Annotated in this window: 58 protein-coding genes (1 of these 58 only partly in view); 41 read left to right on the top strand and 17 right to left on the bottom strand. The window is 69.3% G+C overall.

Annotation, left to right across the window (positions count from 1 at the left end):
- Positions 1 to 140, top strand: the final stretch of a protein-coding gene (locus tag ACZ6O0_RS27160; RefSeq protein WP_465767809.1) for a zinc-binding dehydrogenase. The gene continues 883 nt to the left of window position 1, outside the view; the window shows 140 of its 1,023 coding nt (coding positions 884-1,023); the start codon falls outside the window, past its left edge; the stop codon is at positions 138 to 140.
- A gap of 2 nt (positions 141 to 142) precedes the next feature.
- The gene (locus ACZ6O0_RS27155; RefSeq protein WP_465767808.1) at positions 143 to 1,093 is read left to right on the top strand and encodes a zinc-dependent alcohol dehydrogenase family protein; all 951 of its coding nucleotides are present in this window, start codon (positions 143 to 145) and stop codon (positions 1,091 to 1,093) included.
- On the opposite strand, the gene ACZ6O0_RS27150 is transcribed toward ACZ6O0_RS27155, so the two are convergent.
- Positions 1,083 to 1,406, bottom strand: a complete 324-nt coding sequence (locus ACZ6O0_RS27150; RefSeq protein ID WP_465767807.1) for a nuclear transport factor 2 family protein — start codon at positions 1,404 to 1,406, stop codon at positions 1,083 to 1,085. The two genes, ACZ6O0_RS27155 and ACZ6O0_RS27150, sit on opposite strands and share 11 nt — an antisense overlap.
- Positions 1,407 to 1,462: 56 nt before the next feature.
- Here ACZ6O0_RS27150 and ACZ6O0_RS27145 point away from each other — a divergent pair, with 56 nt between their 5' ends.
- The 5 genes from ACZ6O0_RS27145 (at position 1,463) to ACZ6O0_RS27125 (ending at position 5,142) form a co-directional block, all read left to right on the top strand.
- Entirely contained in the window at positions 1,463 to 2,014 is a 552-nt protein-coding gene (locus ACZ6O0_RS27145) for a COG4315 family predicted lipoprotein (protein ID WP_465767806.1), read from the top strand.
- Positions 2,015 to 2,075: 61 nt separating this feature from the next.
- Positions 2,076 to 2,606, top strand: coding sequence for a sigma-70 family RNA polymerase sigma factor (locus tag ACZ6O0_RS27140; protein ID WP_465767805.1), 531 nt, complete (start codon positions 2,076 to 2,078; stop codon positions 2,604 to 2,606).
- Positions 2,603 to 3,307, top strand: coding sequence for an anti-sigma factor family protein (locus tag ACZ6O0_RS27135; RefSeq protein WP_465767804.1), 705 nt, complete (start codon positions 2,603 to 2,605; stop codon positions 3,305 to 3,307). The genes ACZ6O0_RS27140 and ACZ6O0_RS27135 overlap by 4 nt, the downstream gene beginning before the upstream one ends.
- Before the next feature lie 34 nt (positions 3,308 to 3,341).
- Positions 3,342 to 4,433, top strand: a complete 1,092-nt coding sequence (locus tag ACZ6O0_RS27130; protein WP_465767803.1) for a threonine aldolase family protein — start codon at positions 3,342 to 3,344, stop codon at positions 4,431 to 4,433.
- Between the two features lie 148 nt (positions 4,434 to 4,581).
- Positions 4,582 to 5,142: a dihydrofolate reductase family protein gene (locus ACZ6O0_RS27125; protein WP_465767802.1), complete on the top strand. Its 561-nt coding sequence runs from the start codon at positions 4,582 to 4,584 to the stop codon at positions 5,140 to 5,142.
- Here ACZ6O0_RS27125 and ACZ6O0_RS27120 read toward each other — a convergent pair.
- Both ACZ6O0_RS27120 and ACZ6O0_RS27115 read right to left on the bottom strand, forming a co-directional pair.
- Positions 5,135 to 6,040 carry a M56 family metallopeptidase gene (locus ACZ6O0_RS27120; protein ID WP_465767801.1) on the bottom strand — a complete coding sequence of 302 codons (906 nt, stop codon included), beginning with the start codon at positions 6,038 to 6,040 and terminating at the stop codon, positions 5,135 to 5,137. The genes ACZ6O0_RS27125 and ACZ6O0_RS27120 overlap by 8 nt on opposite strands.
- A complete protein-coding gene (locus tag ACZ6O0_RS27115) occupies positions 6,037 to 6,423 on the bottom strand; it encodes a BlaI/MecI/CopY family transcriptional regulator (protein WP_465767800.1) in 387 nt (128 codons plus the stop codon). Before ACZ6O0_RS27115 ends, ACZ6O0_RS27120 begins: the two co-directional genes overlap by 4 nt.
- Before the next feature lie 83 nt (positions 6,424 to 6,506).
- Here ACZ6O0_RS27115 and ACZ6O0_RS27110 point away from each other — a divergent pair, with 83 nt between their 5' ends.
- Genes ACZ6O0_RS27110 through ACZ6O0_RS27080 form a run of 7 tightly spaced genes read left to right on the top strand, consistent with a single transcriptional unit; the run spans position 6,507 to position 15,086 of the window.
- On the top strand, positions 6,507 to 7,925 hold the full coding sequence (locus tag ACZ6O0_RS27110; protein WP_465767799.1) for a cytochrome ubiquinol oxidase subunit I: 1,419 nt from the start codon (positions 6,507 to 6,509) through the stop codon (positions 7,923 to 7,925).
- A gap of 10 nt (positions 7,926 to 7,935) precedes the next feature.
- Entirely contained in the window at positions 7,936 to 8,934 is a 999-nt protein-coding gene (cydB, locus tag ACZ6O0_RS27105) for a cytochrome d ubiquinol oxidase subunit II (RefSeq protein WP_465767798.1), read from the top strand.
- A 20-nt stretch (positions 8,935 to 8,954) separates the two neighbouring features.
- Entirely contained in the window at positions 8,955 to 10,556 is a 1,602-nt protein-coding gene (cydD, locus tag ACZ6O0_RS27100) for a thiol reductant ABC exporter subunit CydD (protein ID WP_465768286.1), read from the top strand.
- Positions 10,553 to 12,184: a thiol reductant ABC exporter subunit CydC gene (cydC, locus tag ACZ6O0_RS27095; RefSeq protein ID WP_465767797.1), complete on the top strand. Its 1,632-nt coding sequence runs from the start codon at positions 10,553 to 10,555 to the stop codon at positions 12,182 to 12,184. The genes cydD and cydC overlap by 4 nt, the downstream gene beginning before the upstream one ends.
- A gap of 43 nt (positions 12,185 to 12,227) precedes the next feature.
- The gene (gene ftsY / locus ACZ6O0_RS27090) at positions 12,228 to 13,427 is read left to right on the top strand and encodes a signal recognition particle-docking protein FtsY (protein WP_465767796.1); all 1,200 of its coding nucleotides are present in this window, start codon (positions 12,228 to 12,230) and stop codon (positions 13,425 to 13,427) included.
- A gap of 59 nt (positions 13,428 to 13,486) precedes the next feature.
- Positions 13,487 to 13,894, top strand: coding sequence for a YciI family protein (locus tag ACZ6O0_RS27085; protein ID WP_465767795.1), 408 nt, complete (start codon positions 13,487 to 13,489; stop codon positions 13,892 to 13,894).
- Entirely contained in the window at positions 13,872 to 15,086 is a 1,215-nt protein-coding gene (locus tag ACZ6O0_RS27080; RefSeq protein ID WP_465767794.1) for an RNA polymerase sigma factor, read from the top strand. The genes ACZ6O0_RS27085 and ACZ6O0_RS27080 overlap by 23 nt, the downstream gene beginning before the upstream one ends.
- On the opposite strand, the gene ACZ6O0_RS27075 is transcribed toward ACZ6O0_RS27080, so the two are convergent.
- Both ACZ6O0_RS27075 and ACZ6O0_RS27070 read right to left on the bottom strand, forming a co-directional pair.
- On the bottom strand, positions 15,087 to 16,046 hold the full coding sequence (locus ACZ6O0_RS27075) for an asparaginase (protein ID WP_465767793.1): 960 nt from the start codon (positions 16,044 to 16,046) through the stop codon (positions 15,087 to 15,089).
- A 55-nt stretch (positions 16,047 to 16,101) separates the two neighbouring features.
- Positions 16,102 to 16,677, bottom strand: coding sequence for a helix-turn-helix domain-containing protein (locus ACZ6O0_RS27070; RefSeq protein ID WP_465767792.1), 576 nt, complete (start codon positions 16,675 to 16,677; stop codon positions 16,102 to 16,104).
- A gap of 76 nt (positions 16,678 to 16,753) precedes the next feature.
- Here ACZ6O0_RS27070 and ACZ6O0_RS27065 point away from each other — a divergent pair, with 76 nt between their 5' ends.
- From ACZ6O0_RS27065 to ACZ6O0_RS27055, 3 genes are read left to right on the top strand one after another with little or no spacing between them, the layout of a single operon-like run.
- Positions 16,754 to 17,701, top strand: a complete 948-nt coding sequence (locus ACZ6O0_RS27065) for an NAD(P)/FAD-dependent oxidoreductase (protein WP_465767791.1) — start codon at positions 16,754 to 16,756, stop codon at positions 17,699 to 17,701.
- 26 nt (positions 17,702 to 17,727) lie between these two features.
- The gene (locus ACZ6O0_RS27060) at positions 17,728 to 18,186 is read left to right on the top strand and encodes an RNA polymerase sigma factor (protein WP_465767790.1); all 459 of its coding nucleotides are present in this window, start codon (positions 17,728 to 17,730) and stop codon (positions 18,184 to 18,186) included.
- Positions 18,183 to 19,433 (top strand): hypothetical protein, encoded by a 1,251-nt coding sequence (locus tag ACZ6O0_RS27055; RefSeq protein ID WP_465767789.1) that lies wholly within the window; start codon positions 18,183 to 18,185, stop codon positions 19,431 to 19,433. The genes ACZ6O0_RS27060 and ACZ6O0_RS27055 overlap by 4 nt, the downstream gene beginning before the upstream one ends.
- Here the strand turns inward: ACZ6O0_RS27055 and ACZ6O0_RS27050 are convergent.
- On the bottom strand, positions 19,362 to 20,033 hold the full coding sequence (locus ACZ6O0_RS27050; protein WP_465767788.1) for a TetR/AcrR family transcriptional regulator: 672 nt from the start codon (positions 20,031 to 20,033) through the stop codon (positions 19,362 to 19,364). The two genes, ACZ6O0_RS27055 and ACZ6O0_RS27050, sit on opposite strands and share 72 nt — an antisense overlap.
- A 304-nt stretch (positions 20,034 to 20,337) precedes the next feature.
- Here ACZ6O0_RS27050 and ACZ6O0_RS27045 point away from each other — a divergent pair, with 304 nt between their 5' ends.
- Genes ACZ6O0_RS27045 through ACZ6O0_RS27030 form a run of 4 tightly spaced genes read left to right on the top strand, consistent with a single transcriptional unit; the run spans position 20,338 to position 25,350 of the window.
- Positions 20,338 to 21,687 (top strand): ammonium transporter, encoded by a 1,350-nt coding sequence (locus tag ACZ6O0_RS27045; RefSeq protein ID WP_465767787.1) that lies wholly within the window; start codon positions 20,338 to 20,340, stop codon positions 21,685 to 21,687.
- Entirely contained in the window at positions 21,684 to 22,022 is a 339-nt protein-coding gene (locus tag ACZ6O0_RS27040; RefSeq protein ID WP_360365058.1) for a P-II family nitrogen regulator, read from the top strand. Before ACZ6O0_RS27045 ends, ACZ6O0_RS27040 begins: the two co-directional genes overlap by 4 nt.
- On the top strand, positions 22,023 to 24,287 hold the full coding sequence (locus ACZ6O0_RS27035) for a [protein-PII] uridylyltransferase (RefSeq protein WP_465767786.1): 2,265 nt from the start codon (positions 22,023 to 22,025) through the stop codon (positions 24,285 to 24,287). It abuts the gene before it with no gap.
- Between the two features lie 10 nt (positions 24,288 to 24,297).
- On the top strand, positions 24,298 to 25,350 hold the full coding sequence (locus ACZ6O0_RS27030) for a DUF2332 domain-containing protein (protein WP_465767785.1): 1,053 nt from the start codon (positions 24,298 to 24,300) through the stop codon (positions 25,348 to 25,350).
- A gap of 2 nt (positions 25,351 to 25,352) precedes the next feature.
- On the opposite strand, the gene ACZ6O0_RS27025 is transcribed toward ACZ6O0_RS27030, so the two are convergent.
- The 5 genes from ACZ6O0_RS27025 to ACZ6O0_RS27005 form a co-directional block, all read right to left on the bottom strand.
- The gene (locus ACZ6O0_RS27025; RefSeq protein WP_465767784.1) at positions 25,353 to 26,087 is read right to left on the bottom strand and encodes an arginase family protein; all 735 of its coding nucleotides are present in this window, start codon (positions 26,085 to 26,087) and stop codon (positions 25,353 to 25,355) included.
- A 214-nt stretch (positions 26,088 to 26,301) separates the two neighbouring features.
- Positions 26,302 to 27,348 carry a hypothetical protein gene (locus tag ACZ6O0_RS27020; protein ID WP_465767783.1) on the bottom strand — a complete coding sequence of 349 codons (1,047 nt, stop codon included), beginning with the start codon at positions 27,346 to 27,348 and terminating at the stop codon, positions 26,302 to 26,304.
- Between the two features lie 4 nt (positions 27,349 to 27,352).
- A complete protein-coding gene (locus tag ACZ6O0_RS27015; RefSeq protein ID WP_465767782.1) occupies positions 27,353 to 27,616 on the bottom strand; it encodes a hypothetical protein in 264 nt (87 codons plus the stop codon).
- Between the two features lie 57 nt (positions 27,617 to 27,673).
- Positions 27,674 to 28,684, bottom strand: coding sequence for a hypothetical protein (locus ACZ6O0_RS27010; RefSeq protein WP_465767781.1), 1,011 nt, complete (start codon positions 28,682 to 28,684; stop codon positions 27,674 to 27,676).
- 3 nt (positions 28,685 to 28,687) lie between these two features.
- Positions 28,688 to 29,155 (bottom strand): hypothetical protein, encoded by a 468-nt coding sequence (locus ACZ6O0_RS27005; protein ID WP_465767780.1) that lies wholly within the window; start codon positions 29,153 to 29,155, stop codon positions 28,688 to 28,690.
- A gap of 107 nt (positions 29,156 to 29,262) precedes the next feature.
- Between ACZ6O0_RS27005 and ffh the strand changes: the two genes are divergently transcribed.
- The 7 genes from ffh (at position 29,263) to ACZ6O0_RS26970 (ending at position 38,605) form a co-directional block, all read left to right on the top strand.
- The gene (gene ffh / locus ACZ6O0_RS27000) at positions 29,263 to 30,828 is read left to right on the top strand and encodes a signal recognition particle protein (protein ID WP_465767779.1); all 1,566 of its coding nucleotides are present in this window, start codon (positions 29,263 to 29,265) and stop codon (positions 30,826 to 30,828) included.
- A gap of 296 nt (positions 30,829 to 31,124) precedes the next feature.
- Positions 31,125 to 32,465, top strand: coding sequence for a lytic transglycosylase domain-containing protein (locus ACZ6O0_RS26995; protein ID WP_465767778.1), 1,341 nt, complete (start codon positions 31,125 to 31,127; stop codon positions 32,463 to 32,465).
- A gap of 249 nt (positions 32,466 to 32,714) precedes the next feature.
- Positions 32,715 to 33,869, top strand: coding sequence for a lytic transglycosylase domain-containing protein (locus ACZ6O0_RS26990; RefSeq protein ID WP_465767777.1), 1,155 nt, complete (start codon positions 32,715 to 32,717; stop codon positions 33,867 to 33,869).
- Positions 33,870 to 34,098: 229 nt separating this feature from the next.
- The gene (locus tag ACZ6O0_RS26985) at positions 34,099 to 35,193 is read left to right on the top strand and encodes an amidohydrolase family protein (RefSeq protein ID WP_465767776.1); all 1,095 of its coding nucleotides are present in this window, start codon (positions 34,099 to 34,101) and stop codon (positions 35,191 to 35,193) included.
- 110 nt (positions 35,194 to 35,303) lie between these two features.
- On the top strand, positions 35,304 to 36,683 hold the full coding sequence (locus tag ACZ6O0_RS26980; RefSeq protein ID WP_465767775.1) for an N-acetylmuramoyl-L-alanine amidase: 1,380 nt from the start codon (positions 35,304 to 35,306) through the stop codon (positions 36,681 to 36,683).
- 60 nt (positions 36,684 to 36,743) lie between these two features.
- The gene (locus ACZ6O0_RS26975) at positions 36,744 to 37,979 is read left to right on the top strand and encodes a sensor histidine kinase (RefSeq protein WP_465767774.1); all 1,236 of its coding nucleotides are present in this window, start codon (positions 36,744 to 36,746) and stop codon (positions 37,977 to 37,979) included.
- Positions 37,967 to 38,605: a LuxR C-terminal-related transcriptional regulator gene (locus ACZ6O0_RS26970; protein WP_465767773.1), complete on the top strand. Its 639-nt coding sequence runs from the start codon at positions 37,967 to 37,969 to the stop codon at positions 38,603 to 38,605. The genes ACZ6O0_RS26975 and ACZ6O0_RS26970 overlap by 13 nt, the downstream gene beginning before the upstream one ends.
- 163 nt (positions 38,606 to 38,768) lie before the next feature.
- Here the strand turns inward: ACZ6O0_RS26970 and ACZ6O0_RS26965 are convergent, their stop codons facing one another.
- Positions 38,769 to 40,118 carry a flotillin family protein gene (locus ACZ6O0_RS26965; protein ID WP_465767772.1) on the bottom strand — a complete coding sequence of 450 codons (1,350 nt, stop codon included), beginning with the start codon at positions 40,116 to 40,118 and terminating at the stop codon, positions 38,769 to 38,771.
- A gap of 21 nt (positions 40,119 to 40,139) precedes the next feature.
- Entirely contained in the window at positions 40,140 to 40,334 is a 195-nt protein-coding gene (locus tag ACZ6O0_RS26960; protein ID WP_465767771.1) for a hypothetical protein, read from the bottom strand.
- Between the two features lie 123 nt (positions 40,335 to 40,457).
- Here ACZ6O0_RS26960 and ACZ6O0_RS26955 point away from each other — a divergent pair, with 123 nt between their 5' ends.
- Together ACZ6O0_RS26955 and ACZ6O0_RS26950 are read left to right on the top strand one after the other, a co-directional pair.
- A complete protein-coding gene (locus ACZ6O0_RS26955) occupies positions 40,458 to 40,841 on the top strand; it encodes a hypothetical protein (protein WP_465767770.1) in 384 nt (127 codons plus the stop codon).
- Positions 40,777 to 43,086, top strand: a complete 2,310-nt coding sequence (locus tag ACZ6O0_RS26950) for a caspase family protein (protein ID WP_465767769.1) — start codon at positions 40,777 to 40,779, stop codon at positions 43,084 to 43,086. The genes ACZ6O0_RS26955 and ACZ6O0_RS26950 overlap by 65 nt, the downstream gene beginning before the upstream one ends.
- Here the strand turns inward: ACZ6O0_RS26950 and ACZ6O0_RS26945 are convergent.
- The 4 genes from ACZ6O0_RS26945 to ACZ6O0_RS26930 are packed head-to-tail and all read right to left on the bottom strand — an operon-like array spanning position 43,052 to position 47,059.
- Positions 43,052 to 43,879: a carbohydrate ABC transporter permease gene (locus ACZ6O0_RS26945; RefSeq protein WP_465767768.1), complete on the bottom strand. Its 828-nt coding sequence runs from the start codon at positions 43,877 to 43,879 to the stop codon at positions 43,052 to 43,054. The genes ACZ6O0_RS26950 and ACZ6O0_RS26945 overlap by 35 nt on opposite strands.
- Positions 43,876 to 44,823 carry a carbohydrate ABC transporter permease gene (locus tag ACZ6O0_RS26940; protein ID WP_465767767.1) on the bottom strand — a complete coding sequence of 316 codons (948 nt, stop codon included), beginning with the start codon at positions 44,821 to 44,823 and terminating at the stop codon, positions 43,876 to 43,878. Before ACZ6O0_RS26940 ends, ACZ6O0_RS26945 begins: the two co-directional genes overlap by 4 nt.
- Complete coding sequence (locus ACZ6O0_RS26935) at positions 44,820 to 46,106, bottom strand: ABC transporter substrate-binding protein (RefSeq protein WP_465767766.1); 1,287 nt, start codon at positions 46,104 to 46,106, stop codon at positions 44,820 to 44,822. The genes ACZ6O0_RS26940 and ACZ6O0_RS26935 overlap by 4 nt, the downstream gene beginning before the upstream one ends.
- 5 nt (positions 46,107 to 46,111) lie before the next feature.
- The gene (locus ACZ6O0_RS26930; RefSeq protein WP_465767765.1) at positions 46,112 to 47,059 is read right to left on the bottom strand and encodes a carbohydrate kinase family protein; all 948 of its coding nucleotides are present in this window, start codon (positions 47,057 to 47,059) and stop codon (positions 46,112 to 46,114) included.
- Positions 47,060 to 47,186: 127 nt separating this feature from the next.
- Between ACZ6O0_RS26930 and ACZ6O0_RS26925 the strand changes: the two genes are divergently transcribed.
- From ACZ6O0_RS26925 to ACZ6O0_RS26875, 11 genes are all read left to right on the top strand, one after another.
- A complete protein-coding gene (locus tag ACZ6O0_RS26925) occupies positions 47,187 to 47,939 on the top strand; it encodes a DeoR/GlpR family DNA-binding transcription regulator (protein WP_465767764.1) in 753 nt (250 codons plus the stop codon).
- A complete protein-coding gene (locus ACZ6O0_RS26920) occupies positions 47,936 to 49,279 on the top strand; it encodes a 6-phospho-beta-glucosidase (protein ID WP_465767763.1) in 1,344 nt (447 codons plus the stop codon). Before ACZ6O0_RS26925 ends, ACZ6O0_RS26920 begins: the two co-directional genes overlap by 4 nt.
- 174 nt (positions 49,280 to 49,453) lie before the next feature.
- Entirely contained in the window at positions 49,454 to 49,987 is a 534-nt protein-coding gene (gene rpsP, locus ACZ6O0_RS26915) for a 30S ribosomal protein S16 (RefSeq protein ID WP_465767762.1), read from the top strand.
- Between the two features lie 5 nt (positions 49,988 to 49,992).
- Positions 49,993 to 50,244, top strand: coding sequence for an RNA-binding protein (locus ACZ6O0_RS26910; RefSeq protein ID WP_465768285.1), 252 nt, complete (start codon positions 49,993 to 49,995; stop codon positions 50,242 to 50,244).
- A 108-nt stretch (positions 50,245 to 50,352) separates the two neighbouring features.
- Positions 50,353 to 50,895, top strand: a complete 543-nt coding sequence (gene rimM / locus ACZ6O0_RS26905) for a ribosome maturation factor RimM (protein ID WP_465767761.1) — start codon at positions 50,353 to 50,355, stop codon at positions 50,893 to 50,895.
- Positions 50,885 to 52,084 (top strand): tRNA (guanosine(37)-N1)-methyltransferase TrmD, encoded by a 1,200-nt coding sequence (trmD, locus tag ACZ6O0_RS26900; protein WP_465767760.1) that lies wholly within the window; start codon positions 50,885 to 50,887, stop codon positions 52,082 to 52,084. Before rimM ends, trmD begins: the two co-directional genes overlap by 11 nt.
- Before the next feature lie 154 nt (positions 52,085 to 52,238).
- Positions 52,239 to 52,598, top strand: coding sequence for a 50S ribosomal protein L19 (gene rplS / locus ACZ6O0_RS26895; RefSeq protein WP_131355015.1), 360 nt, complete (start codon positions 52,239 to 52,241; stop codon positions 52,596 to 52,598).
- Positions 52,599 to 52,740: 142 nt separating this feature from the next.
- Entirely contained in the window at positions 52,741 to 53,370 is a 630-nt protein-coding gene (gene lepB / locus ACZ6O0_RS26890) for a signal peptidase I (RefSeq protein WP_465767759.1), read from the top strand.
- Positions 53,367 to 54,131, top strand: coding sequence for a signal peptidase I (gene lepB, locus ACZ6O0_RS26885; RefSeq protein ID WP_465767758.1), 765 nt, complete (start codon positions 53,367 to 53,369; stop codon positions 54,129 to 54,131). Before lepB (ACZ6O0_RS26890) ends, lepB (ACZ6O0_RS26885) begins: the two co-directional genes overlap by 4 nt.
- A 208-nt stretch (positions 54,132 to 54,339) precedes the next feature.
- Entirely contained in the window at positions 54,340 to 55,038 is a 699-nt protein-coding gene (locus tag ACZ6O0_RS26880; protein WP_465767757.1) for a ribonuclease HII, read from the top strand.
- Positions 55,039 to 55,114: 76 nt separating this feature from the next.
- Positions 55,115 to 55,438, top strand: coding sequence for a DUF2469 domain-containing protein (locus ACZ6O0_RS26875; RefSeq protein ID WP_012922325.1), 324 nt, complete (start codon positions 55,115 to 55,117; stop codon positions 55,436 to 55,438).
- Positions 55,439 to 55,597: the final 159 nt, after the last annotated feature.

The raw sequence follows: 55,597 nt of genomic DNA, 5'->3' as shown, positions 1-55,597 counted from the left end.
AGGAGAACCTCACCTTCGCACTGAGCAACGACATCCGGCCGATGGTCGAGCGCGTCCCCCTCGCGCAGGCGGCCGAGGCGTACGCGCGGATGCGGTCCGGCGCGGCCCGGTTCCGCATGGTTCTGACGACGGGAGCCTGACCATGCAACTGATCCTGAAAGCCTTGGGCGACGTCCTGGAGAACGTCGTACTCGACCGCGAACCTGATCTGACCGTCGGTCCGGACGAGGTACTGGTCCGGATCGAGGCGGCGACGATCAACCCGGTCGACCCCATGCTTGCCTCAGGCAACTACGGCTACCGGATCGAGGTCCCGTTCGCGCTCGGCTCGGAAGGCGTCGGGCGCGTGGTCGAGGGCCGTGAAGACCTGCTGGGCCGGCGCGTGCTGATCCTGCCGAACTACGAGCAGGGCACGTGGGCGGAGCAGGTCGTGGTGAAGGCGGCTAACGTGATCCCGATCCCGGACGACGGTGACCCGCTGCAGCTCGCGATGGTCGGCATCAACCCGCTGACCGCTCACCTCGCGCTGACCAAGTACGTCGACCTGAAGCCGGGGGACTGGATCGGGCAGAACCTCGGCAACTCCGCCGTCGGGCAGTACGCCACCGCTCTCGCGAAGCACGCCGGCCTCAACGTGCTGAGCGTCGCACGACGGCCGGTCGCGCTCGACGGGGACGCGGTCGTCGTCGACGGCGACGACCTGGCCGGGCGGATCCAGGCCGAGCTGGGGGACAACCGGCTGAAACTGGTGCTCGACGGCACCGGCGACGCGACGGTCGGCGCGCTGGCGCAGGCGACCGGGTTCGAGGGCACCGTGGTGAGCTACTCGTCCGTGACCGGGCAACCACCCGCGATCGGGCTCGGCGACCACATCTACCGGCAGTTGCGGCTGACCGGCCTGTGGATCGTCAACTGGCTGACCACAGCGCCTCGGGCGGAGCTCGAGCAGACGTACGGCGATCTCGCCCGGCTGGTGGTGGACGGCGTACTGCGGGCGCAGGTCGAGGCGACGTACCCGCTGGAGGAGTACGCGAAGGCGCTCGAGCACGCCCGGCAGCCGGGCCGGGACGGGAAGGTGCTGTTCAGGCCGTGATGGTCATGGAGGCGAGTTGGTCGGACCGGACGTCGAAGGTGAAGTGGGACGGGCCGTTGAAGCCGTCGCCGCCGACCTGGGTGACGATGGTGAGCGGGTTGCCCGGGGTGGAGACCTCGGTGCCGGTGAAGGTGGCCCGCTTGCCGATCAGCTCGTTCTCGCTCCAGGAGCGGATCCGGTCGTGGCCGCGGAACTGGCGGCCCCAGTCGTCGACGTAACCGTCCGCGGCGAACGCCGCCACGAACGCGTCGTTGTCCTGCTCGTCGATCGCGGTGAGCGCGCGCTGGACCGCGGCGGGGATCTCTTGGCTCATGGAGGTGACGATAACGCTCCCGGTTGAACCGGTCGCGCGATCCGCACGTGTGGCGGGTGAGTTCGACAACCGAGGAGGACGTGATGAAGGGACTGGGCAGTGTGATCGGTGTGGTGGCGCTCGGCCTCGCGGGGCTGACCGCCTGCGGTGGCGGCGACGACTCGGGCTCGAGCTCCGGTTCCGGTGCGAGTACGTCGCAGTCCACCAGCCAGGCGGGGTCGGCCGCGAAGCTGGCCACCGCGGACGTCAGCGGTCTCGGCAAGGTCGTTGTCGATGGCAACGGGCGGACCGTGTACGTGTTCGACAAGGACACCTCTGGCAAGTCGAACTGCGAGAGTGGCTGCCTGGACAAATGGCCGGTGGTGGCGGCCGGCGACGGGACTCCGCAGCTGGACGGGATCAACGCGTCCCTGGTCAGCACGGTCACCCGGTCCGACGGCACCAAGCAGCTGGCGATCGGCGGACTGCCGCTGTACCTGTTCGCGAGTGACGCCCAGGCGGGTGATGCCAAGGGCCAGGCGGTCGGCGGTGTCTGGTGGGTGGTCGGCGCGGACGGCAAGAAGATCACCACACAGCCGTCCGGCTCCGGTAATGGCAACGGCTACTGAAACTCTGCCGCGGTGGGTCCCCGCCATTGCCAAAGGCGGGGAATCCCCTATCGTACGGACGGTGGGTGACTACCCAGGGCCGGACGCCGCCGAGACGTTGATCCGCACCCTGTACGCCGAGCACGGGCGCAGCCTGTTGGCCTACGCGACCCGTCTCACCGGTGACCGGGCCGCGGCGGAGGACGTCGTCCAGGAGACGCTGGTGCGGGCGTGGAAACACGCCGGCGACCTGACCGAGGGCAAGGGATCGGTCCGCGGCTGGTTGCTGACGGTGGCGCGAAACATCGTCACCGACCGGGCCAGAGCGCGGGCGGTGCGGCCGGCCGAGGTCGCCGACGTGGTGGACAAGCCGCCGGTGGAGAGTGATCACTCCGAGGCCGTGGTGAACACCATGGTGGTGATGGACGCCTTGGACAAGGTGTCACCGGAGCACCGCGAGGTGCTGGTGCAGCTGTACTACCGCGGCCGGTCGGTGGCCGAAGCCGCGAAGGAACTGGGTGTTCCACCCGGTACCGTGAAATCGAGATCGTATTACGCCCTCCGAGCTCTGCGCGCGGTGATGGCAGGACAAGAAGCGGAGGTGGCCCGATGACTGAGCACGACCGTACGCAGTTGGGTGCCTACGCGCTGGGTGCGCTGGAGCCGGACGAGGTCCGCGAGGTCGACGAGCACCTGGCCGGCTGTGCCGAGTGCCGGGCCGAGGTGGCCGAGCTGGCGGAGATGAACGACTTCCTCGGCGAGGTGCCGCCGGAGGCTTTCCTGGACGGTCCACCCGAGGGTGGCGATCTGCTGCTGCAGCGCACGCTGCGAGAGGTGCGGGCGCTGGCTTCCGAGCCCGCTCCGGCTCCGGCGCAGACTCCGGTCCCGGTGAAGCGGCGGTCCCGCTGGCTGCTGGTCGCGGCCGCGTTCGTGCTGATCGCCGGTGCGCTCGGCGGCGGCGTGGCCCTCGGCAGACAGACCGCACCGCCGGCCGACGTGCCGGTGGCCGGTTCCAAGCAGGTCACCGCGACCGATACCGGCACTGGTACGACGATGGCGACCACGGTGGAGCCACGGGCCGGCTGGAGCTGGATCCGGGTGAACGTCACGGGCCTGAAGGCCGGGGCCGAGTGCCAGATGTTCGTCACCGACAAGTCCGGCAAGACCTGGGGCGCCGGCAGTTGGGTGGTCTCCCCGAAGGCAGCCCGCGAGGGCAGCGTCTTCGGCGGCGGAGTCCTGGTGCCACTCGACCAGGTCCGTTCGGTGGAGATCAAGACCCTCCAGGGCCAGCACGTGGTGACCGCGACCATCTGAACAACCCGGTTGCAGCGCACGAGAAGATGGAGGCGTGCCTACTACCGCTGACGACCTGAGGGCCCGCCGGAAGGCTGCCGCCGACAACTGCGAACGCTGGCTGTCGCACCGACGGGTCCCCGTGCCGGACAGGTTGCGTCAGCTCGCCGATGTCGCCACCGATGACCAGAGCGACAGCTATGGCAGCGGTGGCGAGGTCGCGGCGCTGGAGCAGGAGGTGGCCGAGCTGCTCGGCAAGCCGGCGGCAGTGTTCGTGCCGACCGGCATCATGGCCCAGCAGAGTGTCCTGCGGGTGTACGCCGATCGCGCGGGGACCGGCCGGGTCGCGGTGCACGGGCTCTCGCACCTCCTGGTGCACGAGCTGAACGCACTCGAGGAGGTGCACCACCTCCGCATCGAGCGGCTGACGTCGGACCCACGCCAGCCGCGGCCGGACGAGCTGGCCGCGATTCCCGGGAAGCTGGCCGCGGTGACGCTGGAGCTGCCGCTGCGCGATGCCGGGTTCGTCCTGCCGTCGTGGGACGAGCTGGTGGTGTTCGCCGAGTCCTGTGCGGAGCGCGGCGTACCACTGCATCTGGATGGGGCTCGGCTGTGGGAGAGCACGCCGTACCTGGAGCACAGCCTGGCGGAGATCGCCGCGCTCGCCACGACGGTGTACGTGTCGTTCTACAAGGTGCTGGGTGGCGTGAGTGGTGCGGCGCTGGCCGGGCCGGAGGACGTGATCGCCGAGGTACGGCGCTGGCAGCGGCGACTGGGTGGCAACCTCTACTCGCTCTTCCCGTACGCCGTGTCCGCGCGCGACGGACTGCGGACCGTGCTGCCGGTGATGGACGACCTGCACCAGCGGGCCGTCGAGCTCGCGATGGCCTTGCAGAGCGAGGGATTCCGGGTCTTCCCCGAGCCGCCGCACACCAACTCGTTCCGGCTCTACGCGCCGCGCGCGGCCGAGGTGATCGAGCTGGCCGCGGTCGAGCGGATGGAGACCACCCGCGAGTCGATCTGCGGCCCCTGGCAGCCGGCCGACGTACCGGGCTGGTCGTGGGTGGAGCTGGTGACGACGCCGACGTCGCTGGAATGGCAGGTCGACGAGATCGCCAAGGCGTTCCGGGAACTATTGCCCCGCTGAGCGCGTCAGGCACAGTGTCGGGGTTGGGATACGGGGAGAGATGTGCTGACATTCGTCGTCACCATGGTGGTTCTGCTGGTTCTGTCGGGGCTCGTGCTGCTGGCCGTGGCCCGCGGCGAGGGGAAGCGATTCGGGTAGCCTCGCTGAGATGAGGCGGCTGATCTTTCAGGAGTACGTCACGCTCGACGGGTACGCCGCCGGGCCGGACGGTGGGCTGGAGTTCTTCGACTCGATCGCCGGGCAGGCCGACGACGACAATCTCGCGTTGCTCGAGAACGTCGACACGATGCTGCTCGGCGCCGAGACGTACCGGTTGTTCGTGGCCTTCTGGCCGACCGAAGCGTCGGCCGACGAGGTGATCGCGCCGAAGCTGAACGCGTTGCGTCTGGTGGTCGTGTCGACGACCCTCGACAGTGCGCCGTGGGGGGACTACGAGCCGGGCCTGGTGGTCCGCGACATCGACGCGGTGCGGGCGCTGAAGGCCGAGCAGGACGGCAAGGACATCATCTTGTGGGGCAGCATCTCGCTGTTCCACTCGCTGCTGCAGGCCGGCCTGGTCGACGAGGTGCAGCTCCGGATCTGCCCGGTGCTGCTCGGCGCCGGGAAGAGTGCGTTCCCGGCCGGCGGCTCACCGGTCGGCCTCGAGCTGCTCGAAGCCAGGCCGTGGGCCAAGGGCGGCGTCCTCGTCCGCTACCAGCCTGCTAGCTGACAGCGTCGACGATCGCCGTCACGATCGGGGCGGCGACGGTGAAAGTCGGCAGGATCAGCAGTGCCGCAGCACCGGCGTACGTCGCCGCCGAGAGCCAGCGCTCCTGGGGCTGTGGGTCGGCCAAGCGCTGCACCCTGAGCACTGTCGCCGACTTGGCGGCGGCAAGGGCTGCCTCCGGAGCTGGCGCGCCGGCCAGTGCGACCAGGGCGCGGGCCAGTGGCCGCGGTCCGTTGCGGCGACGCGCGTCGTCGTCCGCCAGCAGCTCCACGAGCGTGCGTGCCTGCTCCAGCGCTACATCGCTACGGACCCAGCGTGGGAAGGCCATGTGCAGTGCTGTGAACGCCTCCAGCACCAGGTCGTGGCGTGCACGCAGATGCGCCTGCTCATGCGCCAGTACGGCGTGCAGCTCGCTCTCATCGAGTCGCTCCAGCGCACCGACCGACACGACGACGCGGGCGCCGCGCAGCGCGGGCAGGCAGTAGGCCAGCGGCGTCTCCTCGGCGAGAACGCGCAGACCCGGGATCAGGCCGTCCGGTGTGGCCAGGATGTCGACCAGGTCGCGGTGACGTTTGCGCCGAGCTCTCGTGCCGACGGCGACGTGTCCAGTCGCCCAGAGCAGCCTCACCAGGACCAGCGCGGTCATGGCGAGGATCACTGCAGCCAGGAGGTCTCGGGGGGACGACGGGTCGAAGCGGGGCTGGCCTGGCTCGCCCGCAGTGGAGTAGGAGAGGGCTATGCCCGCGCCGACCGCTGCGAGGACGGCAGCGAGTGCGATGGCTTGCCAGAGTGCGACGGCAGCACGGGGAATCCGGTAGGGCCAGCTCGAACGAGCCAGCAACGCCGGAGCCGGTCCGGTCAGCACGAGGGCGAGTGCGGCCAGGAGAACCGGCGTGATCATCCGGCCTGCTCCTCCAGCCCGGCCAGTGCCTCCCGCAACAACGCGGCCTCCTCGTCGCTCACCTGGCCGACGAACCGGACCAGGGCCTCGCGGCGGTCGCCGGCGCGGTCGAGCGCGTCGCGCATCAGGTCGGCGGCGAGCTCCTCACGCGGCGCCGCGGCCCGGTAGCGCCAGGCCTTGCCGTCGCGCTCCCGCTCGGTCAGCTTCTTCTTCGCCAGCCGGTCCAGCACCGTCATCACGGTGGTGTAGGCGAGCTCCCGGGTCCCGGACAGTTGCTCGTGCACCTCGCGCACGGTCAGCGCCCGGGGAGCTGCCCAGAGCTGCTCCATCACCAGCCGCTCCAGGTCGCCCAGGGGACGCGGGGCCTTCTCCTCACTCGCCACGTGACCAGTATAACTACACAATGTAGTAGATCCGCGCTAGCCTCTACTACGTCATGTCGTAGATGGGCTCGGGAGGCCTTGCCGTGGACACCCTGGATCTGGCCCGCTGGCAGTTCGCGATCACCACCGTGTACCACTTCTTCTTCGTCCCGGTGACGATCTCGCTGGTCGCGATCACCGCCGGCCTGCAGACCGCGTGGTACCGCACCGGCAAGGAGAAGTACCTGCGGCTGACCAAGTTCTACGGGAAGCTGTTCCTGATCAACATCGCGATGGGCGTCGTCACCGGCCTCGTGCAGGAGTTCCAGTTCGGGATGAACTGGAGCGACTACTCGCGCTTCGTCGGGGACGTGTTCGGGGCCCCGCTGGCGCTGGAGGGGCTGCTCGCGTTCTTCCTCGAGTCGACGTTCATCGGGTTGTGGATCTTCGGCTGGGAGCGGCTGCCGAAGCTGGTCCACCTGGGGTGCATCTGGATGGTGGTGCTCGGCACCCAGTTGTCGGCGTACTTCATCCTGGCGGCCAACTCCTGGATGCAGAACCCGGTCGGCTTCCGGTACAACTCCGTGCGCGGCCGGGCCGAGATGACCGATCTGTGGGCGGTGCTGACGAACAAGGTCGTACTGGTCACCTTCCCGCACACGATCTTCGCCGCGTTCATGGTCGGCGGCGCGTTCGTGGCCGGCGTCGCGCTCTGGCACCTGGTCCGGCGGCCGGCGGTCGACAAGGACGTGTTCCGCTCGGCCCTGAAGATCGGTGCCTCGGTGGTGCTCGTGGCCAGTGTGGGTGTCGCGATCAGCGGTGACCTGCAGGGCAAGGTGATGACCGAGGTGCAGCCGATGAAGATGGCCGCGGCCGAGGCGCTCTACGAGACGGAGAAGCCGGCGTCGTTCTCGGTCTTCACCGTCGGCACGCTGGACGGCTCGAAGGAGATCTTCTCGGTCAAGCTGCCCTACCTGTTGTCGTTCCTGGCCACCGGGCACTTCGACGGCCAGGTGAAGGGGATCAACTCGCTGCAGGACGCGTACGAGCAGCTCTACGGCCCGGGGTCCTACAAGCCGAACATCCCGCTGACCTACTGGACGTTCCGCCTGATGATCGGTGTCGGGATGTTGTCGGCGGCGATCGCGGCGTGGTTGCTGTGGGTCACCCGCCGGGGGCGGGCGCCGGCCCGGTGGCTGATCTGGCTGGCCGCGCCGCTGCCGTTGCTGCCGCTGCTGGCGAACACCTTCGGCTGGGTCTTCACCGAGACCGGGCGGCAACCCTGGCTCGTGTTCGGATTGTTGCCGACGGCATCGGGTGTGTCACCGGGGACGACCAGTGCCGAGGTGATCACGTCGCTGGTGGGCTTCACCCTGCTGTACGGCGTACTCGCGGTGGTCGAGGTGAAGCTGCTGCTGCGGACCATCCGGGGCGGACTGGCGGGGACCGACGCGCCCGCCGCCGAGGGGCCGCCGGACGGCTCACCGGACGAGACCGAGAAACCACTGTCGTTCGCTTACTGAGGGGCTCGAGATGGAACTGACGACTGTGTGGTTCGTCGCGATCGCGACGCTGTGGACCGGGTACTTCGTCCTCGAGGGATTCGACTTCGGGGTCGGGACGCTGCTGCGGGTGCTCGGTCGCAACGAGCCCGAACGGCGGGCGGCGATCACCACGATCGGGCCCGTGTGGGACGGCAACGAGGTGTGGCTGATCATGGCCGGCGCGGCGACGTTCGCGGCCTTCCCCGAGTGGTACGCGACGCTGTTCAGCGGGTTCTACCTGCCGCTGTTCGCGATCCTGGTCGGGTTGATCGTGCGCGGCGTCGCGCTGGAGTACCGCGGCAAGCGGGACGAGCCGCACTGGCGCGACCGGATGGACCTGCTGATCATCATCGGCTCGGTGCTCCCGGCGGTGCTCTGGGGAGTTGCCTTCGGCAACATCATCCGGGGTGTGCCGCTGGACGCGGACCACGAGTTCGTCGGCAGCTTCGGCGATCTCATCAACCCGTTCGCGCTGCTGGGCGGTGTCACCTTCCTCGCGGTCTTCGCGACGCATGGCGCGATCTTCCTCGCGCTGCGCACCACCGGTGACCTGCGCGTCCGCGCCAGCCGGCTGGCCACCCGGGTGGGCGCCGTCGCCGCGGTCCTGACGATCGCCTTCCTGGCTTGGGCCCAGGCTCTGCGCGGTGACACCGTGTCCGTCATCCTGACGATCGCCGCGGTGGTCGCGTTCGCCGGCGGCCTGGTGGCCAACCTGTTCCGTCGCGAAGGCTGGGCCTTCACCGGTACGGCGGTGGCCATCGGACTGGCCGTGGTGTCGTTGTTCACGGCCCTGTTCCCGGACGTGATGCCGTCGACGCTGGAGCCGCAGTCGACGCTGACCGCGGTCGAGGCCGCGTCGTCGTCGTACACGTTGAAGGCGATGACGATCATCACGGCGATCTTCATGCCGTTCGTACTGCTGTATCAGGGCTGGACCTACTGGGTGTTCCGCAAGCGCGTGACGGTCGAGCCGGTGTCGGTCTCGTGAAGCCGCTCGACCCGCGGCTGGTGCAGAGGGCCCGGGGTGCCCGGGTCTTCCTGGCGGCGTCGGTGCTGATCGGCGTCGCCAGTGGGGTACTGATCGTGGTGCAGGCAGTCCTGCTGGCGCACGGCATCGCGGGGGTCGTGCTGCAGGGGAGTCCGGTCGCCGGAGTGGCCTGGGGGCTGGCGGCGGTCGTCGTGGGACGGGCCTTGCTCGTGTGGGCGCAGGAAGTGGTGGCTCAACGGGCTGCGGCTGCGGTGAAGTCGACGCTGCGGCGGCAGGTGCTGGAGCACTCGTTGACGCTCGGACCGGTGTGGCTGAGCGGTGAACGCAGTAGTGCGCTGACAACCCTGCTCACCAAGGGCCTCGACGACCTGGACCCGTACTTCGCCCGCTATCTGCCACAGCTCGTCCTCGCCGCGACCGTGCCGGCCGGAGTGATCGGGTGGATGGCGACCGGTGACTTGATCTCGGCGGCGACTGTCGTGATCACGCTGCCGTTGATTCCGATCTTCATGGCCCTGATCGGCTGGGCGACGCAAGCCCACAGTCGGCGTCGCCAGCACGCGCTGGCAGTGCTGGCGCACCACTTCGCCGACGTGGTCGCTGGACTGCCCACGCTGAAGCTGTTCGGTCGCGCGAAGGCTCAGGAGTCCGCCGTACGACGGGTGACGGACAAGCACCGGGTTGCGTCGATGGGAAGTCTGCGGCTGGCCTTCCTGTCCTCGTTCGCGTTGGAACTGCTGGCCAGCCTCTCGGTCGCGCTCGTCGCAGTGGGTGTCGGGCTCCGGCTGGTCGATGGGAAGCTCGGACTCGAGACGGCGTTGATGGTGTTGATCCTGGCGCCCGAGGCGTATCTCCCGCTGCGGCAGGTCGGTCTGCACTTCCACGCCAGCGCCGACGGGGTGGCCGCGAGCGAAGAGGTGTTCCGTGTGCTGGAGACTCCGCTACCCGAGCGCGGCGACCGTACCGACGTACCCGATCTGCGGCTGAGCCCGCTCTCTCTGTACGACGTGACCGTGCGGTACCCGGGTCGGGACGAGCCGGCGCTGGACGGCTTCGATCTGGAGTTGCGGCCGGGTGAGGTGGTTGCGCTCACTGGGCCGAGTGGTGCCGGGAAGTCGACGGTGCTGGCTGTGCTGCTCGGGTTCGTCGAGCCGGAGCGTGGAGTGGTCGTTGCCGGCAGCAGTGCGGTCGATGAGTTCGAGCCGAGTGCGTGGAGGCGGCAGTTCGCGTGGGTGCCGCAGCGGCCGGGGCTTCGGCTGGGCACCGTCGCCGACAACGTGCGGCTCGGTCGGCCGGATGCCTCGGATGATGAGATCCGCTTGGCGCTGATCGGTGCGGGCGCTGGTGAGCTGGAGCTCGACAAGGTCGTGGGGGAGCAGGGGCAGTTGCTGTCGGGTGGACAGCAGCGTCGGGTCGCACTGGCCAGAGCGCTCGTGACGGATGCGCCGGTGTTGTTGCTGGACGAGCCGACTGCCGGGTTGGACGCGGATGCGGAAGCCGCGGTGATCAACGGACTGCGGGCCAGTGGCCGGACCGTCCTGATGGTGGCGCATCGCCCAGGGCTGATCGCCGCAGCCGACCGCACGGTCACCGTGGGCGCGAGGGAGCTGGTGAGCGCATGAGCGCGCGCATGGAGTGGTGGGGACTTGTGCGGCCGCAGGTTGGCGTGCGGTGGCGGTTGCTGCTGGCCCTGGCTCTCGGCGTTGCGGCTGCGGGGTCTGCAGTCGCCTTGCTGGCTACGTCTGCCTGGTTGATCACGGCTGCTTCTGCTCAACCGCCGGTGCTTCTGCTGATGGTGCCGATCGTGGCGGTGCGGGCGTTCGGGGTCGGGCGCGGCGTGTTCCGGTACCTCGAGCGGTTGGTGGGGCACGACGCGGCGTACCGAGTGCTGGGGGAGACGCGGGCTCGCATCACCGGCCGGCTGGAGCCGCTGGCGCCGGGTGGGCTGACCTCGCACCGCAAGGGTGACCTGCTGGCGCGGCTCGTGCTGGATGTGGATGCGGTGCTCGACCTGTGGCTGCGGGTGCTGCTGCCGGTTGCGGTCGCCGCCGTGACAGCCGCCGCGACCGTCGGTCTGCTCGCCATCCTGCTCCCCGCGGCCGGAGCCGCGATCGCACTGGCGGTTCTGATCGCGTGCACGCTCGTACCCTGGCTGACCGCCAAGTCCGCCGAGCGCGCCGAGCAGAAGATCGCCGGCGCCCGCGGTGATGTCGCCGCCACCACGACCGAGACACTGCTGACCGCTGCGGACATCGTCGCCTTCAACGCGATCGACACCGTCCTCGACGACTTCAGCCGCCGTGACGCGCGGCTCGCCGCCGCCGAGCGCCGGTCCGCGTGGAGCGCCGGTCTGGGCAGCGCACTGCTCGTCCTGTGCATCGGCGGTGCGAGCGTGGCGGCCCTCGTGCTCGGCAGTACGGCGAACATCACCGGTGCGGTCTTCGCCGTACTGGTCCTCACCCCACTCGCGTTGGCGGACGTCCTCGGCGGCATCCCCGCGGCGGCCCAACTGGCGATCAGGATCCGATCCTCGCTCGGCCGAGTACAAGAACTGCTGGACACGCCGGTGCCCGTCACTGAGCCGACCGAGCCGCGGGCGCTTCCGGCCGGCCGCGACCTGCGGGTGAAGCTGCTGCGCGTCGGGTACGACGACCACGACGTACTCGACGGTCTGAGCGTGGACATGCCTGCCGGCAGCCGGGTGGTCGTCACTGGGCCGAGTGGCTCGGGGAAGAGCACGCTGGCCGCGGTGCTGCTGCGGTTCCTCGAGCCGCGAGCCGGAGAGGTCCTGCTGGACGGTGTGGACCTGTCCAGGCTCGAAGGCGACCAGGTGCGCTCGGTGGTCGGCCTGCTGACGCAGGAGAGCCACGTGTTCGACACGAGCATCCGGGAGAACCTGCTACTCGCCAAGCCGGGTGCGAGCGACCTGCAACTCTGGAAGGCGCTCTACCGGGCGCGGCTCGGGGTCTTCGTCGAAACGCTGCCCGACGGGCTGGACACGATGGTCGGTGAGCACGGCGCGCGGCTGTCCGGTGGTGAGCGGCAGCGGCTTGCCTTCGCCCGGCTCCTGCTGGCCGACCGCGACGTCCTCGTCCTGGACGAGCCGACCGAGCATCTGGACGAGGAGACCGGTCGTGCGCTGCTCGCGGACCTGTTCGCCGCGGCCGATCGCCGTACGGTCGTCCTCCTCACCCACCGGCCCGAGCTGGTGCCGGATCACGTACCGCGACAGCTGGTGTGCCTGACGTGACGAATGCGGGCGCCGGGCCGGGCGTCTGTCAAGATGGGGAACCGTGTTGACTCCACAGCTCGTCGCGCTGCTCACCGACCAAGCCCTGATCGCCATCATCGTGGTGATCGCCGTAGTGCTGGGCGCCGGTATCACCGGACTCGTCGTCACCCAGCGGCGGAAGTCCGAGCTCCCGCGGGCCGCCGAGCCCGCGTCGCTGGACACCGCCTCGAAGACTGCGGAGCCGACGGTCGGTGAGGACGCGGAGGAGCCGCGGGACACGCCGACCCGGACGCTGGAGGACACCGAGCTTCCGGACTCCTCCGTCGCGACCATCGAGAAGCCGGAGTCCGCGCAGGGCCGGCTGGTCCGGCTGCGCGCGCGGCTGGCGCGGTCGCAGGGCTCGCTCGGCAAGGGGCTGCTCGCACTGCTGTCCCGGGACAAGCTGGACGAGGAGGCGTGGGAGGACATCGAGACCACGCTGATCACCGCGGACGTCGGCGTGGCACCGACGCAGGAGCTGGTCGAGAAGCTGCGGACCCGGATGCGGGTCGAGGGCGTGAGCGGTGAACAGGCCCGGGAGATCCTCCGCGAGGAGCTGATCGCGCTGGTCAACCCGTCGCTGGACCGGACGCTCAAGGTGAGCCGCAAGGAGGCCCAGCCGGCCGTCGTCCTGGTCGTGGGCGTGAACGGCACCGGTAAGACGACCACGGTCGGCAAGCTGGCGCGCGTCCTGGTCGCCGAGGACAAGCACGTCGTGCTCGGTGCGGCGGACACTTTCCGGGCCGCCGCCGCCGACCAGCTGCAGACGTGGGGTGAGCGGGTCGGGGTGCGGACCGTGCGTGGCCCCGAGGGCGGCGACCCGGCCAGCATCGCGTTCGACTCGGTCAAGCAGGGCATCGAGGAGGAGGCGGACGTCGTCCTGGTCGACACCGCCGGCCGTCTGCACACCAAGACCGGCCTGATGGACGAGCTCGGCAAGGTGAAGCGGGTGATCGAGAAGTCCGCCGAGGTGGACGAGGTGTTGCTCGTCATCGACGCCACCACCGGTCAGAACGGCCTCACCCAGGCCCGGGTGTTCTCCGAGGTCATCAACGTCACCGGTCTGGTCCTCACCAAGCTCGACGGTACGGCGAAGGGCGGCATCGTGATCGCGGTGCAGCGTGAGCTCGGCGTACCGGTCAAGCTGGTCGGTCTGGGCGAGGGACCCGACGATCTGGCACCGTTCGACCCGGAGCAGTTCGTCGACGCCCTGCTGGACTGATGTCGAGAACGCGACGGCGGCTCCGTCTCCTGGGTACAGGCCTATGAGGAGGACATGAGATGACCAAGTTCATGCTGCTGATGACCATGGACGGCGGTAACTGCGACATCCCGATGCTGGAGTGGGACGAGGCCGACATGAAGGCCCACATGCAGCACCTCGGGGACTCCATCGAGCGGCTGCGGCAGAGTGGCGAGCTGGTCGAGGTGAACGCGCTGACCTGGCCCAAGCACGCCAAGGTGGTGCGCGCGACCGGTGTGAGCGCGCCGGTCCTGACCGACGGCCCGTACGCGGAGTCCAAGGAAGTCCTGGCCGGCTACACGATGGTCGACGTCGAGTCGGAGGAGCGGGCGCTGGAGATCGCGGCGGAGCAGTCCGCCGCCCCCGGCCCCGGTGGTGTCCCGCTCGAGCAGCCGATCGAGGTCCGCCGGGTCATGGATTCGGATGGCGACCTCCACGACTTCTGACGGTGCTCACGACCGGGCACTCGAGGACCTGCTGCGGGAACTGACGCCGCGGGTCCTCGGTGCCGTCGTCCGCTGGTCCGGAGACTTCTCGGCCGCGGAGGACGCCGTCCAGGAAGCGTTGCTGGCCGCGGCGACGACGTGGCCGCGGAACGGTACGCCGGACAACCCGAAGGCCTGGCTCATCCAGGCGGCGTCGCGGCGGCTGATCGACGAGGTCCGGCAGGAGCAGGCCCGGCGGCGGCGCGAGGAACGCGCGGCGCTGCGGGACCTGCCACCGGAGGACGTCGAGGAACGCGACGACACGCTGCAACTGCTGTTCATGTCGTGCCACCCGGTGCTCACCCCGGCGTCGGCGATCGCGCTGACGCTGCGCGCGGTCGGTGGACTGACCACCGCCGAGATCGCCACGGCGTACCTGGTGCCTGAGGCAACGATGGCGCAGCGGATCAGCCGGGCCAAGCAGAAACTCAAGGGTGCGGTCTTCGAGCTCGACGCGAGCGAGGAACGGCTGCGCAACGTGCTCCACGTGCTCTATCTGATGTTCAACGAGGGCTACGTCAGCACCAGCGGCCCGGAGCTGCACCGCAGCGACCTGTCGAGTGAAGCGATTCGTCTGACGCGTTCTGTGCACGCACTCCTGCCGGAAGACGGTCAAGTGACCGGTCTGCTCGCACTGATGCTGCTCAACGACGCCCGCCGGCTCGCACGCACCGGCAGCGCCGGGGAGCTCATCCCGCTCGCGGAGCAGGACCGCACGCTGTGGAACAAGGACTACATCACCGAAGGCGTCGCGCTCGCGGTCGAAGCGTTCAGTACGCCGCCACTCGGTGAGTACCAGCTCCAGGCCGCGATCGCCGCACTGTACGACGAGGTGGACCGGGCGGAGGACACCGACTGGCCGCAGATCCTCGCACTCTACGGACTGCTCGAGGACCTGTCCGGCAACCCGATGGTCAAGCTCAACCGCGCCATCGCCGCCGCCATGGTGGAAGGCCCGGACGCCGGACTGAAGCTCCTCGAACCACTCGACGAGGAGCTGGCGGGCCACTACCGGCTGGACGCCACCCGCGGGCACCTCTACGAGATGCTCGGCGACAACGAGGCCGCGGCCCACCACTTCCGCGAAGCGGCCCGGCGGACGACGAGCCTGCCGGAGCGCGACTACCTCTTCCGGAAGGCAGCCGCGCAGTGATCAGTGGTACTGGGCGAACGCCGCGGTGATGTCGTCGTCCGTTGCCAAGAGCAACCGAAGCAGCACCCTGGCCTTGTACGGGTCAAGAAATCCACCGTCGATCAGACCGCGCTGCAGCAGGTCCGACTCCGACCCCACCGACCGATAGGTGTTCCGTACGATCGACCCGGCGCCGGTCCGCGAGGTCAGGACCACCGGCATCTTCGCGGCCAGCTCTCCCAGCACCGGCGCCAGTGCGGCCGGCACATGCCCGACTCCGAAGCCTGCCACCACCAGACCCTGGTGAGTGTCCGCCAAACCCTGCAACAACAGGCCGTCGTCGTCCATGGTGACGGTGTAGAGCGCCACCCGCGTCGCATCGAGCTCTGCCGGCTCAGCACTTCCCTGGACGCCGTCAAGCCGCATCGGCCGCGTCAGGACGCGAACCCGGTCTTCGACCACGTGACCGATCGGGCCGGTGTTGGGTGACACGAAAGTCGCCGTACTCGTGCTGTGCGTCTTGCGCACCCAGCGGGCCGCGTGGATCTCGTCCTTGAAGACGACCAGTGCGCCGAGATCGCGGGCCGCGGGGGAGCAGGCGACGCGCAGGGCCGCCAGGAGGTTCGCCGGGCCGTCAGGACCGGCCAGTGTGGGGTTGCGCATCGCACCGGTGAGCACGAACGGCTGCGGGTGCGGCCAGACCTGATCGACCAGGAACGCAGTCTCTTCCAGGGTGTCGGTGCCTTGAGTGACCGCTACGCCGGCCGCACCGGCGGCCACCGCCTTCGAGGCGGCGTCGACGACCTCCAGCATCTTCGCGGCGGTCAGGTTGGAGCTGGGCACTGCTTCGATGTCCTGGATCTCGACCGGCCGGCCCAGCTCGGAGAGCCCGGGCACAGCGGCGGCGAGGTCCTCGCCGGTCAGCCGGTGGCCACCCGCCATGGCGATGGTGCCGCCCAAGGTGAACAACGCGATGCTCACTACCGGTTCCTCCTCAGTCACACGGACCGCCTGACAGACGGCCGCAGCCTACTGGCTACCGGGTGCGCGCCCGGACGTGCATGCGTTCACCCTGCGGCCCGTACAGGCACAGCACCTCGGTCGCTCCCGGCCCGGGGTTCCCGAACCAGTGCGGCACCCGGGTGTCGAACTCGGCCACCTCGCCCTCCTTCAGGATGAAGTCCTGGTCGCCGAGCTTCAGCCGGACCTGTCCGGACAGCACATAGATCCAGTCGTACCCCTCGTGCGTCTTCTGCTCCACGTCGCGGCCGGGGTACCCCTCCGGGAGGATCTGCTTGAACGCCTGCAACCCGCCCGGACGCCTGGTCAGCGGGATGTGCACGGTGCCGTGGTGCCTGATCGGCTTCGCGTAGATCCGCGGGTCGCCGGTCGGCGGGGCGTCCACCAGCTCGTCCAGCTGCACCTGATGCGCTCGGGCCAGCGGCAGCAAGAGCTCGAGCGTCGGCCGGCGCTGACCCGACTCCAGCCGCGACAGCGTGCTCACCGAGATACCGGTCGACTCGGACAGCTGGGCCAGCGTCGTCCCGCGCTCGACCCGCAGCGTGCGCAACCGCGGCCCGACCGCTTCGAGTACGTCGTCGAAAGAGTCCATGTTGCCATTGTGGCAAACAGGTTTGTCGAAAACGAGAATCATGACGAATCCTCGAAGCAACAGAGAGGAGCCGGAGATGACGAAGTACGACGTGATCGTGGTCGGTGGAGGCGCCGCCGGGCTGAGTGGTGCGGTGGCGCTGGCCCGGTCGCGCCGCTCGGTGCTGGTGGTGGACGACGCCACGCCGCGCAATGCGCCCGCGGAGGGCGTCCACAACTACCTGTCCCGCGACGGTGTGCCACCGGGCGAGCTGTACGCGCTCGGCCGCCAGGAGGTCGCCGGGTACGGCGGTGAGATCGTCACTGGCACCGTGACCACGGCCCGGCGTGACTCCGACGGCTTCACGGTCGGGCTCGCGGACGGTACGGCGTACCAGGGCCGGCGGCTGCTCGTGACGACCGGGCTGGCCGACGTGCTGCCCGACGTACCCGGACTGGCCGAGCGGTGGGGGAAGGACGTGTTGCACTGCCCGTACTGCCACGGCTGGGAGGTGCGGGACCAGGCGATCGGCGTACTGGCGACCAGTCCGATGGGACTGCATCAGGTGCAGCTGTTCCGGCAGCTGAGTGACGACGTCACGCTGTTCCTGCACACCGCGCCGGAGCTGACCGATGAGCAGTGGGAGGAGCTGGCTGCGCGCGGAATCTCCGTGGTCCAAGGAAAGGTCGAGCAGATCGAGGTGGAGAACGACAAGCTCACCGGAGTCCGGCTCGAAGGCGGCAAGGTCATCCCGAGGCAGGCGCTGGCAGTCCAGACGACCATGCGCGCCCGGGCCGGCTTCCTGGCCGAGCTGGGTCTGGAGACGGTCGTCCGGGAGGCCAACGGCATCGTGATCGGCACTGTTGTCCCGGTCGACGCGCGGGGCGCGACCGAGGTGCCGGGTGTCTTCGCGGCCGGCAATGTTACCGATCCGATGGCCCAGGTGATGTCGTCCGCGGCCGCCGGGCTGATGACGGGCGCCGGTATCAACTTCGACCTGATCACCGAAGAGACGCGATTGGCGGTAGCAGCGCGGAGTAGTTGAGGAGTTGAATAGAGGCGGGAGGGTGGATGCGCGACACGGTCGACCCGGACTTCGCCTCGTATGTCGATGCGCGGCAGGGCAGATGGCTCCGGACGGCGTACCTCGTGTACGGCGACCTCGAGCGAGCCGAGGAGGCGCTGTTGCGCGCCTTCACCCGGCTGTCACTGCGCTGGACGAAGGTGGACGATCCGGACGCTTTCGTCCAGCGGGCGCTCTACCAGCCCGTGCTGAAGCCATGGAACCGGGCGAAGGCGTTCCCGGACGAGGACGACCCGGTGAAGCTCGCGCTCGGTGAGCTGACCCCCGCCCAGCGCACGGTGTTCGTGCTGCTGCATCTGGAGGAGCTCACCGAATTCGAGGTGGCCGACATCCTGAGCCTGTCGCACCAGGCGGTGCACGGGCACGGGATGACCGCCTTCAGCCGGTTCCGGTCCGCGCTCGGCGTGGGGGACTGGCGGGACGCCGGCACCGGAGACTCACGGTGAGGCGGGAGGACGTCGGGCCGCTGCTCCAGCGGGCGGCCGACCGGCTCCCCGAGCCGGACCTGGCCGACGCGGCCTGGGACGAGGGAATCGCCACCCGGAAACGGCGGCGCCGCAGTGTCCTGGTCGGCCTGCTCGTCGTGGTCCTCATCGCGATCATCGCCGCGATCGGAGTCGGAGCCGGCTCCGGCGACAACGCCGACTTCGTCCCGCCGACCACTCCGCCCAGCGAGGCCGACAACCTCGTACCGGAGGGACAGATCGCCGGGATCGACTACTGGACGGCACCGCCGTCCGGCAGCGAGCGCTTCCTCGACCGGCTCGAGACCCCGCTCGGCGATCGCCTGCAGTTGCCGGACAAGGTGCGCTCGCTCTCCGACCAGCCGATCGAGCAGATCGCGGCTGTCGTGCTGGCCAGGCGCAGCGGCAGCTACCAGCCGCTCCTGCTCGGTTCCGATTCCAAGTGGTCGGCGGCGGACGTGGGACTGGTCGGGATCGCGACCGGCGCCCCGCTGAGTCCTGGAGCCGTGTCTCCCGACGGCCGGCTGGCGGCGTTCCCGCAGCCGGGCGAGCTGGTGACCGTCGACGCGTCGACGGCCGAGGTCACGCACTACGACGTACCCAGCGAAGACCTCCGGAGTGTGTCGTGGCTGGACGATGCCCAGCGTGTTCTCGTCAGTGGACCCGGTGTGGCCTACCGCGTGCTCGTGGGGGAAGGCGGCTTCGGCGAGGGACCGCTGGTGAAGATCAGCGGCGACGGCGACCCCGATGCGATCACCGCGCCCTTCCGGCTGGAGGCCGGGCGGGTGATGCGCTACCTGACCAGCGGGCAGTGGATGGAGGACGGTGTGCTCGCGCTGCCGGTCCGGCGATGGGTGGGCCAGACCTTCTCATCGGAGAGCATGGCTGCCCGGCTCTTCATCTCCGACGACCTTCCCCAAGTGCCGACGAGGGTCTCTCAGCCACAGGTCGTGGCGGCGATCTCCACCGCGCCCACGACGCCCAGCCGCCTGCTGGTGCTGGGCGAGCCCGGCGTCCTCGCTCCACAGTCGACCCAAGTCAGTCCGTTCGACCGGGTCACTGTCCGGGAGCCGGGCTGCTGCTCGGTGCTGGGCTGGTACGACGACGACACCCCGCTGCTGCAGGTCCGAGGCTGGGTCTTGGCCTGGGACCTGTCCTCAGGCAGGGTGCGGCGAGTCACCGAACTCGCTGTGGACGGTCTGGCTGTCGGACCAGGCATCCGGAGCTGAACCGTCCTTCATGATGCACCGCAGGGTCACCTCGACCAGGCGGTCCGCCTCCTCCGGCACCGGCATCGGCTGGCCGGTCAGCGCGCGGATGATGAACACTCCGGCGAGCCACTCGACCATCAGGACCGGGTCCGCCGTACTCCGGATCGGTTCGCCCCGGGCGACGGCGCGCTCGAGGGCGTTCCTGGTGAGCGCGATCCGGCGCTCCAGGAAGGTGCGGTAGATCGCGGCGGACCGGGGGTCCCGGTTCGCCTCGGACACGGCCAGACGGATCAGTGCCAGCCCTCTCTCGCTGTTCACGAAGTCCAGCGCGTAGCGGTACACGTGGCGCAGGTCCTCGGCGATCGATCCGGTGTCGGCATCGGGGATCTCCAGGTCGAACAGCTGTGCCATCGCGTCGTTGGCGAGTTGTTCCTTGCTCGCCCAACGGCGGTAGATCGTCGCTTTGCCGACTCCCGCGGCCTCGGCGACGTCGTCCACCGTCATCCCGTCGAACCCGCGCTCCAGCAGCAGTTGTACGGCGTACTGACGGATCCGCGGTTCTGCGTCGGGGTCTCGTGGTCTCCCCCGGCGCGGCCTCACAGTCTGATTGGTCTCCATTTCTCGTCCCAGTCTCGGACGGGTGCAGTGGCGCGGCTGCTTCCCCGTGTGGTCCAGGCCAGAGTGCCACACCTTGGCCGGATGCGCCCTGACCGTGTCCGGACCGTGCCCTGGCGTGCCCGACCGGGGCGATGTCACCTCGATGTCACCTGGGAGCCCGCTTTGTCACATGCCTGAAACAAACGGACCGATCGGCTGAAACGGCGCGCCGACACCGTTTGCGGTGTGGCCGAGTGCGGGCTCCCCGGCGTTGTGGAGTTCTCCCGACTGAGGACGCCGGCCACCCCCTGGATCGATGGAAGGGATGACGTTGATGGAGATCAACGCCGGCGATACCGCCTGGGTCTTGGCCAGTGCCGCCCTGGTGATGCTGATGACACCAGGCCTGGCTTTCTTCTACGGCGGCATGGTGCGCATGAAGAGCGTGCTGAACATGATGATGATGAGTTTCATCACCATCGCCGTCGTCACCATTTTGTGGGTACTGGTCGGTTTCTCGCTCACGTTCACCGGTGACACCGGGCACGTGATCGGTAACTTCTCCGAGGTCGGCCTGAAGGGCCTGATCTCGCCGGACGCGGTCAGTGGGACGCTTCCGACGCTCGCTTTCGTCGCCTTCCAGCTGATGTTCGCGATCATCACGCCGGCGCTGATCTCGGGTGCGATCGCCGACCGCGCCAGCTTCCGCGGCTGGATCGCGTTCGTCGTCGGCTGGACGTGCCTGGTGTACTTCCCGGTCGCGCACTCGGTCTGGTTCCTGGATGACGGCAACGGCGGCTGGATCGGCGACAAACTGGGGGCGGTCGACTTCGCCGGCGGTACGGCGGTGCACGTGAACGCCGGTGCCGCGGCGCTCGCGCTGGCGATCGTGCTCGGCAAGCGGATCGGCTGGCGGAAGGACCCGATGCGGCCGCACAGCCTGCCGCTGGTCATCCTCGGCGCCGGTCTGCTGTGGTTCGGCTGGTTCGGGTTCAACGCGGGCTCCGCGCTGAGCGCCGGCACCACCGCCGCGGTCACCTTCGTGAACACCCAGGTCGCCACCGCCGCCGCGGTGATCGGCTGGCTGATCGTCGAGCGGATCCGGCACGGCAAGGCCACCACGCTCGGCATGGCGTCCGGCGCGATCGCCGGTCTGGTCGCGATCACCCCGTCCTGTGGCGCGGTCACCCCGGTCGGTGCGATCATCCTCGGCCTGTTCGCCGGTGCGATCTGCGCCTTCGCGGTGTCGCTGAAGTACAAGCTCGGCTTCGACGACTCCCTCGACGTGGTCGGCGTGCACCTGGTCGGCGGTCTGTTCGGCTCGCTGGCGATCGGCTTCCTCGGGACGGCGGCAGCCCCGTCGGCGGTCAACGGCCTGTTCTACGGCGGCGGTGTCTCGCAGCTGGGCAAGCAGGCGCTGGCCAACCTGGTGGTCGCCGTGTACTCCTTCACGGTGGCGTTCATCCTGGGCAAGGTGATCGACAAGACGATCGGCTTCCGGGTCAAGGAGGACGACGAGGTCACCGGTGTCGACCAGGTCGAGCACGCGGAGACGGCGTACGACTTCCTGGGCGCCTCGGGTTTGCGTGGGCACACCCCGCTGGCCAGGCCGAGTACCGCTGAGACCGAGAATGGGACCACCGAGACGTCCGAGAAGGAAGGTGCGAACGCATGAAGCTGATCACCGCGGTGGTCAAGCCGCACAAGCTGGAGGACGTCCGGGCCGCCCTGGAGACGTTCGGCGTCACCGGGATGACGGTCACCGAGGCGAGCGGCTACGGCCGGCAGAAGGGCCACACCGAGGTCTACCGCGGCGCCGAGTACGAGGTGGACCTGGTCCCGAAGGTCCGGCTCGAGGTGGTCGTCGAGGACGGCGACAGCACGGACGTGGTGGACGTCATCGTCAAGGCCGCGCAGACCGGCAAGATCGGTGACGGCAAGGTCTGGGTCACGCCGGTGGAGACGATCGTGCGGGTGCGCACCGGCGAGCTGGACGGAGACGCGCTCTAGATGGTCGATCGGGCAGCACAGCGGCGCGCCCGGGCCGAGGAGGCCGACGCGCTGCTGTACCTGCTCCTCTCCAAAGCCTGTGACGCCCTCGGTGTACCCACCGAGGGCGTCGCGCTGGTCGCGGTCGGCGGCTACGGCCGGGAGGAGCTGTCGCCGTACAGCGATCTCGACGTGATGCTCGTGCACGTCGAGGGGTACCCACGGGTGGACGAGCTGGCCGCACAGATCTGGTATCCGCTGTGGGACTCGCGGACCAAGCTGGACCACAGTGTCCGGACCATCGCGGAGGCCCGGCAGGCGGCCGCCGACGACGTCCGGGTCGCACTCGGTCTGCTGGACGCACGGCACGTCGCGGGGGACTCACATCTCACCCTGCAGCTGCGGTCCGTGCTGATGGCGGACTGGCGACGTACGGCGCGCTCCCGGCTGCCCGGGTTGGCGGAAGCCTGCCGGGACCGGGCTTCGACGGTCGGTGAGCTCGCACACCTCGCCGAGCCCGACCTCAAGGAGGCGTACGGCGGTCTGCGGGATGCCGTCGTACTGCGGGCTTTGGTGGCCTCGTGGTTGATCGACGTACCGCATCCGGTGGTGGAGCGGGCGCGACTGGACCTGCTGAACATCCGGGACGAGCTGCACACGGTCGCGGGCCGCTCGACCGACAGACTGGTCGCCGACCTGGCCGGTGAGGTCGCGTCCGGGCTCGGTCTGTCCGGGCGGGACGAGCTGCTGCGACACGTGTACTCGACCGGCCGCACGCTCGCGCATGTGTGCGATGTGTCGTGGCGGCGGGTCGAGAGCCTGATGACCAAGCCACCGCGGTCCAGGCGCCGGCAGCGGACCGGTGGACCGTTGCTGCTGGCACTCGACGACGGAGTCGGCCAGCACGAGGGCGAGGTCGTGCTGATGCCGGATGCGCGGCCGGAGCGCGACGCCGTACTGGGTCTGCGGGCTGCTGCGGTCGCGGCCGATCGCGAGCTCGTTCTGTCGCCCGCGGTGTGTGGGCGGCTGGCTTCGTCGGCTGCTGACTTGTCTGAGCCCTGGCAGGGGGAGGCGCGGCGGTTGCTGTGCGCTCTGCTGGGTGCGGGCAACGGACTGCTCGAAGTGTGGGAGGCGTTGGACCAGGCCGGCTACATCTCGCGGATCCTGCCCGAGTGGGACACGGTGCGGTTCCGGCCGCCACAGTCGGCGGTCCACCGCTTCACAGTCGACCGGCATCTGCTGGAGACGTGTGTCGAGGCTTCGAAGATGGTGCGCGACGTACGGCGTCCTGACCTGCTGCTCGTCGCCGCACTCCTGCATGACCTGGGCAAGGCTGTCGACGGCGACCACAGTGTCACCGGTGCGGTCATCGCCGGGAGAGTGGCTCGGCGTCTCGGGTTCGTCGAAGCGGATGCGGACACGATCGCGCTGCTGGTCCGGCAGCACCTCATGCTCGCCCAGGTCGCGACGCGCCGGGATCTCGATGACCCGATGACGGTGGACCTCGTCGTCGGCATCGTCCGCGACACGGAGACGCTGGACCTCCTGGAGGCGCTCACGTACGCCGACGCGCGGTCGGCGGGTCCCGCGGCGTCGTCGCCGTGGCGGATGCGTCTGGTCGGGGAGCTGTGCCGGCGGGCGCGCGGCGAGCTGTCCGGGGGAGGGGAGGGGATGTGGACAGAGGCTCCGCCCATCCCCGTGCCCGTGTTGCATCAGGTGGTCGGAGTCGGGCGCCTTGGCCTGACGGTGACCGACCACCACGGTGATCTCCGGGTGAACGTCGCCGTACCGGACCAAGTGGGCACGCTGTCGACGGTTGCCGCCGTACTGGCGGTGGAGCGGCTCGCGGTGCGGTCTGCGGTCATCACCTCCGTAGAGGGGCTGGGGATCTCGCAGTGGACGGTGGCAGGCTCGCCGCCTGACCCGGTCCGGCTGCGTGACCGGCTCGCGGTCGCACTGCGAGATGACACCGACCTCGTACGCCGCTTGGCCGCGCGTGACTCGTCCGCTGTCAAGCAGCGGGTCGCCAGCCGGGTGGACCTGTTGCCCGAAGCATCGGAGACCGCGACTGTGCTGCAGGTGCGCGCGCACGACCGTCCGGGGCTGCTCTACGACGTCACTGCGGCCATCGCATCCACCGGCGCTGACATCCGCTCCGCACACGTCAGCACGCTGGGCGCCGAATGTGTGGACGTCTTCTACCTCACGGACCGCCATGGCTCTCCGCTCGAGGAGGAGGACGCGCGCACGACAGCAAAGTCGGTACTGGATCGATTGACCTTCTAGTCTCGGCACTGTGGATGTCGTAGCAGCCTTCCAGCGTCAAGCGACCGCCTGCGAGGACCTCGGGTCCCCGATGTACGCCGAACTGCTTCGGCTGCTCGTGGACGACTACGAGGTCGGAGGCTCGTCGGTCGAAGTGCTGGCCGGCTATGAGGATCGTTCGTTCGCTGACGCGATCGCACTGCGGCTGCTGGCTGCTGTGCACGGGCTGGTGCTGTCCGGTTCGGCGCCGGAGCTGGCGGCGTTCTACCCGAGCGCCGGCGGAGCGTGGGACCCCGTGCTCGGGTGGGAGGCGTTCGAGCAGGTGCTGCAGTCGCGGGCTGGCGAGATCCGCTCGCTGCTGACCCAGCCGCCCCAGACGAACGAGGTAGGCCGGGCCGCCTCGCTGTACGGCGGTCTCTTGCACCTGGTCGATGCGGTGCCGCTGCCGGTGCGGCTGTTCGAGATCGGTGCGAGCGGTGGGCTGAACCTGCGAGCTGATCGGTACCGGTACGTCGCCGACGGAACGTCGTACGGACCTCCGGACAGCCCGGTGGTGTTCGACCCGGCGTGGACCGGGCCGGTGCCGGCTGCGGAGCTGCGGATCGCGGAGCGGGTCGGGTGCGACATCGCGCCGGTGAACCCGTTGTCGGCGGAGGGTGCGCTCACGTTGACGTCGTACGTCTGGCCGGACATGCCAGAGCGGCTGGAGCGGTTGCGTGGTGCGCTGGCGATCGCACGGCAGGTGCCGGCCGACATCCGGCGGGAGGACGCGGTTTCGTTCCTGCACGGCCTGGAGCTGTCAGAGGGGCACGTCACCGTCGTGTGGCACTCGGTCATGTGGCAGTACCTGCGCCGAACCGACCGGGCAGCCGTGGAGGACCGGCTGAACGAGCTCGGTGCGCAGGCGACCGAGTCCAGCCCGTTGGCCCATCTCCGCCTCGAGCCGCACCACACGATCTCCCACGGTCGCGGGACGGACGGCTGGGAGTTCCGCGTCGATGTCCAGACCTGGCCGGGCGGCGACCTCCGGGTCCTCGGAAGTGCCAGCCCTCACGGCCAGGAGCTGGTCTGGGATCCCAGCTGAGTTCAGTTGAGTGACGCCACCAGTGTGTCGGTGAGCTCGGCCGCGTACACACCGTCGGGATCGAGATCGGGGTCGTAGATGCCGATGTCGATCCCGACGCACTTCTCCGCCGCCAGCAGGGGGTGGAGCAACGCCTGGAGCTGGGGGTGGTCGATGCCGCCGGGGTCGGGGCTGTCGACCGCGGGCATCACTTCGGCGTCGAGGATGTCGACGTCGAGGTGCACCCAGAATCCGTCGAGCGTTTTCAGGTGCTCGAGTACTTGCGCCGCCGCCCGGGCCGGATCGGTTGCGATCGTGCGCGCCGGCCACACCGGGATCCCGGCCTCCTCGACGTCCCCGACGTACTCGTCGTCGTCCCGGATCCCGAGCAGCGCCGCATCCGTGTCCCTCACGTAGGGGCCGAGCTGCTCGAGGTCGGTGAGATCCGCCTGTCCACGCCCGGTCACCAGCGCGAGCGCCTCGCCGCCCGCGGCTCCGACGTACGGCGAGTTGTCGACGGTCCGGAAGTCCGAATGCCCGTCGAGATACACGACGCCGTACCGCCCCCGCCGCTTCAACGCCAAGGCCGGCCCCAGCAGGTTGCTGCACTCCCCACCCAGCAACACCACGAACTTCCCCTCGTCCACCAGCCGCCCCACCCGATCCGCCACCTTCACCGAGTACGACGCCATCCCCACCGCGTTGAACACCCCGTCCCCCGGCTTCCACCCCGCCCGGTCATACCGAGGCGGCGTCACACACCCGCCATCCGAAGCCCCGATCCGCGCCAAGAACCCCAGATCCCGCACCGCCCCCGCCAACTTGTAACACCCCGGCACCGCCCCCTCCACCGGAGCCCGCAACCCCAAATTAGAAGGCCCATCCACCACCACCCGCACCTTCCCCACCACGCCTCCCTAACCGATACCTCGTCGATTACCGGTTAGATCCTCGCGGTCCATCCCGCTGCTGTCAACGACCGTGCCCGTCACCCACGCCCAGGCCCGGCCCACCCCCGCGCCGGTTCACCGATGCCCGACCGTCTCCCAGCTGCGGCCGAAAACCGACCGCTCCAGCCGCAGGTGCCGACGCGGACAGAATCCGCTGCGCGGCCTCGATATCGAGCCGCTCCGAACGATCGGGCCGGGTCACGGCCCGCTGCGCCTCTCCCTGGTCCGGAGCTGCTATCGCCGCAGTGGCGTTGGGTGCCTTCGCCGGAAACGGCACACCGGGCTCCTGCGTGTAGTGAACCCGGAGGTCGGCGATCGCCCCTTCCAGCCCTGCCATTGTCTTCGTGGCAGTCAGTTCACCGGCCTGCGGGCGGTTGTGTACGACGCTCCATTCCGGCATCGCCATCTGGTTGACAAGGTGCGCACGGGCGGCCTGCTGGTGCGTGGCATCGGCTGGCACGAGATCGGCGAGTTGGGTGCGGACGATGTGATCCGCAATCGTGTCCCAACGCATCACCACCGGCTGGTTGAGCGCAGAGGTCAGCAGACCCTGGCGCTCTGCGGGGGAGTAGGTGGCGCGCCGCAGGAGGACGTCGGCTGCGTGCACTGCACCGGCGTACTCCGGTGCAGGCTTTGGTACGCCGTCGTACCCAGCTCGGCGGGCGAATTCGTCGTACGCCTCGATGCTGGCGAGTTCGGTCAGGCCTTCGTCGAGTCCGATGCTCTGCATATCGCGCACGGCGTTCGGTTCGAGCACGGCGTCGAGGTCGACGCGCGCATGGAGTGATTCGTGGAGCACTGTGACGAGTGCCTGGCCCTGGACGGCGGGGTCGTTGCCGAGATCCCCGCCGGTCAAGTGGTCCAGGACCAATCGCCGATTCAACCGGAGAGCGCCGTCCCGGCCGAGGCCGCCCCACTTGTCGTCGTTGCGTGCGTAGAGCTCGCCGTTCCACAGCGACTTTCCGCCCGAGTGAAGCTCGTGCGCCAGCCGGTAGAGGCGCGCGACCTCTTGGTAGAGAGGTGTCGACGGATCGATCCGGACCATGCCCGGATCGACTTCGTCTGCCACGGGGTCAGCCGTCTGTCTTGCCGGCGACCGGAGGATCCGACCATGGCAGGCCCTCGGTCAGCGTCTCCTCGGTCTTCTCCAGCCCGCGGGTCAGGCCCCGGATGCTCGAACTGTCCGCACCGGCCCGATCCGCGATCTCCCAGATCCGTCGCCGCGCCTCGGCCAACGCGGCCACTCGTTCCTCGACCGACCCGCTCTCGAAGTCGGCCTCGTCGAGAAGCTGCAGAGCTTCGTCCATCTCGGCGGACCGCTCATCCTGCGCGTCCATCGCGCCACCCCGCCTTCCTGTCGCCAAGACCATATCCGTGCAGCCGGACCGACATGCCTAGCGCACCATGCCTTTCGTGCTGACCTGCGCGGCCGACCGGTCGATCCCCGCTCCGCGTGCCCCGTCGCCGAGCATCGGCTTGCGGTCCACCGCCTTGCTCGCCGGTGCGAGGCCACTCAGAAATCGGAGCTCGCCCGGCACGTCTTGTTGTGGCGTGAAGGAGCACCCTGGCGCAGCGGTTGCGAACGCGGTCTGCGGTGGAGTCGCCGGGAACGGCAGGAACGGCGTGCGCAGGTAGTGCCGCCGGATCTCGTCGACCTTCGCGTTCAGGGCTTGGCGGACTTGTTCGGCGACGTAGTGGCCGGTGGTGGCCCGTTCGTCGTGCAGACCCGGCCACAACTCGTGGGTCAGGGTTGGGATGAGGGCGGCGCGGGCGGCTTGCTGGTGATCGTCCTGGTGCGGGACCAGTTCCCACAGGCGGTTCTGGACGACGGCGTGAGCCAGCCGGTCGAAGTGCGCCACCGCCGGGCCTCGAGCGAGGTCGTTGACGATCGACACCCGGTCGCGACGAGGACCGGCGACCTGGCGCACCAAACTGGCGGTCGCCGTGTAGGCACCTTCGTACTGCGGTTGCGGCATCGAGAGACCGAAGTACCCCGCCTGCCGAGTGAACAGCCGGAAGTCCTCCACGGCCCGGAGCTCGGCGACTCCCTCCATCAGCCCGCGGGAGTGCTCCGACCGCACCGCGTTGGGTTCGGCCGGGTCATCGGTCTCGATGCTCGCGTGCGTCGTCTCATGGATGACAGTCGCCAGCGCCTGTGCCTGCTCGGCCAGTGCTTCGGGCATGGCGGCCCCGGTCAGATAGGGCAGAACGGCGCTGCCGGACAACCGCATCGTGCCGGTCTTCGGGCTGAAGCCGCCGTACGACAATTCGGCATCACTTGCGCACAGGACGCCGTTCCAGCGATCGACACCGGTCGGACGAAGGCTTCGCGCCAGTCGGTACAGCCGCGCGAACTCCAAGTAGGTGGCGGAGTCGCGGGGTACCAGCCTCTCTCCGCCACTCATGGTTCAGCTGCCGTGGCCGGTCGAGTCGTCGATTGGCCAGGTGGGGTCGCGCAGTTCGTCCTCGAGATGCTCGAGGGTCCGCGTCATCGCGCGGATGTGTGGCGCCTCGTCCTTGGCGGCACGGTCGGCGATGGCCCAGATCTGCCGACGTGCTTCCTCGAGGACCGCGATCTGCTCGGCCGGGGATCCATCGGCCCGGTGGGCGTCGGCGCTGATCCGGCCGGCCTCGTAGTACAGCGAACTCCATTCCCGGACAGGCTCGGGTGGATCGGCCAGTTCCTCGATCAGAGCCATGGTCCAGGTCCGGTCGTGCTCGGAGGCCTCCGCCGGTACGAGCGCGCGCAGGCCGGCCTGGACAGCGGATACATCCGCCTCGGGTTCGTTCCTGATCTTGTCCTGCGCTCGCAGGTACGCCAGGTTGAACCGCTCGACGTCGAACGGCATGCGCTCCTCCTCGGTCCGGTCGTGCACGAGCCCAACGCTAGCGATTTCGGGGGTGGGGGCGTGGGAGTTATCCACAGGTTGGGGGGCCGGTAGACTCGGGGGGTTCATTGCTTCGAGGAAACGGACTGTTTCTCGTGTTCGACACGCTTTCCGATCGGCTCTCGACCGCGTTCAAGAATCTGCGCGGCAAGGGCAAGCTGACCGATGCCGACATCGACGCGACCACCCGGGAGATCCGGATCGCGTTGCTGGAGGCGGATGTCGCGTTGCCGGTGGTGCGGGAGTTCATCGCGGCGGTCCGCGAGCGGGCCAGTGGCGCCGAGGTGCGCGGCGGGCTGAACCCGGCGCAGCAGGTCATCAAGATCGTCAACGAGGAACTGGTCAACATCCTCGGTGGCGAGACCCGCGAGCTGCGGATGGCGAAGCGCCCGCCGACGGTGATCATGCTCGCCGGTCTGCAGGGTGCCGGTAAGACCACCCTGGCCGGGAAGCTGGCCAAGTGGCTGAAGGAGACCCAGCACCAGACGCCGATGCTGGTCGCCGCGGACCTCCAGCGGCCGAACGCGGTCACCCAGCTCCAGGTGGTCGGCGACCGCGCCGGCGTACCGGTGTTCGCGCCCGAGCCGGGCAACGGCGTCGGGGACCCGGTCGAGGTCGCCCGGAAGGCGATGGACGAGGCGCGGACCAAGCAGCACAGCGTGGTGATCGTCGACACGGCCGGCCGGCTGGGTGTCGACGAGGAGCTGATGAAGCAGGCCGCCGACATCCGCGACGCGGTGAACCCGGACGAGATCCTGTTCGTGGTCGACGCGATGATCGGTCAGGACGCGGTCACCACCGCCCAGGCCTTCCTCGACGGGGTCGGCTTCGACGGCGTCGTGCTGTCCAAGCTCGACGGTGACGCCCGTGGTGGTGCCGCGCTGTCGATCGCGCAGGTCACCGGCCGCCAGGTGATGTTCGCCAGCAACGGCGAGAAGCTCGAGGACTTCGACGTCTTCCACCCCGACCGGATGGCCTCGCGCATCCTCGGCATGGGCGACGTGATGAGCCTGATCGAGCAGGCCGAGCGCTCCTTCGACGCCGAGGAGGCCGCGAAGACCGCGGCCAAGCTGCAGAAGCGCGGCGGCAAGGACTTCACGCTGGACGACTTCCTCGCCCAGATGCAGTCGGTCCGCAAGATGGGCCCGCTGACCAAGATCTTCGGCATGCTGCCCGGCGCGAACCAGTTCAAGGACCAGCTGGAGAACTTCGACGAGCGTGAGATCGACCGGATCGAGGCGGTCATCCACTCGATGACGCCGGCCGAGCGGAACGACCCGAACATCATCAACGGCTCCCGCCGGGCCCGGATCGCGAAGGGTTCGGGGACCGAGGTCGCCACCGTCAGCGGTCTGGTCGAGCGGTTCTTCGAGGCGCGGAAGATGATGGCCGCGATGGCCTCCGGCAAGGGGATCCCGGGGATGCCCGGGATGCCGGGCATGCCCGGTGCGGGCGCGGGCGGTGCGCGGAAGGCGAAGCAGCAGGCGAAGAAGGGCAAGAAGCGCGGCTCGGGCAACCCGGCCAAGCGGGCGAACCAGGGCAACCCCCAGCCGCAGGTGCCGCAGCCGGGTCAGCTGCCGGCCGCGTTCGGCGGCGGTCAGACCGGCGGCGACTTCGAGCTGCCCGACGACCTCAAGAAGATGCTGGGCGGCGACAAGTAGCCAGCGGTACGCCGCTGCCCGATCGGGCGAACCTCCGACGGGAGGCCCGAGCGGACCGGCGTACGGCGGTCAGGTGTCGGAACTGTCATGCGCTTGGCAGGTCCGGCCCCGGCATCGTCGGCGTACGGTGAAAGCCGGGGGTGTGAACTCTCGGTGACGTCTGACCGAACCCTCGTTGGGCAGCCGGTCACAGCATGAAGTGGCGCACCGTTACCGGTTGTCCACGACCCGGTGACGACTAAGATCGTGCCTACGCCCGAAGAGACACACTGCGGAATGCGCCGAGGACGGTTCGGATGAGGCAGCAGTTCAAGAACCTGGACACGTGGCGGGGGAAGCTCTCCGCGACCTGTGCCTGCTTGGCTCCGCCTACCGCCATGGTCGCCGTGTTCGTCGTCGGTGGTGTCACGTCGAACACGTTCATCGTCGACGCGCACGCGCTCGCCGCCCCGCGCCAGGACGCGGTCTTCGACGAGCTGGCCAACACCGTCCCGAAGCAACCGGGTGTCGACGGCAGCCTCCCGACGCAGGAGAAGTCGACGATCCAGGTGCCGGTCACGGGGACGACGGACGGCACGGTGCAACCGATCCCCGGCATCACCGGTGACACCTCGGGCATCCCGGGCACGGTGCTGGCGGCGTACCAGAAGGCCGCGAACGATCTCGCGCTGGCGATGCCCGGCTGTCATCTGACCTGGCCACTGCTGGCCGGCATCGGCAAGGTCGAGTCCGCGCACGCGAGCGGCGGCCGGGTCGAGCCGAACGGGAACACCCGCGGCAAGATCCTCGGTCCGGTGCTGGACGGCGGCCCGGGGATGGCCGCGATCGCGGACACCGACCAGGGTGTGTACGACGGCAACACGAGCTGGGACCGCGCGGTCGGGCCGATGCAGTTCATCCCGGGCACGTGGAAGGCGTTCGGCGCCGATGGCAACGGTGACGGGGTCAAGGACCCGCACAACGTGTTCGACGCGGCGCGGGCGGCCGGGGACTACCTGTGCGCCGGCGGTGCGAACCTGTCCGACCCGGCGGGCCTGGTGCAGGCGGTGCTGCGCTACAACCACTCGATGGACTACGTGTCGACCGTGCTGCGGTGGATGCAGTCGTACAGCCGGCAGACGGTGACGATCCCGGACACGCAGGGCGAGATCACCACGCCGGACGACAACGGCAACGTCGACCAAACGAACAACCCGACCCGTGTGTCGACGCCCACGCCGACTCCGACGCCGACCGTCCAGCCCACCACCGTGCCCACGACCGCCCCGACGACGGCACCGAGTACGACGAAGCCGACGACGCCGACGCCGACGAACACGCAGGCGACTCCGCCGACCACCACGCCGAAGCCGCCGTTCACGCCGACGCCGACCCCGAAGCCGACTCCCACACCGACCCCCACACCGACGCCGACGCCGACTCCCACGCCGACGGACACCCCGACGCCGACGCCCACGCCGACGGACACCCCCACGCCGACGCCGACCTGTACGCCGGCTCCGACGGAGACCCCGACGACCACGCCGACGGTCACCCCGACCGAGACCCCGGCGCCCTGCACCACCACCGGCCCGGAGTCGGAGCCGACCCGGACGGCGGCGGCCACGCCCAGCCAGGCGCCTCAGAGCGGCAGCTGAACCCGGGGTTTCAACCGCGGGTCAGCGGGCAGATTACCTGCGGTTCGCGCCCTTCCGCGGCGCCCTGCACGCCTGTCCGGTGCCCGTTGTCAGGCGTGTTGGCGGGTCAGGTAACTTTGCGTCGTCTTGATGTAACTTTCTGGCGTATAGATCGTTGAGGGGACTATGCGCCTAACCCGTAGTGGTAACCGTCGGGTCAAAATCATCATCGCTTCACTGTGCACAGCCCCGCTCCTGGTCGGGGCCATCGTGACAGTCGCCTCGGGCGGAGCCGGTGCCTCCGGAACGCTCGCGGCGGACAGCCCGGTCGCCCCCTCGCCTGGAGCCGGGCTGAACAGCGGTGAGTTCGACGAACTGACGATGATCGTGCCGCAGCGTCCCGGGGTGGACGGCCGGCTCGGATCTGACAAGCCCGCCCGCGCCGACGTGCCCGTGCAGGGAGCGACCGACGGGCGCTCCGTCGTCCGCCCCGGCCGGCCGAACGCCGTGAACGGCATCCCGCGCGGGGTGTTCCCCGCCTACCGCCGGGCCACCGCGAACCTCGCGGTCGTCCGGCCGAACTGCGGGCTGACCTGGCCGTTGCTGGCCGGGATCGGCAAGGTCGAGTCCGACCACGCCAGCGGGGGCCGGGTCGACGTGGCCGGCACCACCCGGGGGAAGATCCTCGGCCCGGTGCTGAACGGCCGCGGCGGCAACGGCCGGATCACCGACACCGACAAGGGCAAGTACGACGGTGACCTGACCTGGGACCGGGCGGTCGGGCCGATGCAGATCATCCCGCAGGTCTGGGACGAGTTCGGGGCCGACGGCAACGGCGACGGCTACCGCAACCCGAACAACGTGTACGACGCGGTCACCACGGTCGCCGTGGTGCTGTGCTCCGAGGGCGACGACCTGAAGCAGCCGCGCGACCTGGTCGCCTCGCTGTTGCGCTACCAGCACTCCAAGGACTTCGTCGCGACCGTGCTGAAGTGGATGCGGGTCTACAGCAAGAACGCGGTGCTCGTGCCGAACGAGAAGGGCGGCCTGTCGGTGCCGAAGTCGACCGGCAACGCCGAGCGCAAGGTCGACCCGCGCGAGGTCCCGGACATCCCGGACGACACCACGCCGACGAAGGCCACGGCGACGCCGACGCCGACGGTGCAGCCGTCGACGCCGGTCGGCGAGGTGACGCAGCCGGACCCGATCGACACCCCGACGCACCGGCCGACCCGGCCGACGCCGACGAAGACGCCGACCAAGACCCCCACCAAGACGCCGAGTCCCACGCCGACCCCGACCCCGACGCCGACTCCCACGGACACGCCGAGCCAGACCCCGTCGAACACCCCGTCCGGTACGCCGTGCGCCGGCGGCGACGACCCGACGCCCACCTGCACCCCCGGCGGCGGCTCCCACGGCTGACCCGAGCAACGGCTGGACCCCGAGCAACGGCTGGATGAGAGCAACGGCCAGGCGAGCACCGGCGGACGTGAGGAACGGCGGATGTGAGCAATGGCCGAGGGCGAGCACCGGCGGACGTGAGGAACGGCGGACGTGAGCAATGGCCGAGGGTGAGCGCCGGCGGACGTGAGGGACGGCTCACCCCGGCAGCGGCTGACCTGCGGGGCCGAGGCCGGATACGGTCGGCGGTATGACCGAACCCGGCGTACTCAGGCTCGTCGGCACGGTGTTGCCGGCCGGTGAGCAGCAGGAGATCCACCTCAGCGGTGGGCTGGTCGTCGACCGGCCCACCGCTGCCGATGTCAGCACCGTGCACACCGGCGGCTGGATCCTGCCCGGCCTGGTCGACGCGCACTGCCACATCGGCCTCGACCAGCACGGCGCCGTCGACGAGGAGACCCAGGAGCGGCAGGCGATCACCGACCGGGACGCCGGCGCCCTGCTGGTCCGGGACGCCGGCGTGGCGTCGGACACCCGCTGGATCGACGACCGTGCGGACCTGCCGAAGATCATCCGGGCCGGCCGCCACATCGCCCGCTCGAAGCGGTACATCCGCAACTACGGCTGGGAGATCGAGCCGGACGAACTGGTCGCGTACGTCGAGCAGGAGGCGCGCCGGGGTGACGGCTGGGTCAAGCTGGTCGGCGACTGGATCGACCGCGACGCCGGAGACCTCACCGCCTGCTGGCCCGCCGAGGCCCTGAACGCGGCGATCGCCCGCGCCCACGAGCTCGGCGCCCGGGTCACCGCCCACGTCTTCGGCGAGCAGGCCCTCCCGGATCTCCTTGCCGCCGGCATCGACTGCATCGAGCACGGCACCGGCCTGCTGCCGGACATGCTCGACCGGATGGCCGAGCACGGCGTCGCGGTGGTCCCGACGCTGATCCAGCTGGAGAACTTCCCGCAGTACGCCGATCAGGCCGCCGCGAAGTTCCCGGTCTACTCGGCCCACATGCGCGACCTCTACGACCGCCGCCTCGAGCGGCTCCGGGACGCCTACGAGGCCGGCGTACCGGTGTACGCCGGGACCGACGCGGGCGGCGTCCTCGGGCACGGCCTGGTGGCGCAGGAGATCCAGGCCCTGACCACGATCGGCCTGTCGGGGGAGGAGGCGCTCAGCGCCGGGTCGTGGGGAGCCCGGGAGTGGTTGGGCGCCCCGAGCAACCTCCAGCCCGGTGATCCCGCCGATCTGGTCGTGTACGACGAGGATCCGCGCGTCAGTCCCGCCGTACTGACGCACCCGCGGCTGATCGCACTCCGTGGGGCAGTCGTGTTCAAGCGGTGACGGGAAAAAACTCACTCAAACCCTGGATCTAGCGGAAGATTTTGGCCTAGCGTGACCCCTGGGACCGCCGACGCCCCTCGGCGGACCGAATCAGGGGAAGGAACCGCCCGATGGGGAAACTCCAGCTTTCTTTGGCAGCCCGAGTACCCAGACTGTCCGCACTCCTGGCCGTTGCCGCCACCGGCGCTCTCGCCGTGAGTGCCCTGCCGAGCAACGCCGCCGAACCGGCGCAATCCGCCGGTCAGCCAGACCTCTCGTCCGCTTTCCAGACCGCCGCCGCCAAGTACGACGTACCGCGTGAGGTGCTCGTCAGCGTCGGATTCGCCGAGTCGCATCTCGACGGCCACGACGGCCGGCCGAGCCAGGCGAACGGCTACGGCGTGATGCATCTGGTCAGCAACAACCAGAACACAACGATGTCCGAGGCATCCGAACTCACCGGCCTGCCGGTCGGGAAGCTTGCCAAAGACAACATGTCGAACATCCTCGGCGCCGCCGCCGTCCTGGACTCGTACGCCGACCAGGCCGGCCTGACCGATCGATCCGACCTCGGCAAGTGGTACGGCGTGGTCGCGAGGTACTCGCACTCCGCCGACGGCCCGACCGCCCGGCTGTACACCGACGAGGTCTACCGGATCGTCGGCACAGGTGTCCGCACCGCCGGCGTGGTCACCGAGCCGAAGAAGGTCACCCCGCAGCTCGGCAGCTACGCCAAGGTCGCCCCGCTCGGGACCCGGACCAAGTCCTCGGTCCAGGCCGTCGACTACCCCGGCGCGATCTGGAACGCGGCCAGCACCAGCAACTACCGGGTCGGCCGGACCCAGGCGATCTCCACCATCGTCATCCACGTGACCCAGGGCTCGTACGCCGGCACGATCAGCTGGTTCAAGAACCCGTCGGCCCAGGTGAGCGCGCACTACGTGATCCGCTCCAGCGACGGCCAGGTCACCCAGATGGTCGCGGAGAAGGACACCGCCTGGCACGTCCGGACCGAGAACCCGTACACGATCGGCATCGAGCACGAGGGCTTCGTCGACCAGCCGTCCTGGTTCACCGACGCGATGTACCGGTCGTCGGCGGCGCTGACCCGCAACATCGCCGACCGCCGCGGCATCCCGAAGGACCGGGCCCACATCAAGGGCCACAGCGAGATGCCGAACAACGACCACACCGACCCGGGTCCGAACTGGAACTGGACGTACTACCTGCAGCTGGTGAACGGCGGCGACCCGAACCCGCCGGAGTACAACTTCACCACCTACGGCAGCGGGGTCCGGGTCCGCTCGGCGCCGAGCCTGTCCGCGTCGATCCTCACCGAGCTGCCCGGCCCGACCCAGGTGTACGTCGTCTGCCAGGTCCAGGGCGACCCGGTCACGGCCGAAGGCACCACGAACAACTGGTGGGCCAAGCTGCGCGACCAGGGTGGCTACATGACCAACATCTACATCCAGGATCCGAACCCGAAGCTCCCCGGCGTTCCAGAGTGCTAGAGGCTGAACAGTAGAGCCTGCTGTACCGACTGGGCCGGCTGCCTGGCGGAGGATTGAGCCATGGTGACGAACATCCTCGCGCGAGGCGGCCGGGCCAGTGCCTACCTGGCGATCCGCTACGTGCGCGCACTGCTGTTGTTACTCGCGCTGCCCAACGGACTGCTGCTCGGCTGGCTGATCCCGCCGTTCACCGGCGCACTGGTGCGGCTGGCCAACAGCGAGCGCGAGCGCGCGGCCAGGTACCTCGGCGTGCCATCGGGCCCGCCGCTGCCGGCGGCCGCGCCGCGCCGGCCTGGGGACGTGGTCGCCTTGTTCAGGGACAGGTCCTTCAAGCGCAGCCTGTGGCTGCTGCTGATGCCGCTCGCCATGATCCCGGAACTGTTCGTCGTGGTCTACGGAGTGGTCGGCGTACCGGCAGCAGTCGTCGGCATGCTGCTGTGGAAGCTCTCCCCGGGCAACTTCACGCTCAACGGTGTCGACGTGGACAGCTGGACCGAGGCGCTCACCAACGGCCCGGCGCAGATTGTCGGCAGCCTGCTCGCCCTGGGCTGGTTGGCTCCGTTGGTGGCGCGTGGACACGCCCATGCGGTCCGCAACCTGCTGGCACCCACTGACTCCGAGCTGGAGACCGCCAGACTCGCGCAGCGGGTCGAGGAGCTGACCAGGAGCCGGGCCGGGGCGGTGGACTCGCACGGAGCGGAGCTACGCCGGATCGAACGCGACCTGCACGACGGCACTCAGGCGCAACTGGTCTCGCTGGCCATGCGGATCGGCATCGCGAAGCAGACCATGGCCGAGGACCCGGAGAAGGCCGCCAAGTTGCTGGACGACGCCCGTGACGGCGCAGAGCAGGCCATGAACGAGCTACGCGGCGTACTCCGGACCATGTACCCGCCGATCCTCGCCGACCGTGGTCTGGCCGGCGCGGTCTCCGCGCTCTGCGCTCGCTGCCCACTGCCGGTGGATCTCCGGATGGGCGAGCTGGGCGACGTCCCGGCCGCGGTCGAAGCCGCCGCGTACTTCGTCGTCGCCGAGTCACTCACCAACATCACCAAGCACTCCGCCGCCGGGCACGTCGACGTACGGATGGAGCGGCGCGGTGCGGAGCTCTACCTCGCGATCACCGACGACGGGATCGGTGGAGCGCGGATCAACGAGCAGTCCGACCTGCTGGGCCGGGGGAGCGGACTGCATGGCATGCTCCACCGGGTGGAGGCGATCGATGGCCAGTTGGAGCTGCAGAGCCCGATCGGCGGGCCGACCACGGTCGAGGTGATCCTCCCGTGCGGGTCGTGATCCTCGAGGACAACCCGATCCTGGCCGAGGGCCTCGGTCTGCTGCTCGGCAACTCCGGCTTCGAGGTGGTCGCGGTGGCCGGTGACGCCGACGGGTTCGCCAAGGTGATGAGCGATCAGCGTCCCGACATCGCGATCGTCGACGTACGCCTCCCGCCGACCTTCACCGACGAGGGTCTCCGCGCGGCGATCGAGGCCCGCCGGGTCCGGCCCGGGCTCCCGGTGCTGGTGTTCTCGCAGTACGTCGAGGAGATCTACGCGGCCGAGCTCCTCGCCGCCGGCAGCGAAGGCGTCGGCTACCTGCTGAAGGACCGCGTGTCCCGGGTCGACGAGTTCCTCGAGGCGGTACGCCGGGTGGCCGCCGGAGGGACCGTACTCGACCCGGAGGTGGTCAGCCAGCTGATGGTCAAGCGGAGCAGCCCGCTGGACCGCCTCACGCCCCGCGAACGCGAGGTCCTCGCGCTGATGGCGGAGGGACTCGGCAACACGGCGATCGCCGAGAAGCTGGTGATCTCCGAAGGTGCCGTCCACAAGCACGTCGGCAACGTCTTCCTCAAGCTCGACCTGCCGCCGACCGACTCCGGTCACCGCCGGGTTCTCGCCGTCCTGGCGCACCTGGGTCTCTAGCTCAACAGATAGGCACGCCGGGAAGCTGCGCGGAGGGGTAGTCGATGTAGATGTTGGTGATGAACCCACCCTGGTCGCGGAGCTTCGACCACCAGTTGTTCGTGCTCGGTGCCGCCACCAGCGTGGCGGCACCGAGCAGGAGCGCGGAACCGGTAGTTGAATGTCAGGCCGTCTCGTCCGGCACCGACTCCAGCAGCGGCTTGTCGTTCTTCGGGGCGCTCAGCGAGTCGATCAGCTGCTTGGCCAGCGCGAACCCCGAGCCGCCCATCGTGATGGTCTTCACCAGCGTGTCCTCGATGCCCTGGGCACCGTTGAGCACCACCATGTTGCCGACCTTCTCGAACGAGCCCGCCGCCGCGGCGACGATCTGCGGGTAGGCCTCGGCCAGCTGCTGCGCGACGACCGCGTCGGTGTTGGTGGCCAGCGCCTCGGCCCGGGCCTTGATACCGGCCGCCTCGGCCATCGCCTTCGCCTGAACCGCGGCGGCCTCGGCCTTACCGGTCAGCTCGGTCGCCTTCGCCTCGGCCTCACCGCGCAGCTGGACCTCCCGGGCGTTCGCCTCGGCGGCCGCGATCTGCGCGTCCCGGGCGGCCTGGGCCAGCGTGCGCTGCTTGTACGCCTCGGCGTCGGCCGGCTTCAGCACCGACGACTCGAGCTGCTTCTCGGCCAGCGACGCGTTCAGCTTCGCGGTCTCCGTCTCGGCGACGACGACCTCCTGTCGGGCCAGCGCCTCGGCCAGCGGACCGGACTGCGACGCCTTCGAGTTCGCCTGGTCGACCTCGGCCTGGTACCCGGCCTGGGCGATCGAGCTCTGCCGGACCGCGGCGGCCTTGGCCGCGGCCGCGACCTGCTCGCGCTCGGTCGCCTCGCGGTCCCGCTCGGCCTGCGCGATCCGGGCCGCGGCCTCGACCGCGGCGGCCTGCGGACGGCCGAGGTTGCGGATGTAGCCGGACTCGTCGTCGATCTCCTGGATCTGCAGCGAGTCGACCACCAGGCCGAGCTTCTCCATGTCGCCGGCCAGCGAGCCGCGGATGTTCGTGGTCAGCGTCTCCCGGTCGTGCAGCATCTCCTCGACCGTGGTCGAGCCGACGATCGCCCGCAGGTGACCGGCGAACAGCTCGTGGATGGTGCTCATCACCTGCTCGTCGCTCTGCTCCAGGAACCGCCGGGCCGCGTTCGCGATCGAGCCGTAGTCGTCACCGACCTTGTACGCCGTGACGCCCTTGATGTGCAGCGGGATGCCCTGGCTGGACACGCAGGTGACGGTCAGCGGGGTGGCGCGGATGTCCAGCGGCAGCCGCCGTACCGTCTGGAAGCCCGGCAGCACGGCGGTGCCGCGGCCGACGACGATCTTGAAGCCGAGGGTCTCGTTCACCTGCTCCGTGCTCGAGTGCGCGCCGAGGCCGGAGATGATCAGTGCCTCGTTCGGCTCCGCCACCCGCCAGACCATCCGGAACAGGATCAGAAGCACGACCACCGCCACCGCGGCGATGATCAGGTACGTCCAGAGCATTTCCCCTCCAGGGAAAGAAAGTTAGATGGCCCGAGCGACATAGACGGTGCGCGGCGGGTCGAAGTCGACCACGACGATCTGCGTGCCCACCTCGATCACCTCGCCGGTCGCGGGGTAAGCGTAGAAGGCCTCGGTGGCACCCCGGACCGGCAGCATCACTTCGCCGACGATCCCCGGTGCGATCCGGCCGATCACCCGTCCCCGCTTGCCCACCATGACGACCCTCCGACGCAACTCCGGCTGCTCCAGTTCCCGAAGCCTAGCCGTCCGCGTGCTTGTCGGCGGAGCCGTCCGGGGCGCATGGTTGAAACGTCGGCCTGGGGGTGGTGGGGAGGGGCCATGGGCGAGGAAGTCCAGGTCGGGGTTGTCGACGACGAGGCCAGCGAGGAACAGCTCGAGGTGCTGGCGCTGCTGCTCCGGCAGGAGTTGCTGATGCTCGACGTCCGTTCGGTCGAGCCGTACGGAGAGGGGGACGCACCGGAGGGTTCGCGGGGTGGCCTGGCTGCCATAGCGGGGGTGCTGAGCGTCTCACTGGCGCCAGGGCTGCAGGTGCTCGGCTCCGTCGTGACGGTGATCCGGGAGTGGCTGCGCAGGTCCGGGACCGGGCGGTCAGTGAAGCTCGCGATCGACGGTGACACGATCGAGCTGACCGGCGCCAGTGACGAGGTGCAGCAGCAGCTCGTCGACGCGTTCGTACGACGTCATGCTGGAGCGGACGTGTGAGATGGACGGCTCCCGCTTCGCGCTCGTCGTGGCGAACGACCAGTACGACGATCCCGGGCTGCGGCGCCTGATCGCGCCGGCGCAGGACGCGGCCGCGCTGGCCGAGGTGCTCGCCGACCCGGCGGTCGGTGGGTTCGAGGTGAAGGTCCTGCACAACGAGGCGGCGCAGGAGATCCGGTTCGCGGTCGAGGACTTCTTCGCCGACCGGGCGCCGGAGGACCTGCTGTTGCTGCACTTCTCCTGCCATGGCTTGAAGAACGCGGCCGGTGAGTTGTTCCTCGCGGTCGCGGACACGATGCCGACCAGGCTCGCGTCGACCGCCGTCGCCGCGGATTTCGTCAACCGGCAGATGGCGGACAGCAGAGCGCAGCGGATCGCGTTGTTCCTGGACTGTTGCTACGGCGGCGCGTTCCCGCGCGGCATGGTCGTCCGCGCGGCCGGTGAGGCACAGGTCCGCGACGCCTTCGCCGGCCAGGCCGAGGTAGGCGGCGGTCGCGGGCGGGTGGTGGTGACCGCGTCCAGCGCGATGGAGTACGCCTTCGAGGGTGGTCAGTTGGCGACCGACGCGGCGCCGGCTCCCTCGGTGTTCAGCAGTGCGGTCGTGGACGGGTTGACGACCGGCGAGGCGGATCGCGACGGCGACGGGTGGGTCGGCCTCACCGAACTGGTCGGGTACGTGACGGATCGGGTCCACCGCGTCACTCCGAACCAGAACCCGCAGATGTGGACGTTCGGGTCCCAGGGCGAACTGCTGATCGCCCGCAGCCGGATCCGCCGGATCACCCCGGCGCCGCTCGCACCCGAACTGATCGAGGCGATGGAGAGTCCGTTGCCGGCGGCAAGGTTCGGCGTGGTCGACTACCTGCGCGAGCGGTTGGGCGCGACCGACCTCAGCCAGGCCTACGCCGCGTGGCAGGCGCTGCAGCCGATGGTGGACGACGACAGCCGGCGGGTCGCGGAGGCCGCCACGGACGCGTTGACCGACGGCGTTCCGCGGGTGACGCCCGCGGTCCTCGACCTCGGTACGACGCGTTCGGGCGAGATCCGGTTGGAGGGTACGCCGATCGCACTGACCGCGGTGGCGTCAGCGAGCGTCCCTTGGCTCACGGCGGAGCAGGACGGGCCGGTCATCCGGGTCCGGGCCGACGAGGTGGGAGACGACGAGGCATCGGTGATCCTCACCGGACCTACGTGCGACCTGACGATCCCGGTCCACCTGACCATGCCGGACACCGAGTCCGAACCTCCGCCACCACCTCCCGAACCAGAACCAGGCCCACCCCAACCGGCACCCCAGCCGGAGCCACCGCACGTCGAACCCGCCGCGCTCGCCGCGCAGGCGGTCGCCGCGCAGGTGGTCACCTCGCCACCGGTCCAGGCCACCGCCGAGCCTGAGACCACGCCGCCGGTCCGGGCCACCAGCGAGCCTGAGACCACGCCGCCGGCCCCCGCCGCCCGCGAGCCTGAGACCACGCCGCCGGCCCCCACCACCGGCGAGGCCGAATCCGCGCCGCCCTGGTGGCTGATCGCCGTACTGGTCGCCGGCTCGGGACTTCTCGTCTACCTGAACTGGCCGGGAGCGCAGTACTCCCGCTATCTGTGGAAGGACGCCGACAACACCGGGTGGCACTTGTATCGCACCTGGTACGACCCGGCGATCGTGGGCTCGGTCGTCGCCTTGCTGGCGAGCCTGTTCGCGCGGTCGGCAGGAACGGTCGCGCTCGGAGTCGTGGCGGGCTGCGCCGTGGCGATGATCCAGGGCGGTCTGCTGATCCTCGGCGGCGGGATCTCCTACCTCGAAACGGGCACGTGGATCGCCTCGACCGCGATCGCCATCGGCCTGGCCGCCGCACTCCTGATCGTGCTGCGGCCGCGGAGCTGGCCGCTCCTGCCGGTTCCGCCGCCGGCCGCGGCCATCGCCGTCGGTGGCGTCGTGCTGATGCTGGTGAGCCCGTCGATCACGCACGGCGACGGCATCTCGTTCTTCACCGTCACCCCGCTGGCGGCACTGCACTCGATCGTGGCGATCGGACTCGCCTGGTCGGCCCTGGCCGCGGTCGACGCCAGAACCAAGACGTGGTTGACCGCGGCCACGGTGACCTATTCGGTCCTCGGCATCATCGGCGCGATTCCTGCCTGGACCGAAGGGCAATCTCCGGCCGACTTCCTCACGGGGGCCGCGGGGAACGCCCTGATCCTGATCGCCGTTCTCATCCCCGTACTGCGCCCTCAGTCGCGCCCTTGATGAACTGGCGCGCGAAGATCGCGAAGACGATGACGAGTGGCACCATCGCCATCAACGCGCCTGTCATCACCATGCTGTAGTCGACGCCGTGGGCGCGGTTCAGCGTGGACAGCGCCACCTGCAACGTGAGGTGGTCGGGGTTGGTGAGCACGATCAGCGGCCACATGTAGTCGTTCCAGGACGCGACGAACGTGAAGATGCCGAGGAACGCCAGCGCCGGGCGGGCCGACGGCAGCGCGACATGCCAGTAGGTGCCCATGAACCCGCAGCCGTCCAGCGTCGCCGCCTCGACCAGCTCGTCGTGGATCGAGTTCTGGAAGTACTGCCGCATCCAGAAGATGCCGAAGGCGTTCGCCGCCCCGGGGATGATCAGCGCCTTGAGCGAGCCGACCCAGCCGAGCAGCGCCATCGTCTGGAACTGCGGTACGGCGGCCAGTTGGGCCGGCAGCAACATCGTCGCCAACAGGACGACGAACAGCACCCGCCGCCCGGGGAACCGGAACTTGGCGAACGTGAACGCGGCCAGCGAGTCGAAGAACAGCACCAGCAGCGTCGTCGAGATCGCCACGATCGCGGTGTTGGCCATCGACTGGAAGAACGCCACGTTCGCGAGCACCTGGCGGACGTTGTCGTCGAACTGCGAGCCGAAGCTGAACTTCGGCGGGAACCGGTAGATGTCCGCCGTACTGTTCGACGCCATGATGATGGTCCAGGCGAACGGGAACATGAACACCAACAGGGCCAGCACGAGGGCAGCGTGCAGCGCGAGACCGCGCAGCCGGTAACGCGTCATCGGTCCTCTCCTCGCCCGCGGAAGATCCGCCAGTTGATTGCGGTGAACAACAGCACGAGCAGGAAGATGCTGAGCGCGATCGCGGCGGCGTACCCGTAGTCGTTGTCCAGGAACGCGGCCCGGTAGAAGAACAGCACCACGGTCATGCCGCTCTGGCCGGTGCCGCCGCTGTTGCCGACCATCACCTGCGGCTCGGTGAAGGTCTGCAGTCCGCCGATGGTCGAGATGACCACGGTGAACAGCACCACCGGTCGCAGCTGCGGCAGCGTGATCGAGAAGAACGTCCGTACGGCGCCGGCACCGTCGACCTTGGCCGCTTCGTACTGCTCCCGTGGGATCGCCTGCAGACCGGCCAGATAGATGAGCGTGTTGTACCCGACCCATTGCCACACGATCATCGTCGAGATCGCGATCTTGATCCCCCACGGCTGGCCGAGCCAGTCCTGCTGCGGGATGCCGAGCGAGCGCAGAGCGGCGTTGACGAGGCCGAAGTTCGTGCTGAACACCGAGCTGAAGAAGATCGCCATCGCGACCAGCGACGTGACGTTCGGGATGAAGTACGCGATCCGGTAGACGTTCGTGAACCGTACGGCGGACTGCAGCATCACCGCGAGCACGAGGGCGATCGCCAGCGTCGGGACCGTGGACATCAGGAACAGGACGACGGTGTTCTTCAGCGCCAGCCAGAACGTCGGGTCCTCGACCAGGAACCGGAAGTTGTCCAGGCCGGTGAACCGGCGGGCGCTCAGGCCGTCCCAGCGCTGGAACGCCAGCACGATCGTCGACAGCATCGGGTACAGCCCGAAGACCGCGAACAACAGGTAGAACGGCGACAGCGCCAGGTAGAACCGCCAGTACGACCAGATCCCCCGGCCGCGCCGCCGACCGGCAGGGGACCCGGTCAGCGGCGCGGTCGATCGCGGCACGGTCGCCGTTCCGGTCACTGCACCCCCTGCCGCTTGGCGATCGCCTTCGCCTTCGAGACCGCGGAGGTCCAGGCGGCGTCGGAGGTCTTCGAGCCGGTCTGCACGGTCTTGAGCTCGTCGTGGAACGGCGCGGCGACGGCGTCGTCGAACGGGCTCTGGTACGCCACCGGGATGGACTTGGCGGCCGGGCCGAAGGTGTCGATCGGCACCTGCCCGCCGAAGAACGGGTCGGCCGCCTTCAGCTGCGCCTTGTCGTACGCGCCCGGGGCGGAGGGGAAGATCTGCGCGTCGGCGAAGGCCTTCGCCTCGTTGTCCGGGCTGAGCATGTACTTGATCACCTCGAACGCCTTCTGCGGGTCGGCCGCGTTCTTGGTAATCGCGAGGAACGAGCCGCCGAAGTTGGCCGGGCCGCTCGGCGTCGGGGCCAGCCGCCACTTGCCGACGCTGGTCTTGACCGCGGACTTGATGTCCAGCGCGACCCAGGCGGCACCGATGTGCGCGGGGATCGTGCCCTGGTCGAGGCCGGCGTTCCAGTCCGGGCTGCCGCTCGGCGTCTTGCCGTCGATCTTCAGCGTCATCGCCTTGACCGAGGTGTCCCAGGCCTTGCGGATGTGGTCCTGGTCGCCGATGAACTTGTTGTCCTTGGAGATGTACCGCTCGGTGCCCTGGCCGACGACCATGTCGTACAGGTCGGTGGCGTCCCAGACCAGCGGTGCCTTCGGGTTCGCCTTCTTCAGCTCGACCCCGGCGGCGAAGAAGTCGTCCCAGGTCTTCATCTGCTCGGCCACCTTGGCCGGGTCGCTCGGCAGTCCGCCGGCCGCGAAGACGTCCTCGCGGTAGAACAGGGCGGTCGGGCCGACGTCGATCGGCAGCCCGAGCACCTTGCCGTCCAAGGTCGTCGCCTGCGCGACCTTCCAGTCCAGGTAGTCGCCGAGGATCGAGTCCGCGCCGACCGTCTTCAGGTCCACGAACCGGTCGGCCTGCGGCAGCAGCGAGGCGATGTCCTCGCCCTTGAGACCGGTGATGTCCGGGATCCCGGTCCCGCCGTTGAACGTGGTGATCAGCTTCTGCTTGAAGTCTCCGCCGATCTCGGAGTACTTGATCTTCGGGTCGGGGAAGTGCGCGATGGTGTCGTCGAGCACGGACTTGCCCAGACCGCCCGGCCAGCACCACATCGTCAGCTCAGTGGTGGTGTTCTTCTTCGTCGTCGTCCCGGTGTCCATCCCGGACGAGCAGCCGACCAGGGATCCGCCGATCACGGCGGTGAAGCCCCCGAGCAGCGTCCGACGTGAGAGCTCCATTGGTTCTACCTTCCTGAGTGGGCGCTGATCAGCGCTTGGAGGTGGTGGTCTTCGGGGTGCGCGGCCTGCCAGGCCGCGAGGTCCGCCCAGCGGGGCGCCGCATCGGCGCCGCCGAGCCGGGTGACCGACAGCGCCGCTGCGAGGGCGGCGAACCGAACGCGCTGCTCGAGCGACAGCTCCCACAGCGTGGCGGCGATGAAACCGGCGGCGAACACATCACCCGCCCCGGTGGTGTCCGCCGCCGGGACCTGGTACGCGGGTACGGCGACCTGCTCGCCGGTACGGGCGTCGAGTGCAAGGGCTCCCGCGGCACCGTCGGACACGACGACCAACGGCACCTGGTCCGCCAGCCGCCGGAGTGCCTGCTCCGGAGTGTCCGTCCGGGTGTAGTTCATGGCCTCTTCGGCGTTCGGCAGGAACACGTCGCAGTGCTCGAGCTGGTCGAGGACCGCGGGGTCCCACTGCTCCGACGGGTCCCACCCGACATCGGCGAACACCACACAGCCGGCCGCCTTCGCCTTCGCCAGCCACTCGTTCGGCCAGGGTCCGATGTGGGCGGCGACGGCTCGGGCGGCCGGCGGTGCGGTGATCAGCTCGTCGGCCGACAGCAGGGGAGGGGTGCCCCGCGTGACCAGTGCCCGATCGCCCGCGTAGGCGAGGGCCACGGTCAGCGGGGTCTGCCAGCCGACGAGCTTGCGGGAGAGAGTCAGATCGATGCCTTCCGCGGTCAGGCTGTCCCAGACGCGGTCGCCCTCCGGGTCCGCGCCGAAGGCCGCGGCCAGTCCGGTCCGGAGCCCCAGCCGGGCCAGGGCGACGGCGAAGTTCGCGATGCCGCCGGGGCTCTCCTGGGAGCCGGTGGCCCACACCTCGGTCCCCGGGCGCGGCGGAGTGGGCAGGCTGAGCACCAGGTCCTGGAAGACCAGGCCGGACACAACGACGTCCAGCTCACTCATAAACACTCCATAGATCTGCAGGGTCGATCAAACTCGTGCATGAATCTTGAATCTACTACGCAAGATCCGCAATACCTGATCACGACTTTGACTGAAAATGACAGAGTTTGCGTGATACGGTCTGCGTGTGCTTCCGAAGCAGCGACAGGACCAGATCATTCGCGCGCTCCGGGCCGACGGGGCCGGGGGCGTCAAAGTGCTGGCGTCCAAGCTCGGCGTCAGTGAGGCGACCATCCGCCGCGACCTCGAGCAGTTGCACGCCGAAGGCCGCCTCACCCGGGTGTACGGCGGTGCGCTCGCGGTCGACGGCGGCGACGAGCCGTTCGCGGACGTGAACGCCGTCCATGCCGAGGAGAAGGACCGGATCGCGCGCCGGGCCGCGGAGTTGGTGAGCGACGGCGAGTCGGTGCTGCTCGACATCGGCACGACCGCCCTGCGCGTCGCGCAGCATCTGCACGGCCGGTCGGTGACAGTGGTGACGAGCAACCTCGCCGTACTCGAGGAGTTGGAGAACGACGAGCAGATCGAGTTGATCGTGCTCGGCGGGTTCGTCCGGCGGAGTTATCGGTCGCTGGTGGGGTATCTGACTGAGGAGAGCCTGCGGCAGATCCATGTCGACTGGCTGTTCCTGGGCACCAGCGGTGTCCGGCCGGACGGGCGGGTGATGGACAGCACGATGATCGAGGTGCCGGTGAAGCGCGCGATGATCCAGGCCGCCGACCGCGTGGTGCTGCTCGCCGACCAGACGAAGTTTCCCGGGCACGGGGTCGCACGGGTGTGCGAACCGGCCGAGCTGTTCATGGTGGTGACCGAGCCCGGCGCCGACGAGGCGACCCGGGCCCAATTGACGGAGGCGGGCGTGCAGGTGGTGCTGGCGTGAGACTGACGATCCTCGGCGGCGGTGGGTTCCGGGTCCCGCTCGTCTACCAGGCGCTACTCGGCGACCGCGGTCCCGGCCGGATCACCTCGGTGGTGCTGTACGACGCCGACCGGACGCGGCTGGCCTCGATCGGCGCGGTCCTGCGTCAGCAGGCGGCCGGTGCGGCCGATGCACCAGTGGTGACCGAGACGACCGATCTGGATGACGCACTGCAGGGCGCGGACTTCATCTTCTCCGCGATCCGCGTCGGCGGACTCGAGGGCCGGACGGTCGACGAACGAGTGGCGCTGGACCTCGGCGTCCTGGGGCAGGAGACCGTCGGGGCGGGTGGCATCGCCTACGGCCTGCGGACCCTGCCGGTCGCGGTGCAGATCGCCCAGCGGATCGCCGCGGTGGCACCCGAGGCCTGGGTCATCAACTTCACCAACCCGGCCGGCATGGTGACCGAGGCGATGATCCCGTACCTGGGGGACCGCGTGATCGGCATCTGCGACTCACCTTCGGGGCTCGGCCGGCGAGCGGCGCTTGCGCTCGGCGTGGATCCGTCGACCGCGTTCTACGACTACGCGGGGCTAAACCACCTCGGCTGGCTGCGAGGGTTGCGGTCCGGCGGCGTCGACCGGCTGCCCGCGCTCCTCGAGTCGTCCGACGCGCTGTCCTCCTTCGAGGAGGGACGGCTGTTCGGGGCCGACTGGCTGCGGTCGCTCGGCTCGATCCCCAACGAGTACCTGCATTACTACTACTTCGCCCGGGAGACGCTGGCCGCCGTACAAGCGGTGAAGCAGACGCGGGGGACGTTCTTGTTGGAGCAGCAGTCCGCGTTCTACGCGGAGACGGCTGAGCATCCGGAGCGGGCGCTGGAGCTTTGGCAGAAGACGCGGGCCGAGCGTGAGTCGACGTACATGGTGGAGAGCCGTGAGGTCGCCGACGCGGGGGAGCGCGACGAACGCGACATGGCAGCCGGTGGGTATGAACAGGTCGCGCTGTCGCTGATGCGGGCGATCGCACACAACGAGCGGGCGTCGTTGATCCTGAACGTGCGCAACCGCGGCGTGCTGCACCACCTGGACGACAATGCGGTGGTCGAGATCCCCTGCACGGTCGACGCCAACGGCGCACTCCCGGTCACTGTGTCCCAGCTCACGGACCACCAGGCCGGACTGGTCTGTTCGGTGAAGGCCGTCGAGCGGTCGACCATCGAAGCTGCCACCTCCGGCTCCCGGGACGCCGCGCTGCGGGCCTTCGCCTGGCATCCTCTGATCGACTCGGTGACCGCCGCCCGGAAGTTGCTGGACTCCTACGCCGGGCAGTTGCCGGGGCTGTCCCGGTTCCGGGCTTGACACCGGATTGGTCGGCGTACCCCACCATCTGGCAGAATGGTCGGCTGAGTCCGTCCAGGTTCGTGCAGCCCTCTAACTCCACTGCCTGGTTCGGCCCATTCGAGTGGTCACCCGTTGTCCCCACGACGCTGTGCTGCTCACCCAGACATGTAATCCGAGGGAGACCCCACAAACGTGGCAGTCAAGATCCGTTTGAAGCGCATCGGCAAGAAGCGTGCGCCGCACTACCGCATCGTCGTGATGGACGCCCGCACCAAGCGTGACGGCCGCGCCATCGAGGAGATCGGTAAGTACAACCCGAAGACCGAGCCGTCGTTCATCCACGTCGAGTCGGACCGGGCGCAGTACTGGCTGGGCGTCGGCGCGCAGCCGACCGAGGCCGTCGAGGCGATCTTCAAGGCCTCCGGCGACTGGCAGAAGTTCAAGGGTGAGGCCGCTCCGGCGCCGCTGCGGGTCAAGGAGCCGAAGCGGGACAAGCAGGAGATCTTCAACGAGGCCCTCGCCGAGGCGCACGGCACGCTGAAGACCGAGGCCGTCACCGCCAAGAAGACCGCGGCCAAGAAGACGGCCGAGAAGAAGGACGACGCGCCCAAGGCTGACGAGGCGAAGGCCGAGGAGCCGAAGGCCGAGGAGCCGAAGGCCGAGGCCGCTGAGGCCCCGGCCGAGGCTGCCGCCGAGGCCGCGCCGGCCGACGACGCCAAGGCCTGACCATGATGGAGACCGAGGCGCTCGAGCACCTGGTCCGAGGCATCGTGGACAACCCCGACGACGTCAGCGTCCGGGCCCGGAACCTGCGGCGTGGCCGCACCCTCGAGGTGCACGTCAACCCCGACGACATCGGCAAGGTGATCGGCCGCAACGGCCGCACCGCCACCGCGATCCGTACCGTCGTCGGCGCCCTCAGCTCCGAGTCCTCCCTGCGCATCGACTTCGTCGACGAGCTCAACCGGCGCCCGCGCCGCTGACTCGCAGCAGTCCCCGAAGGGCCGCACCCCACCGGGTGCGGCCCTTCGCCCTATCCTCAGGTGACTCCTCAGGTGAATCGTCGTGTCTGCAGAGAAAGGTTTGTGCGGGTGTTGGTGACTGTCGGGCGGATCGGCCGGGCGCACGGGATCAAGGGCGAGGTCGGGGTCGACGTCCGGACGGACGAGCCGGACCGGCGGTTCGCGGACGGCGCGACCCTGGTGACGGACTCGAAAGTGCCGCGGACGCTGACCGTGGCCGCAAGCCGGTGGCACAGTGGTCGGCTGCTGGTGAAGTTCGCCGACGTGCCGGACCGGACCGCGGCCGAGCAGTTGCGCAACCTGGTCGTGCTGGCCGAGGTGGACGAGGATGAGCGCCCCGAGGACCCGGACGAGTACTACGACCGTGAACTGATCGGCCTCGCCGTCCGGACGTCCGACGGTGTCGAGGCCGGCGAGGTGGTCGACGTCGTGCACCTGCCGTCCCAGGACCTGCTGGAGATCCGCCGCCCGGCCGGCAACGTCGTACTCGTGCCGCTGGTCGAGCAGCTGGTCCCGGAGATCAACGTGGACAAGCAGTACGTCGTCGTGGCCGACCGGCCAGGTCTGCTGGACCCGGAGGGCGCCGAGGTGGTCCCGACCGATGAGGCTTGACGTCGTCACGATCTTCCCGGAGTACCTGGCCGCACTCGACGTCTCCCTGGTCGGCAAAGCGGCCAAGAGCGGTCTCCTGGACATCCATGTCCACGATCTGCGCGACTGGACCCACGACCGGCACCGGACCGCCGACGACACCCCGTACGGCGGTGGCGCGGGCATGGTGATGAAGCCGGAGCCGTGGGGTGAGGCCCTCGACGCCATCGCGCCGGTGGACGGTCCGACGCAGCCGAGACTGATCGTGCCGACGCCCGCGGGCCGTCCTTTTACTCAGGAGCTCGCCTACGAGCTCGCGGCCGAGCCATGGCTCGCGTTCGCGTGTGGCCGGTACGAGGGCATCGACGCGCGGGTGGCGTCGTACGCCGGTGAGCGGATGCGCGTCGACGAGGTCTCCATCGGCGACTACGTGCTCAACGGCGGAGAGGTCGCCGTACTCGTGATGGTCGAGGCAGTGGCTCGCCTCCTGCCGGGGGTGATCGGCAACCCGGAGTCCCTCGCCGAGGAGTCCCACTCCGGCGACGGCCTACTCGAGTACCCGGTCTATACGAAGCCGCCGAGCTGGCGCGGGTACGACGTACCCGACGTACTGCTCTCCGGGAACCACGGTCTGATCGCGCAGTGGCGCCACGACGAGTCGGTACGCCGTACTGCGGAACGTCGGCCTGATCTGCTCGCGGCATGGGGCGATGCGGTTGCGGGGAAGGACGATGCGGCGTCGCAGGTCCGGGTCCTGCCCGCCACGGAGGCTGACGCGGGGGAGATCCACACACTCCAGTTGGCGTCGTTCCTGTCGGAGGGCCGGATCTACGACGACCTGAGCATCCCGCCGCTGACGGAGGAGCCGACCGCGAGTGTTGAGCGCCTTGGGCGGGGCGGCGTACTGAAGGCGGTCGCGGGCACCAGGATCGTCGGCTCGGTCCAGCTGACCGTGGACGGCTCGGTGGGGCGCATCGAGCGGCTTGTCGTCGCACCGGACTGGCAGGGCCGCGGGCTGGGTGCACGGCTGCTGCAGGTGGCCGAGAAGCTCGCGCCGGCCGAGGTCACGACGTACGAGCTGAACACCGGTGCGGAGAGTGAGCGCAACCTCGCGCTGTACCGGAAGGCCGGTTACCGTGAGATCAGACGGGAGCAACAGACCGCGAAGGTCGAGCTGGTCCTGCTCGCCAAGCGTCGCAAGCGGCGCTGATTTCGGATCCGCTGGGGCGGTGTGGCAAGATTGCTCGTTGCTGCCCTTCGGTGCTCCTGCCACAGGGGGTGACCACCGACCGGCAGCCTTTTGATGACTTCATCACCACGACATTCGTGGGTGACCTGTGGCACGCGCGAGGAAGAGACACCTGATGAGCAACATCCTGAACGAGCTCGACAACGCGAGCAAGCGCGACGACATCCCCGCCTTCCGTCCCGGTGACACCGTCAAGGTGCACGTCAAGGTCGTCGAGGGCAACCGGTCCCGCGTCCAGGTGTTCCAGGGTGTCGTGATCCGGCGCCAGGGTGGTGGCCTGCAGGAGACCTTCACGGTCCGCAAGGTCAGCTTCGGCGTCGGCGTGGAGCGGACCTTCCCGCTGCACACCCCGATCGTCGAGAAGGTCGAGGTCGTGACCCGCGGCGACGTCCGCCGGGCCAAGCTGTACTACCTGCGCGAGCTGCGCGGCAAGGCAGCCAAGATCAAGGAGAAGCGGGACGTCCCGGCCTCCTGAGCGCCACTGACGACGACGGTCACCTATGGCGCCGAGCACTGCGACTCGCGCTCGCCCTCGCCCAGCACAGAGGGCACGTCGCAGCAAAGGACGTCACCGCAGGCTGAAGCAGCGGAATCCGCTGCTCAGTCTGCTTGTCGAGATGACCACCGTGACGGTGCTCGCACTCGTCATCACGGTGGTGCTGCGGCTGTTCGTCGCGGAAGCGTTCTACGTCCCGTCGGAGTCGATGTACGACACGCTGACCAAGGACGACCGGATCCTGGCCGAGAAGATCAGCTATCTGCACCGGGACGTCGACCGCGGCGACATCATCGTCTTCAAAGACCCCGGCAACTGGCTGAACGAGGCACAGCCCGAGCCCGGTCCGTTCCGCAAGGTCGGTGAGTTCGTCGGCATCCTGCCGCGCAGCGGCGAGGGACACCTGGTCAAGCGGGTCATCGGCATCGGCGGTGACAAGGTGGTCTGCTGCAACAAGGCCGGCCAGATCACGGTGAACGGGATCCCGCTCGACGAACGTGAGTACCTGTTGAAGGACGCCAAGCCGTCGGAGGTACCGTTCAGCGTGGTGGTGCCGCCCGGCCACCTGTGGGTGATGGGCGACAACCGCGCCGAATCCGCCGACTCCCGTGCCCATATGGGCGGCCCCGGTGGTGGATTCGTGCCGGTCGAGAACGTGGTTGGCCGGGCCTGTTGCGTAATCTGGCCGTCTGACCGGATGACGATGCTGCGTCCTCCGGAAACCTTCAAGAAGCCGGGGCTGAAGAAGTGACCGATACACCGACCAAGACGGACGCCAAATCCGCCCACCGCTCAGGCTTCGGGGCGGCGGCCCGCGAATTCGTGCTGATCGTGGTCGGGGCCCTGATCGTCTCGTCGATCCTGCGGGCGTTCGTCGGGCAGATGTTCATCATCCCGAGCGAGTCGATGGAGAACACCCTGCTGGTCGGGGACCGGGTCGTGGTCGAGAAGCTCACCGACGTCAAGCGCGGTGACGTGGTCGTCTTCGAGGATCCGGGCGGCTGGCTCGGCCCGGAGGAGAGCGGCCAGAAGCGCGGCTCGATCGGCCGGTTCTTCGAGGTCGTCGGCCTGCTGCCGGACTCCAGCCACGGTCACCTGATCAAGCGCCTGATCGGCATGCCGGGGGACAAGGTCGCCTGCTGTGACTCCAAGGGCCGGCTGCTCGTGAACGGTCAGCCGCTCGACGAGACCAGCTATCTGTATCCGGGTGACGCGCCGTCGCAGATGGAGTTCCAGGTCACCGTCCCGGCCGGCCGGGTGTTCGTGATGGGTGACCATCGCTCCGCCTCCGGGGACTCCCGCGTCCATCTGCAGGACACCGACGCCGACGGCGGCAATCAGGGCGACGCGGCATTCGTTCCGATGGACAAGATCACCGGCCGGGCGATCATGATCGTCTGGCCCGCGGGCCGCTGGGGCAAACTCGGCGTACCGGATACCTTCAAAGCCGTTCCAGCGCCCGGGCCTGCCCCGGACAAACCCTCGATCTCCCTCACCCCACCACCCAAGTGAGCGAATCCCCGGTGCCTCTCTCAACCTCTCGCCCACCGGCCCCGGCAACACCTTCCAGCCTTCGTCTTCACCGCCGCGATCTCGGTACCGGCATCCCGTACCCGGACCTCCACGCTGCCCGTACGACTGCCGTCGTCCCGGGTGCGGACCTGCTGCGGACTTGGTCGGCGGGGCTGCCTAGGGTGGGGTGTGTGATGCGGAGGGCTGCATGAGCGAGTTGCCGCGGGGGAGCACGGTCCGGCGGGACGCCGGCCTGTACGGGTACGAGCGGGCGCTGCGCCGCGTCGGCCTGGACCCGATCGCCGGCGTCGACGAGGCCGGGCGCGGACCGTGCGCCGGCCCGCTGGTCGCCGCCGCGGTGATCCTGCCCGACGGCAAGCGCGGCCAGATCCCCGAGCTCGCCGACTCCAAGCTCCTCACCGCCAAGGCCCGCGACCGGTGCTACGACGAGATCCGCAAACGCGCCCTCGCCTGGTCGGTGGTCTCCATCGAGTCCACCGAGTGCGACCGCCTCGGGATGCACGTCGCCAACGTGGAAGCCCTCCGGCGGGCGCTGTTCCGACTCGACGTCCGGCCGTCGTACGTGCTGACCGACGGCTTCGGCGTCGACGGCCTCGACGTACCGGGCCTGGCGATCTGGAAGGGTGACCGCGTGGCGGCTTGTATCGCGGCGGCGTCTGTGATCGCCAAAGTGACCCGGGACCGGGTGATGGAGCACTGGGACAAGGTGTACCCGCAGTACGGGTTCGGGATCCACAAGGGCTACTGCACGCCTGAACACCAGGCGGCACTGGACGAATACGGCCCGTGCCCGCAACATCGACGGCGGTTCGAGAATGTCCGCCGCAGTCTGCGGCCCGATATGGGACAGAATGTGACCAGTCCCACCGGAGTGGAGAGCCTGTGAGTGAGCGTAGCGAGCGAACCAGTAACGCAGCGCCCCTTAGCGCTCAGGCCGGAGCCGAGCGTAGCGAGGTGCAGGCATGAGCGCTGACGACCTCGAGAAGTACGAGACCGATATGGAGCTGCAGCTCTATCGGGAGTACAAGGACGTCGTCGGGATCTTCAAGTACGTCGTGGAGACCGAACGGCGCTTCTACCTGTGCAACGCGGTCGACCTCAAGGTCCGCACCGAGGGTGGCGACGTGTACTTCGAGGTGACGATGGCCGACGCCTGGGTCTGGGACGTCTACCGTTCCGCCCGCTTCGTCAAGAACGCCAAGGTCGTCACCTTCCGCGACGTCAACATCGAGGAACTCGCCAAGTCCGACCTGGAAGTCCCCAAAGACTCCGACTTCGGCCGCTGACCCACCGCACCACCCCGACCGGCCCAGGCCCCAGCAGCCCCGACCCACTCACCGGGTCGGCTCACCGGGTCGGCTCACCGGGTCGGCTCACCGGGTCGGCTCACCGGGTCGGCTCACCGGGTCGGCTCACCGGGTCGGCTCACCGGGTCGGCTCACCGT

The organism is Kribbella sp. NPDC048837, assembly GCF_055586945.1.
The sequence above is the reverse complement of the archived record's forward strand: the minus strand, read 5'-3'. Positions and strand labels throughout refer to the sequence as shown.

Coding starts and splice junctions, on each gene's coding strand:
- ACZ6O0_RS27155 (WP_465767808.1), top strand. CDS start 143: ATGCAACTGATCCTGAAAGCCTTGGGCGACGTCCTGGAGAACGTCGTA.
- ACZ6O0_RS27150 (WP_465767807.1), bottom strand. CDS start 1,406: ATGAGCCAAGAGATCCCCGCCGCGGTCCAGCGCGCGCTCACCGCGATC.
- ACZ6O0_RS27135 (WP_465767804.1), top strand. CDS start 2,603: ATGACTGAGCACGACCGTACGCAGTTGGGTGCCTACGCGCTGGGTGCG.
- ACZ6O0_RS27125 (WP_465767802.1), top strand. CDS start 4,582: ATGAGGCGGCTGATCTTTCAGGAGTACGTCACGCTCGACGGGTACGCC.
- ACZ6O0_RS27120 (WP_465767801.1), bottom strand. CDS start 6,040: ATGATCACGCCGGTTCTCCTGGCCGCACTCGCCCTCGTGCTGACCGGA.
- cydB (WP_465767798.1), top strand. CDS start 7,936: ATGGAACTGACGACTGTGTGGTTCGTCGCGATCGCGACGCTGTGGACC.
- cydC (WP_465767797.1), top strand. CDS start 10,553: ATGAGCGCGCGCATGGAGTGGTGGGGACTTGTGCGGCCGCAGGTTGGC.
- ACZ6O0_RS27085 (WP_465767795.1), top strand. CDS start 13,487: ATGACCAAGTTCATGCTGCTGATGACCATGGACGGCGGTAACTGCGAC.
- ACZ6O0_RS27080 (WP_465767794.1), top strand. CDS start 13,872: ATGGCGACCTCCACGACTTCTGACGGTGCTCACGACCGGGCACTCGAG.
- ACZ6O0_RS27070 (WP_465767792.1), bottom strand. CDS start 16,677: ATGGACTCTTTCGACGACGTACTCGAAGCGGTCGGGCCGCGGTTGCGC.
- ACZ6O0_RS27065 (WP_465767791.1), top strand. CDS start 16,754: ATGACGAAGTACGACGTGATCGTGGTCGGTGGAGGCGCCGCCGGGCTG.
- ACZ6O0_RS27060 (WP_465767790.1), top strand. CDS start 17,728: ATGCGCGACACGGTCGACCCGGACTTCGCCTCGTATGTCGATGCGCGG.
- ACZ6O0_RS27050 (WP_465767788.1), bottom strand. CDS start 20,033: ATGGAGACCAATCAGACTGTGAGGCCGCGCCGGGGGAGACCACGAGAC.
- ACZ6O0_RS27045 (WP_465767787.1), top strand. CDS start 20,338: ATGACGTTGATGGAGATCAACGCCGGCGATACCGCCTGGGTCTTGGCC.
- ACZ6O0_RS27040 (WP_360365058.1), top strand. CDS start 21,684: ATGAAGCTGATCACCGCGGTGGTCAAGCCGCACAAGCTGGAGGACGTC.
- ACZ6O0_RS27035 (WP_465767786.1), top strand. CDS start 22,023: ATGGTCGATCGGGCAGCACAGCGGCGCGCCCGGGCCGAGGAGGCCGAC.
- ACZ6O0_RS27015 (WP_465767782.1), bottom strand. CDS start 27,616: ATGGACGCGCAGGATGAGCGGTCCGCCGAGATGGACGAAGCTCTGCAG.
- ACZ6O0_RS27010 (WP_465767781.1), bottom strand. CDS start 28,684: ATGAGTGGCGGAGAGAGGCTGGTACCCCGCGACTCCGCCACCTACTTG.
- ACZ6O0_RS26995 (WP_465767778.1), top strand. CDS start 31,125: ATGAGGCAGCAGTTCAAGAACCTGGACACGTGGCGGGGGAAGCTCTCC.
- ACZ6O0_RS26985 (WP_465767776.1), top strand. CDS start 34,099: ATGACCGAACCCGGCGTACTCAGGCTCGTCGGCACGGTGTTGCCGGCC.
- ACZ6O0_RS26980 (WP_465767775.1), top strand. CDS start 35,304: ATGGGGAAACTCCAGCTTTCTTTGGCAGCCCGAGTACCCAGACTGTCC.
- ACZ6O0_RS26975 (WP_465767774.1), top strand. CDS start 36,744: ATGGTGACGAACATCCTCGCGCGAGGCGGCCGGGCCAGTGCCTACCTG.
- ACZ6O0_RS26965 (WP_465767772.1), bottom strand. CDS start 40,118: ATGCTCTGGACGTACCTGATCATCGCCGCGGTGGCGGTGGTCGTGCTT.
- ACZ6O0_RS26960 (WP_465767771.1), bottom strand. CDS start 40,334: ATGGTGGGCAAGCGGGGACGGGTGATCGGCCGGATCGCACCGGGGATC.
- ACZ6O0_RS26955 (WP_465767770.1), top strand. CDS start 40,458: ATGGGCGAGGAAGTCCAGGTCGGGGTTGTCGACGACGAGGCCAGCGAG.
- ACZ6O0_RS26945 (WP_465767768.1), bottom strand. CDS start 43,879: ATGACGCGTTACCGGCTGCGCGGTCTCGCGCTGCACGCTGCCCTCGTG.
- ACZ6O0_RS26935 (WP_465767766.1), bottom strand. CDS start 46,106: ATGGAGCTCTCACGTCGGACGCTGCTCGGGGGCTTCACCGCCGTGATC.
- ACZ6O0_RS26930 (WP_465767765.1), bottom strand. CDS start 47,059: ATGAGTGAGCTGGACGTCGTTGTGTCCGGCCTGGTCTTCCAGGACCTG.
- ACZ6O0_RS26910 (WP_465768285.1), top strand. CDS start 49,993: ATGGAGACCGAGGCGCTCGAGCACCTGGTCCGAGGCATCGTGGACAAC.
- trmD (WP_465767760.1), top strand. CDS start 50,885: ATGAGGCTTGACGTCGTCACGATCTTCCCGGAGTACCTGGCCGCACTC.
- rplS (WP_131355015.1), top strand. CDS start 52,239: ATGAGCAACATCCTGAACGAGCTCGACAACGCGAGCAAGCGCGACGAC.
- lepB (WP_465767759.1), top strand. CDS start 52,741: ATGACCACCGTGACGGTGCTCGCACTCGTCATCACGGTGGTGCTGCGG.
- ACZ6O0_RS26880 (WP_465767757.1), top strand. CDS start 54,340: ATGAGCGAGTTGCCGCGGGGGAGCACGGTCCGGCGGGACGCCGGCCTG.
- ACZ6O0_RS26875 (WP_012922325.1), top strand. CDS start 55,115: ATGAGCGCTGACGACCTCGAGAAGTACGAGACCGATATGGAGCTGCAG.